Origin of the sequence: Bradyrhizobium sp. 2TAF36 (assembly GCF_052114925.1) — a bacterium.
GTDB classification, from domain to species: Bacteria; Pseudomonadota; Alphaproteobacteria; order Rhizobiales; family Xanthobacteraceae; genus Bradyrhizobium; species Bradyrhizobium barranii.
In genome coordinates this window covers 1-41,103 of record NZ_JBFRFR010000086.1, presented here as the reverse complement: position 1 = coordinate 41,103, position 41,103 = coordinate 1, and the positions used below count along the sequence as shown (strand labels likewise).

Here is a 41,103-nt window from a genome sequence, read left to right as displayed (position 1 = left end):
GCTTGAGAGGTTAAGCCATGCTCGATCGCGACGAGGATATTCTGAAGGCGGCGGAGGATTGGCAGAAGGCCGGCCGGGGCGTCGCGCTCGCCACCGTTGTCGAGACCTGGGGCTCGGCGCCGCGCCCGGCGGGCTCGAGCCTCGTCATCAACGATGAGGGCACGTTTCTGGGGTCGGTCTCCGGCGGCTGCGTCGAGGGCGCCGTGGTCACCGAGGCCATGGACGTGATCCAGAGCGGCAAGCCCAGGATGCTGGAGTTCGGCGTTGCCGATGAGACGGCCTGGAATGTCGGGCTGTCMTGCGGCGGCACCATCCGCGTCTTCGTCGAGAAGGTCGGCTAGCCGTGAAGCTCGCAATCCTGCACGAACTCAATGCCGAGCGCGCCGCGCGCCGACCGGTGATCCTGGTGACCGACACCGAGAGCGGCGATCAGCGCTTGGTGAAGGCTGCGGATTTTGCAAAAGACCCGCTTCGTGCCGAACTGGACAAGCAGCTTCGCATGGGCAAGAGCGCCAGTGTCGAAGCCGGCGGCAAAAAGCTGTTCCTCAACGTCTACGCGCCGACCGCAAAGCTCGTCATCGTCGGCGCGGTCCATATCAGCCAGGCCTTGGCGCCGCTGGCGCGCTCGCTCGGCTACGACGTCACCGTGGTCGATCCCCGCACGGCGTTTGCGAGCGCGGAGCGCTTCCCTGACATTCCCCTGGTCGCCGAATGGCCCGACACGGCGCTGCCGCCGCTCAATGTCGATGCCTACACGGCTTTCGTCGCGGTGACGCACGATCCGAAGATCGACGATCCCGCGCTGCTGCACGCCTTCGAGCGCAACTGCTTCTATATCGGCGCGCTCGGCTCGCGAAAGACGCATGCCAAGCGCGGCGACCGGCTGCGTGCGCAGGGCGCCAAGGACAGCGACATCGCGCGCATCCACGCGCCCATTGGGCTGGCGATCGGTGCTGTCTCGCCGTCCGAGATCGCGGTGTCGATCATGGCCGAGATCACGGCGGTGCTGCGCCTGCCTCCAAAAGAAAAAGAAGAAGCGGCATGAAATTCGGACCGGCGAGCCCCAAGGATGCGATCGGCGGGGTGACCGTCCACACCCTGCGCCAGGGTCCGCTGGTGCTGAAGAAAGGCACGACGATCGGCCCGGCCGAGGTCGAGGCGCTGGAGCGCGCCGGCATCAAGGACGTCGTGGTGGTGCGCATGGAGGAGGGCGACGTCTCCGAGGATGTCGCCGCCGCCAGCATCGCGCTGGCCGTCGGCGGCGAGGGCATTCATGTCGAGCGCGCCTTCACCGGCCGCGCCAATCTGTTCGCCGCGCGCCCGGGCGTGCTGGTGATCGACCGCGCCGCGGTCGACCGCATCAACAATATCGACGAGGCCATCACCTTTGCGACGCTCACCGCCTACAAGCCGGTGGTCGAGGGCGAGATGGTCGGCACCGTCAAGATCATCCCGTTCGGCGTCGAAGGCAATTTGCGCGATGCCGCGGTGAAGGCGGCGGGCAGGGACGTGCTGAAGATCGCGCCCTACGTCATCAAGCGCGTCGGCGTGGTCTCGACGCTGCTGCCGGGCCTCTCGTCGAAGGTGATCGACAAGACGCTGCGCGTCACCGCCGAGCGGCTCGCGCCGGCCGGCGCCAGCATCATTGCCGAGCGGCGCGTGCAGCATGAGGAACGGGCGCTGTCGGCCGCGATCAAGGAATTGCTCGGGCTTGGTGCGGAGCTCGTCATCGTGTTCGGGGCGTCCGCGATCGCCGACCGCCGCGACGTGATTCCGGCGGCCGTCACCGGGATCGGCGGTGAGATCGAGCATTTCGGCATGCCGGTCGATCCCGGCAATTTGCTGCTGATCGCGCGGGCCGGCGGGGTGCCGGTGCTGGGCGCGCCGGGCTGCGCACGCTCGCCGGTCGAGAACGGTTTTGACTGGGTGCTGATGCGGCTGCTCGCCGGCATCAAGGTGACGCGGTCCGAGTTGATGGGCATGGGCGTCGGCGGCCTCCTGATGGAGATCGTCACGCGGCCGCAGCCGCGCGCAGAACCCGCGATCGAGGGCAACAGCCAGATCGCGGCCATCGTGCTCGCGGCGGGCCGCTCGACCCGGATGGGCGGACCGAACAAGCTGCTCGCCGAGCTCGACGGCAAGAAGCTGGTGCGGATCGCGACCGAGCAGGCGCTGGCCTCCAAGGCCTCCGAGGTGATCGTCGTCACCGGGCATCAGACAGAGCTGGTCGAGCAGGCGCTGCAAGGCTTGAAGGTGAAGTTCGTCCGCAACCCGGATTTCGCCGGCGGCATCGCGAGCTCGGTCAAGGCCGGCATCGCGGCCGTGCCGGAAAGTTGCGACGGCGCCGTTGTCTGTTTGGGCGACATGCCGTTGATCGATGCCGGCCTGATCGACCGTCTCATCGACGGCTTTGCGCCGGACCGCGGCAACCTCATCGTCGTGCCCGTCAGTGACGGGCGCCGCGGCAATCCCGTGCTGTGGTCGCGCCGCTTCTTCAAGGAATTGATGACGCTCGACGGCGACGTCGGCGCGCGCCATCTGATCGCCAAGCACACCGAAGCGGTGGCCGAGGTCCCCGTGGATGGCGAGAGCGCCTTCTTGGACATCGACACGCCGCAGGCGCTGGAAGCGGCACGACGGGGATAGTGCCGTAGGGTGGGCAAAGCGACTTGTCCGCCGTAGCTCGTAGAGCGAAGGCGGAAGCGTGCCCACCAATTTTGAATGATGGTGTGGATGGATGGTGGGCACGGCGCTTTGCGCCTTTGCCCACCCTACGGCACTCTCATTCGTTCGATTTCACCCCTCGTTCACCATCTGGAAACGTCCACCGCCTAGAGTCCTCTCCACCTGCCTTGGGGGGAGGGGCTTTTCCATGGCTTCGAATGTCGTCGCGCGCCGTTGCGCGATGTTTTTCTTTGCGCTGTCGGTTTGTGTCGCCGGCGCTCGCTACATCACGGATGCGCATGCTGCCGGTGCGTTTGCGGTCGGCAAGTGCGGGGCCTATGGCCAGGCTTTTGATTACGGCGCCGAGCGCGAGGCCCGTGCCGCGGCACAGAAGCAGTGCAAGGGCGATTGCACGACGGTGACCATGAAGCGCGCCTGCGCCGCGATGTCGGTCGATATGGCCAACCCGTGCGGCGCCTATGGCTATGCCGTCAAGCCGAAGATCTCCGCCTCGCTCAATGCCGCCACGCGCGAATGCTACAAATACGGCGGCAAGGAATGCGTGATCCGCGCCTGGGCCTGCGACGCCAAGGGGTGAATTTCTCTTGCTGTCATTCCGGGGCGATGCGTAGCATCGAACCTGGAATCCATTCGTCCACCGACTCTGTGGCCCGATGGATTCCGGGCTCGCGCCTTCGGCGCGCCCCGGAATGACAGTTCGAGGTATGCATGCAGCTCGACACCAAGATCGCGGTCGTGATCCGCACCGATCTTCAGGCCTGGCAGAAGCTCAACGTCGCGTCGTTTCTCACCAGCGGAATTGCCGCGGCCTTTCCGGACTGTATCGGCGAGCCCTATGAGGACGGTTCGGGCACGAAGTACCACGCGCTGATCGGCCAGCCGATCCTGATCTACGGTGCCGATGGTGCCGCGCTGTCACGCGCGCTCGACCGTGCGCTCTCGCGCAATGTGACGGCGGCCCCTTACACCGAGGACATGTTCAAGACCACGCGCGATGCCGCCAACCGCGAAGCGGTGAGGGCGGTTGAGCGCACCGATCTCAATCTCGTCGGCATCGCGATGCGCGCCGAGCGCAAGGTGATCGACAAGATCGTCGACGGTCTGAAGTTCCATAGCTAGCGGTACTTCAAGCAGCCTCGTCTTCGCGGTGTCGTGATGGCTCCTGCGACGGATAAACTTGCGTTCTTTGACTCCAATCAAGGGTGCGCCGCCCGGCATCGCTAGTCTGCCCTCTGTATTGCAATGGAGCAGACACATGCCGACCATGAAAGCCGCCATCGTCAAACAATTCGGCAAGCCGCYGGTGATCGAGGACGTGCCGGTGCCGCAGCCCGGTCTCGGCGAGGTTTTGGTCAAGGTGAAAGCGTGCGGCGTCTGCCACACCGATCTGCACGCAGCTTCCGGCGACTGGCCGGTGAAGCCGGTTCCGCCCTTCATTCCCGGGCATGAGGTGGCGGGAACCGTCGCTGCACTCGGGCCAGGTGTGAAAAATCTGAAGGTCGGCGATGCCGTCGGCGTAGCCTGGCTGCACGACGCGTGCATGGCTTGCGAATATTGCGAGACCGGCTGGGAAACGCTGTGCGAGCACCAGCACAACACCGGCTACAGCGTGAACGGCGGCTTTGCCGAATATGTCATCGCCTCGGCCGCCTTCGCCGCAAAGCTCCCGGCAACGATCGATTTCGCCGCCGTCGCGCCGATCCTGTGTGCCGGCGTCATCACCTACAAGGGATTGAAGGAGACCGACGCTCGGCCCGGCGAGTGGGTCGCGATCTCCGGCGTCGGCGGGCTCGGCCATGTCGCGATCCAGTACGCCAAGGCGATGGGGTTCAAGGTCGCAGCCGTCGACATCGCCGAGGACAAGGCCAAGCTCGCACGCGAGACCGGCGCCGATCTCGCGGTCAACGCGCTGGAGGCCGATGCGGTGGACAAGGTTGTGGCAGCAACCGGGGGCGGGGCCCACGGTGTGCTGGTGACGGCGGTCTCGACCTCGGCGTTCGCGCAGGCGCTGAAGATGGTGCGTCGGAAGGGCACCGTCAGCTTGGTCGGCCTGCCGCCGGGCGAATTCCCGACGCCGATCTTCGATGTCGTGCTCAAGCGTATCACCGTGCGTGGCTCCATCGTCGGCACCCGCAGGGATCTCGACGAGGCCATCGCATTCGCCGCGGACGGCAAGGTCAAGGCCGAAGTAGCCAAGGTGCCGCTCGCGGAGATCAATAACGTCTTCGACCGGATGAAGGCCGGCAAGATCGACGGCCGCATGGTGCTCGACTTTGGCTAGAGCGTTTTCGAGCGAAGTGGATACCGGTTCGCGTAAGGAAAACGCGTCAAGACAAGAATCTAGAACCGTTCCGATTCCATCGGAACTTCCATTTGAACGGAAGTGGCTCTAGTGCCTCACGCTGGCGGCATGGTCTCGAATTTCGGCAGGTCCGGATCGAGGTGGTCCCAGCCATGTCCATGTGCTGCGTAGGTCACCACCTGCGGCTTGTAGCGGGCGGGCTCGTCGAGGCTTGCGGCGCGGATGGTGAAGATGTCGGGCATCGCCGCAAAGGTCATGTAGACCGGCAAGCCGCACTGCGTGCAGAAACCGCGCGTCTTCACGTTGCCGCTGTCGCCGACCATGTCCCAGTGCTTCGCCTCGCCGGTCAGCGTGACACCTTCGCGCGCGAAGGTCATGTACGAGCCGTGACCGCCGCCGCTTTCGCGCTGGCAATCCCGGCACTGGCAGTGATTGCTGAACAGCGGCTCACCCAGAATCGAATAGCGGATCGCGCCGCAGGCGCAGCCGCCGGTAAAAGGCTTGGTCATCGAAAGATCTCCCACTCACTTCTCGCCACTGATCTCGTCGAGCTGGCGGACAACCTTCTTCCAGCCGCCGCTCATGACCGTGTAGGCCGACTCGTTCCTGGGCATGACGAAGCCCGAATGCACCAGGCGGATCCGCGTGCCGGCTTCGACCGGGGTGAGGGACCACGTCACGACGGTATCGAGCGGCGCGCCGTATCCGGTGTTGCGTTCGTCGCCGCCCTTCCAGGCATAGACGAGGCGCCGGTTGGGTATCACTTCGAGAACCCGGCAATGGATAACGCCATCCCAGTTGCCGCCCGGCGTGGTCTGGAAGGTGAAGGCCTTGCCTTCGACGGCTTCGAAGCCGGTCGGCTGCATCAGCCAGCGCGCGATCAACTGGGCGCTGGTCAACGTCTTCCAGATCGTCTCGGGCGCGTGAGGGAAGACCTCCTCCAAAACAATGTCTTGGACGCTGTCTTTTGTCCCGGCTCTGAACTCGGCTGCACTCACGGCACGATCTCCTTCAAGAGGTCACGCAGATTCTGGAAGCGCTCGCGCCAGAACACGCCGTAATGGTCCATCCAGGTGACCAGCGGCTCGAGTCCTTGCGGCGCGGCGCGGTAATAGACGTTGCGGCCCTCGGCGCGCTCGGTGACGAGGCCGGCCTGCTTCAGCGACTTCAGATGCTGTGAGATCGCGCCCTGCGTCACGCCGCTGCCGCGGGTGAGCTCGGCGACGCTGATCTCCTTGCTCTCGAACACGCGCTCGAACACGGCACGGCGRGTCGGATCGGCGAGGGCGCGCATCACGGTCGTGACGGGATTTGGGGCGGCTTCGATCATGGGAATTCGATTAGCATTCGCTAATGCATTAGTCAATACTAATTTGTTGGCTGCATAGGGTTGGATCACTGCCTTGACTATGACTGACCGGTCAGTCATAAATAGAGGATGACAAAGAAGCCAACCAAAGCAGCCACGCCAACCGCAGCTCGCGCCGATGCGAAGGGCCGTGCGCCCGCCGACGCTCCGCCTGCTTCGAACCGTGCCACACGTGCCACACGTGCGGCCGAGCGTCGGTCGGCCATCGTGGAAGCGGCGATAGAGGAGTTCATCGCGCGCGGCTTTGCCGCAACGCGGCTCGACGACATCGCCAAGCGGGCGGGCGTGGCCAAGGGCACGATCTACCTGCACTTCAAGGACAAGGAATCGATGTTCGAGGAGCTGGTGCGCACTGTGATCGTGCCGGTGGTGGCGAAACTGAATGCGCTGCCGCCGCCGACGGGCTCGGTGCGCGATCTCGTCGAGGCCTTTGCCGGTAGCTTCCTCAGGGAGGTCATCGGCACGAGGCGCGGCGATCTCGTGCGATTGATCGTGGCGGAAGGGCCGCGCTTTCCGTCCGTCGCCGATTTCTACTATCGCGAGGTCGTCTCGCGCGGGATCGCCGGCATGCGCGCGCTGATCGAGCTCGGCATTGCCCGCGGCGAGATCCGCGAGAAGAACCTCGCGCGCTATCCGCAGATCCTGGTCGCACCCGCGATGATCGCGGTGATCTGGCAGAGCCTGTTTGCGCGGCACGCGCCGCTCGACGCCCAGGACATGCTGCGCGTCCATCTCGATCTGATTTTTGGCGAACGGAGGACGACATGAGGTCGTCACGAGCAATTTCTGTGTTTGCATTGGCCCTCGTCCTTGCAACCGGCCTTGCCGGCTGCAAGGACAAGCGCGATCCTGGATTTCAGGGTTGGGTCGAGGCCGACATGATCTTCGTCAGCCCGGACGAAGCGGGCCGGGTGACGAAGCTCAATATCCGCGAGGGCGACGAGGTGAAGGTCGGCGATGCCCTCTATTCCGTCGACGACGATCTCCAGCTTGCCGACCTCAACCAGAACAAGGCGACACTGGCCAATGCGCAGCAGACCTATGATCGCGCGGCCTCGCTGAACAAGACCGGCTCCGGCACGCAGGCCAATCTCGATTCCGCCGTGTCGTCCTTGCGTGTCGCCGAAGCGCGGGTCGCGACGTCGGAGACGCGAATGGCGCGGCGCAGGGGCTTTGCGCCCGTTGCCGGCACCATCCAGCAGATCTATTTCCGCGAGGGCGAGATGGTGGCGGCGCAGCGGCCGGTGCTCTCGATCATGCCGCCCGGCAACATGAAGCTGCGCTTCTTCGTGCCTGAGACCGAGTTGCCGAAGCTTGCGATCGGCGACACGGTGCGCATCTCTTGCGACAATTGCGCGGCGGATCTCACCGCAAAGATCTATTTCATCGCGACCTCGGCCGAATACACTCCGCCTGTCATCTACAGCCTCGATGAGCGCAACAAGCTGGTCTATTTGATCCAGGCGCGGCCCTCGCGGCCCGATGCCCTGCGGGTCGGACAGCCGATCGACGTCTATCTCCATCCAAAAACGCCGGTGGCGGACAAGCGATGAACGGCGGCAACGGCATCGCGATCGACGTCAAGGGCCTGACCAAGTCGTTTGGCGGCCGCGAGGTCGTGCACGATCTGTCGATGCAGGTGAAGCGCGGCTCGATCTACGGCTTCCTCGGGCCGAACGGCTCGGGCAAGACCACCACCATCCGCATCCTCTGCGGCCTGCTCACGCCCGACAGCGGCGAGGGCACCTGCCTCGGCTACGACATCAGGCGCGATGCCGAAAAGATCAAGCGCCAGGTCGGCTACATGACCCAGCGCTTCAGCCTGTACCAGGACCTCTCGGTGCGCGAGAACCTCGAATTCGTCGCGCGGCTCTATGGCCTTGCCGATGCACGCGGCGCTGCGCGCGACATGATCAAGCGGCTCGGGCTGTCGGGGCGCGAGGAGCAGCTCGCGGGCGAGCTCTCCGGCGGCTGGAAGCAGCGGCTCGCGCTCGGGGCCTGCACGCTGCCCAGTCCGAAGCTGCTGCTGCTGGACGAGCCGACTGCCGGGGTCGATCCCAAGGCGCGGCGCGACTTCTGGAACGAGATTCATGCGCTCGCGGCCGACGGCCTCACCGTCCTGGTCTCGACCCACTACATGGACGAGGCCGAGCGCTGCCACGAGATCGCCTATATCGCCTACGGCCATCTGCTGGCGCACGGCACGGTGGAGGAGGTGATCGCGAAGTCCGCCCTGACGACCTACACCGTGACGGGCGAGGAGCTCAACGGGCTCACGGCCGCGCTCACCGGCAAGCCCGGCGTGGACATGGTGGCGCCGTTCGGTACTTCGCTGCACGTTTCCGGGCGCGACGTCGCCGCGCTCGAGGCCAGCATCGCGCCGTGGCGCGAGAAGGGTGGCCTGCACTGGCACAAATCATCGCCCTCGCTCGAAGACGTGTTCATCGAATTGATGAGCCGTTCCAAGGACAATTTCCAATGAGCGCCGCCGATCATCCCGCACCCGCGCGCGAGATCAGCGAGCGCTTCGGCTTCTGGAAGCGCTCCTATGCGATGCTGGTCAAGGAGTTCATCCAGCTCAAGCGCGACCGTGTGTCGTTCGCGATGATCGTGATGCTGCCGGTGATGCAGCTTCTGCTGTTTGGCTATGCCATCAACACCACGCCGCACCATCTGCCGAGCGCGGTGCTGCTCCAGGAGGACTCGGATCTTGCCCGCTCGGTGTTGAAGGCGCTGGAGAACACCGCCTATTTCCGCTTCATCTACGAGGTGCACGACGTCGACGATTTCGACAACCTCCTGAAATCAGGCAAGGTGCTGTTCGGCGTCGAGATCCCGCGCGGCTTCGAGCGGGCGGTGCGGCGCGGCGACAGGCCGGCGCTGCTGGTTGCGGCCGACGCCACCGATCCCGTTGCGGCCAGCGCCGCGCTCGGCTCGCTCGGCATGGTCGTACAGACCGCGCTTGCGCACGATCTCTATATCGGCAATCCGCCCGAGATGCCGTTCGAGATCCGCGCGCATGCGCGCTACAATCCGGCCGCGTCGTCCAGCCTCAATATCGTGCCGGGCCTCGTCGGCACCATCCTCACCATGACGATGCTGATCTTCACCGCGCTCTCGGTCACCCGCGAGGTCGAGCGCGGCACCATGGAGAGCCTGCTGTCGATGCCGATCAAGCCGGTCGAGGTGATGTTCGGCAAGATCGTTCCTTATGTGCTGGTTGGCTTCCTTCAGGCCTTCCTCATCATCGGCATCGGTGTCGGCTTGTTCGGTGTGCCCTTGCTCGGCAATCTGTTCCTGCTCGCGCTGCTGTCGACCTTGTTCATCGCTACAAATCTGTCGATTGGCTACACCATCTCGACGGTGGTGCAGAACCAGCTCCAGGCCATGCAGATGGCCATGATGTTCTTCCTGCCGAGCATTCTGCTCTCCGGATTCATGTTCCCGTTCGCCGGCATGCCGGTCTGGGCGCAATATCTCGGTGAATGCCTGCCGCTGACCCACTATTTGCGGATCGTCCGCGCCATCATGCTGAAGGGCGCGACCATGCAGAATTTGCACTTCGACGCGCTGGCGCTGGCGATCCTGATGCTGGTCGCCATGACCATCGCGGTGACGCGCTTCCGCCGTACGCTGGATTGAGGCACAATGCCCCTGAATCGAGGGGAGAAATGGTCAGGTTTGYCAGCAGGAAGACCCGGCAACATGCCGTGATGTCGGAGGAGTTCGAGCGCGAGCTGACGCGAGAAGTGCTGCGGACCGAGCTGTTGCGGGTGAGGGCGCTGATCACGACGGGCTGCGTCATGATCCTGTTCCTCGGGCCCGCGCTCGGTTTCGTGCTGCCACTGGCCTATTTCATCTTCATCATTCTTTCGACGCTGCGGCTCGATTTCTGGCTGTCCACCTTCACGGGATTTGTGGCCGCAGCCGAACTCCTGGCCGTCGCGCTGTACTACAATTCGGCCAGCGAGGCTGGCGAACCGCTGATCTACTTTCACGCTGTGCGCAGCACCATCATCCTGATCTGCGGCGTGCTCGCCGGCTCCGTCGGCGCGCGGCTGCGGCGGCAATTTGCCGCGAGCATCGCGGCCGCCACCGCGCGTGATCGCGTCACCAACCTGTTCGGCCAGCACGTCTCCCCGCAGGTGGTGGAACGGCTGATGGCGGCGGGACCCAGCGCGGGCGGCGACCTTCGCCGCGCCGCGGTGATGTTCGTCGATTTCCGCGGCTTCACCGCCAGCGCGCGGTTGCGCACCCCGCAGGAGGTGGTTGATCGGCTCGACGGTGCGTTCGCCGTGCTGGTCGACATCCTCGATCGTCAGGGCGGCATCGTGAACAAGTTTTTGGGCGATGGCTTCCTCGCCCTGTTCGGCGCGCCGCTGGAGGCCTCCGACGCCGCGCACCGCGCGGTTGCCGCGGGGCGCGAGATGCTGGCCGCGATGGACCGCATCAACGCGCAAACGAGCTGGCCGCTGCGGATCGGCATCGGCATCCATTTCGGCGAGGTCGTTGCCGGCAATATCGGCTCGCCCCGGCGCAAGGAGTACACGGTCATCGGCGACACCGTGAACTTCGCCTCGCGGCTGGAGGCACTCAACAAGGAGTTCGGCTCGCAGCTCCTGATCTCCGAGTCCGTCCGCGAGGCGCTCGGCGACGACGGTGAGGACGCCGTCGCGCTCGGCGAGGTCGCGGTTCGCGGCTACGAGCACAAGGTGGCGGTGTTTCAACTGGGGTGAGGGGCTCGCGTTTCGTTGAAGGCGCGTGATGAAATATCTCACGGCGATTTCCGCTCATATTGTTAGGACGCCGAAACCTCTCGGCTTCCGTTTGCCACGCGGAGAGAACCCATGACTCGATTGACCCTTGTCTCGGCCGCCCTGATCGCCGCCGCCGTCTATCAAACCCAGGCCGCAGCCGCTCGCGACGTCGCCCCGCGGCGCGCCTCGCCTCAGGCGGCTGCGGATTGCGTGAGGGCTCCGGCACAGGGCGCGTTTGCCTCAGCGCCCTACAAGCAGCCGCCCTGCACGCCGAGGGCAGCGAATTAACGCGCAAGGCGAGGTCGGGTTGGCAGCGTCCGCCGGCCCGACCTCGCGTCGCCGGTCTCGCAATTGCGGTACTATGGTAGTTCTTGACTCCTATCTCATCTAGTCATCTATATGACTATATGAATGCAGCTCCGCACGACGACCGCCTGCCACGCTACCAGCGCCTGCGCGACGACCTCGCCGCGCGGATCAACCGCAATGAATGGCGGCCGGGCGAGCCGATCCCGTCGGAGGCCGAGCTCGCGGCGCATTACGGCGTCGCCATCGGCACCGTGCGCAAAGCGATCGATCAGCTCGTTGCCGATACCGTGCTGGAGCGCCAGCAGGGCCGCGGCACCTTCGTGCGCCGGGCGCGCTTCAACTCCTCGCTATTCCGCTTCTTCCGCTTCCAGTCCGAGAGCGGCGAGCGGCGCGTGCCGAAGAGCCGCATCATCCGGCGCAAGAGCGTTTTGGCGAATTCGGCGGTTGCGTCGGCGCTGCGCATCCCTGTCGGCGAGCCCGTGATCAGCCTGTCGCGTCTGCGCCTGATCGACGATGTGCCGCTGCTCGCCGAAGAAATCTGGCTCCAGCAATCGCGCTTCGCGCCGATCCTGGAGATCGACACCGCCGAATTCGGCGACCTGCTTTATCCGCTCTACGAGGAGCGCTGCGGGGAGGTGGTGGTGTCGGCCGAGGAAATTCTGACGGTCGAAACCGCCAACGAGATGCAGGCGCGCATGCTGCGCCTCGAAGCGCACGCACCATTGATCGTGATCGAGCGCCTCGCGCTCGACCTGGAGCGGCGGCCGATCGAATGGCGCAGGTCGCGCGGGCCGGCCGACCGGTTCCGGTACCACGCCGAGATCAGGTGAGAGCGCCTTTTCAACGACATCAAGCAGTAACGAGTACAAGGGTAGGAAAAATGTCAAACTGGTACAGCGAAAGCTCGCCGTTGGAGCGGCGCACGTTCTGGGCAAGCTTTGGCGGCTGGGCGCTGGATGCGCTCGACGTCCAGATGTTCGGCCTCGCCATCCCCGCGCTGATCGCGGCGTTCGGCATCAGCAAGGCGGACGCTGGCCTGCTTGGCTCGGTCACGCTGTTCTTCGGTGCGTTCGGCGGCTGGCTCGGCGGCGCACTCGGCGACCGTTTCGGTCGTGTCAAGACACTTCAGATTACTGTTGCGACCTTTGCGCTCGCGACCTTCGCCTGCGCGTTCGCGATGACTTTCACCCAGCTCCTGATCCTGAAGGCGATCCAGGGCCTCGGTTTCGGCGCCGAATGGGCTTGCGGCGCGGTGCTGATGGCCGAGATCATCCGCCCCGAGCATCGCGGCAAGGCGCTGGGTTCGGTGCAGAGCGCCTGGGCCGTGGGGTGGGGCGCAGCCGTGCTGCTCTCGGCCCTCGTATTCACTTATGCACCCGCCGACATCGCCTGGCGGCTGCTGTTTGCGCTGGGGCTGTTGCCCGCGCTCCTCATCATCTTCATCCGCCGCGGCTTGAAGGAGCCGCCGCGCGCGGTCGCAGCCGACAAGACGCCATTCTTCGCCACGCTCTCGGGCATCTTCCATCGTGACGTGCTGCGCTCGACGCTGATCGGAGGCCTGTTTGGCATCGGCGCCCACGGCGGTTACGCGGCCCTGACCACGTTCCTGCCGACATACTTGCGCGAAGTGCGGCATCTGTCGGTGCTGGGCTCCAGCGGCTATCTCGCAGTGATCATCGTTGCCTTCTTCTGCGGCTGCATCGCGAGCGGCATCATCAGCGACCGCATCGGCCGCAGGGCCAATGTCACCTTCTTCGCCAGCGCCTGCATCGTCACCGTGCTGATCTACATCTTCGCGCCGCTGACCAACGGCGAGATGCTGGTGCTCGGCTTTCCGCTCGGCTTCTTCTCGGCCGGCATTCCCGCCAGCATGGCGGCGCTGTTCAGCGAGCTCTATCCGGCCGGCGTGCGCGGCACCGGTGTCGGCTTCTGCTACAATTTCGGCCGCATCGTCTCCGCCGCGTTCCCTTTCCTCGTGGGTTATCTCAGCGACCATATCGGGCTCGGACCGGCGATCGGCATCGATGCGGCCTTCGCCTATTCGCTGGTGCTGATCGCGGTGGTGCTGCTGCCCGAAACCCGCGGCAAGGTTTTCGAACAAGCCGCGGCGACGCGCGCCTGACGCCGGATGGGGAGCAGTCACCATGATATCCCGCGAGCGTGGCCTGACGCGCCGCCAATTCGGCACAGGCTTTGTATCCCTCGTGTCGGCCACGGCCGTCGCGAGCCGAGCGAAGAGTGAGACGAGCTTGCCGACGATCGATACCCATGCCCATGTCTTCCACCGCGGCCTCAAGCTCGCGCCCGGCCGGCGCTATGCCCCCGATTACGATGCGCCGCTGGCGCTCTATCTGGAGCAGCTCGACCGCAATGGCATGAGCAATGGCGTGCTGGTGCAGCCGAGCTTTCTCGGCACCGACAATTCCTATCTGGTCGAGAGCCTGAAGACTTCCGGCGGACGCCTGCGTGGCATCGCGGTGGTCGATCCTTCCGTGACCGCGGACGAACTGCGCGCGCTTGATCGCGCCGGCGTCGTCGGCATTCGCCTCAATCTCGTCGGCCAGCCCTTGCCCGATCTCGCTGCCGGCGAATGGAAGGCGCTGCTCGGACACGTGAAATCGATGGGCTGGCAAGTCGAGCTCCAGCGCAACGCGTCCGACCTCGCACTGCTGGCGCCCCAGCTGCTCGATCATGGCGTCACCGTCGTGCTCGATCACTATGCGTTGCCGGATCCGAAACTCGGCGTCGCCGATCCCGGCTTCGAGTCGGTGCTGAAGCTCGGCGCGACGCGAAATGTCTGGGTCAAGATCTCGGCGCCGTATCGCAACGGCGCGAGCGGCGAGAGTTTTGCGAAGGAGGCCTATCCGCTGCTGCGCAAGGCTTACGGCCTCGACCGCCTGCTGTGGGGCAGCGACTGGCCGCACACGCAGTTCGAGGCGTCGCAGGCTTACGCGAAAAACCGGCAGTTTCTCGATGCGCTGATCGTCGACGACAGCGAGCGCGCGCGGGTRCTCGCATCGCCGCATCAGCTGTTCCGCTTCTGATTCTCCCTCCTGATCTCCTCGCGCGATTGCTCCGAATGCTCCGAATTTTGGGGCATGACGAGCGATGTCGCCGGCCTGTAGACTGCCGGCGATGCGGCCGGTTGAGGCCGCGATTTTCATGAGGAAGTGAAGATGCAGCGCCGCTACATCACCGTCGACGTGTTCACCGACCGCGCCTTCGGCGGCAACCAGCTCGCCGTGGTGCTCGATGCCGGCGGGCTCACGACGCAGCAGATGCAGGCGATCGCAACCGAGTTCAACTATTCCGAGACGACCTTCGTGCTGCCGCCGTGCGACAAGGCCAATGACGCCGAGGTGCGCATCTTCACGCCGGTGCTGGAGATTGCCTTTGCCGGCCATCCCAATGTCGGCACCGCCTTCGTGCTGGCCTCGATGGCAAAAGAGCTGAAGCCGCGCCTGCTGTTTGAGGAGAAGGCCGGGCTCGTGCCGGTCGAGATCGTGAGAGAGCAGGGCCGGGTGGTCAGGACCGAGCTCACCGCGCCCCAGCCTTTGGCGCGGCTGTCGCAATTGTCTGCCGCTGAAGCTGCAAGCTGCGTCTCGCTCGGTGCGGATGACATCAAGGTCGACAGCCACGCGCCGCAGATCGTCAGCGTTGGAAACGCGTTTCTGGTGATGGAGCTGCATTCGCGCGAGGCGCTCAAGCGCGCCCGGCCCGATGCGGCCGCCTACGGCAAGGTCTTGCCGCGGGACGGCGCCCGCTCGGTATGGTTCTACACGCGCGACGTGCCGCCAGCGGAGGCGCCTTGCGATCGGCAGGCGCGGATGTTCATGCGCGGCGCCAGCGGCCTCGTCGAGGATCCCGCCACCGGCAGCGCGACGGTCGCCGCGGCCGCGCTGTTTGCCGATCTCGATCCCATGCGTGATGGCGAGTTGAAGCTCACCGTCGGCCAGGGCTTTGACATGGGCCGGCCAAGCATCCTCTGGACGCGCGTGCGCAAGCAGGATGGTAAGATCACGTCCGCTCATGTCGGCGGCAGCTGTGTGCAGATGATGGAGGGGACGTTTCGGCTGGCGGGGGAGGGGTGAACTCTCTCCACGCGCCAAGACGAGCTCGCGCCAGATCCGTCATCCTGAGGTGCGAGCCCTTGCGAGCCTCGAAGGATGCACGGCGGAGATGCTACATCGGGGCACGCCGTCGTCCTTCGAGGGCCGCTGAAGAAGCGGCCACCTCAGGATGACGGCTACGGTTAAAGTCGTGCTCCCCGACCGAAGGCCGCTACACCTGCCGCCCCGCCAAATTCCTCACCGCCACGCCATCGCGCTCCTCGATGATCTCCGCGATTATCTGGCGGTGGCAATGGGTGTGATCGCGTTCGTAGCAGAGCAGGCAGACCGGTCCGGCCTTCATCACCAGCGCCGAGAGCTCGTCCATCTCTTCCCTGGCCTGCGGCGTCTTCAGGTGCTTTGAATAGATCCTCTCCAGCACATCGTATTGGCCGCTGCGCGCGGCGAGGCGGCCTTCCTTCGGCGTGCCGAGCGCGGCGAGATGGACATAGGCGATGCCGCGCTCGTCGAGACCCGCGGCAAGCTGCTTCTTCGAAAAGCCGGGCCGGCGCGATGAGGTCACCGCGCGCACGTCGACCACGAGCTTGACGCCGGCCTCTTCCAGTTCGTCGAGCACCGCCTTGGGCGGCGTCTGTTCATAACCGATGGTGAAGAGCTTTTTCGCCTTTGCCATGAACCATCCTCAGCTGACCCGCGCGATCAGTTCCATGGCGCCGGCCGGTGCGCGCACCTTGCCCTCGTGGATGACATAGGCGAACACGTCGCGCGGCTCCTTCTTCGGCTTGGCCTCGTCGACCTTCGGCAGATCGTCGGGTTCACTCCCCTCGGCCCAGTCCTGAAAGCGCTTGGCCCAGGCATCGAGCTGCTTCGGCGGATAGCAGGTCTTGATCTCGTCATTGCCCTTCTGGAGCCGTGCATAGACGAAGTCGCCGGCGACGTCGGCGATCGCCGGATATTTGCCGTGCTCGGCGAACACGACAGGCGTCTCGAACTCGCGGATCAGCGCGACGAAGTCCGGCGCGCAAAAACTGTCGTGGCGGACCTCGACGACATGGCGCAGCGCGCGCCCATCGAGCTTGCGCGGCAGCAGCTCCAGGAACTTGCCGAAATCGGCGCCGTCGAACTTTTTCGTCGGCGCGAACTGCCACAGCACCGGTCCGAGATGGTCGCCGAGTTCCAGCACGCCGGAATCATAGAACCGCTTGATGGAATCGCCGGCCTCGGCGAGCACGCGGCGGTTGGTGGCGAAGCGGGGTCCCTTCACCGAGAACACGAAACCATCGGGCACTTCGCTGGCCCATTTGCGAAAGCTCTCCGGCTTCTGCGAGCCGTAATAGGTGCCGTTGATCTCGATCGAGGTCAGCTTCGAGGCGGCATAGGACAGCTCCTTGGCCTGCGTGAGCTTCTCCGGGTAGAACACGCCGCGCCAGGGCTCGAAGGTCCAGCCGCCGACGCCGATGAAGATGTTGCCGGATTTTTTGGACGCGGTTTTTGCTTTGGCCACGGGAGGGTCTCGCATCGACGGGGAGGGACCTCATCCTAATCAAACCAGATGTGATTGGCCAGTTGCGCCGTCCCGTCTAAGGTCGCAACGGGACCCGCGCAAAAGGAGAACAAGAATGCGAATGCGGATGCTGATGGTGGGAGCGGCGATCGTCATGATGACATCTGCTGCCATGACGTTTGGTGCCATGGCCGACGATGATGACGATGCCAAGGGTGCGCAGAAGCTCGCCATGCAGGGCCGCGACGATTACTGGCATTGCCTGGCGCGGGAATATTCGCGCGACTCCAATCAGGGAATGTCGGAACAGGATTTCGGCCGCTCGGTCGCGGGCGCCTGTCCGTCGGAGCGGCAATATTACCGGGTGGCGTTGCTCGACTATCTCACCACGCAATATCCGAGCATCRATGCCGGCGCCCATCTCGCCACCGCGAACAGAGCGGTCGAGTCGGCGCAGAAGGACATCGTGACGGCCTTCGTCAAGCACAGGCCGCCGACGAAGTAGCGGAGTGGCGAATGGCCAATAGCGAATAGGGCACGAAAGCCAGCGCTCTTCATTCGCTACTCGCCATTCGCTCCTCCGCGGAGGGCCCTTCCAGCTCCGCGCGCATCCATGGTATTGCTGGACGCATCTGGAACAGGGATGGGCTTCCATGTCGTCTGAGTCGGTGGGTGGCATTCTGGGCGCRATCGTCGCGGCGGTCGTGCTTGCGGTCGCCGTCGTATTGGGGCCGATCGGCCAGTACGGCAAGCCGCCCAGGCCGGCAAAGGCCGAGCCGGCTCCGGCGGGGGCGCCCGCTGTCCCGGCCGCCCCCGTGCCGCGTGGGCCAGTGATCAAGGAAGTCCCGAATTAGCAAGGGTCTGAAAAAGGGCCGATATGCCCCCTTGCGAAGCGGTTTTGCCGTACCTATCTAGTTTGTAACGGCGACGTTGAGTGAAACTTCCGGCGCTGGAACGACCTTGGAATAGCTTGGGCTTGCGCCGGATGTACGCGCGGTCCGCCGTTCCGGGGTCGTTGGCATTTTTGGGCCCTTTTTGGGCCTTTCCCCACAGACCCCCGGCTCGGTAGATCTTGGCAGCGCAACGTCTTGGCAGCGCAGGACGCGGCGGATATACGCTGCCGTCATGAATGAAGCGATCAGACCGGGCTCCGGCACTCCCCCGCAGGCTCAAGAGGCGCCGGAACTGTCGGTCATCGTCCCGACGTTCAACGAGCGCGACAACGTCACGGTGCTGTACCGGCGGCTGGAGGCGACGCTCGCCAACGTCGCCTGGGAAGTCGTGTTCGTCGACGATAATTCGCCCGACGGCACCTGGGACGTCGTGCGCGCGCTGGCGCAGCGCGACAACCGCGTCCGCTGTGTCCGCCGCATCGGCCGCCGCGGCCTGTCGGGCGCCTGCATCGAGGGCATCCTGGCCTCCAGCGCGCCCTATGTGGCCGTGATCGATGCCGACCTCCAGCACGACGAGACGCAACTGCCGAAGATGCTGTTGCTGCTCGCAAGCGACCAGGCCGATCTCGTCGTCGGCAGCCGCTACATCGAGGGCTACAAGAGCGAAGGCTTCAACAAGCAGCGCGCCGGCGCCAGCGCGCTTGCGACCGAACTCGCCAGGAAGGTGCTGCGGGTCGAGATCGCCGATCCCATGAGCGGCTTCTTCATGGTTCGCCGCGACCGTTTCGAGGAGCTCGCGCCGAAGCTGTCGGTGCACGGCTTCAAGATCCTGCTCGACCTCGTCGCGAGCGCGAACGGTGGCTTGCGAGCCGTTGAAATTCCCTACACGTTCGGCGAGCGCCAGCACGGCGAGAGCAAGCTCGATTCCATGGTCGCGCTGGATTTTCTCGGCCTGGTGCTGGCCAAGTTCACCAACGATGCTGTCTCGCTGCGCTTCATCCTGTTCGCGATGGTCGGCGGCATCGGCCTCGTGGTGCATCTGACGACGCTGTTCATCGCCCTTCAGCTGTTCAAGGCACCGTTCGCGGAGGCGCAGGCCGCGGGTGCCGTCGTCGCCATGACCAGCAACTTCGTCCTCAACAACTTCCTCACCTATCGCGACCAACGGCTGAAGGGCTTTGCGCTGCTGCGCGGCCTGATCGCCTTCTACATCGTGTGCAGCGTCGGCCTGCTCGCCAATGTCGGCGTCGCCTTCTCGGTCTACGACCAGGAGCCGATCTGGTGGCTGGCCGGCATGGCCGGCGCGCTGATGGGCGTGGTGTGGAACTACGCGATGTCCGGACTGTTCGTCTGGCGCAAGAAATAGCTCGACATGGGCGGGGCTGACGCGCGGATTGTCCGCAATACCGCGCTGGTGATCGTTGCGCTGGTCGGCCTGCGGCTGGTTGCGGCCGCGTTCACGCCGATCACCTTCGATGAAGCCTATTACTGGATGTGGTCGAAGAACCTCGCCGGAGGATATTACGACCACCCGCCGATGGTCGCCTATGTGATCCGCGCCGGCACCATGATCGCCGGCGACACCGAGCTCGGCGTCCGCGTGTTCTCGATCCTGCTCGCACTGCCGATGAGCTATGCGATCTACCGCTCCGCCGCCATCCTGTTCGGCGGCGCGCGGGTGGCGGCGACCAGCGCCATCCTGCTCAACGTGACCATGATGGCCTCGGTCGGCACGCTGATCGTCACGCCCGATGCGCCGCTGCTGGTCGCCTCCAGCTTCGTGCTGTTCTTCCTCGCCAAGGTGCTGGAGACCGGCCGCGGCGCCTGGTGGCTAGCCGTCGGCGCGGCGGTCGGCGCGGCGCTGCTGTCGAAATACACCGCGATGTTCTTTGGCGCCGCGATCCTGATCTGGCTTGCGGCCGTGCCGAAACTGCGGCGCTGGTTCCTCTCGCCCTGGCCCTATCTCGGCGGTCTCGTTGCGTTCGCGCTGTTCTCACCGGTGATCCTGTGGAATGCGGATCATCAATGGGTCTCGTTCGTAAAGCAGCTCGGCCGCGCGAAGATCGAGGACTTCCGTCCCATCTTCATCGCCGAGCTGATCCCGACCCAGATCGCCTTCGCAACGCCGCTCGTCTTCATCCTCGGCGCGATGGGCCTGCACGCGCTGACCTGGCGCCGGGCCGGCGCGCTGGCCTCGCGTGTGCTGATCGAGACGCTGTTCTGGACCATCGTCGTCTATTTCGTCTGGCATTCGCTGCATGCCCGCGTCGAGGCCAACTGGTTCGCGCCGGTCTATCCGCCCTTCATCGTTGCCGCGGCCGCCGCCGCCAATCTCGTGCCGTGGCAACCACAGCGCCGCCTCGCGGATTTCTGCCTGCGCTGGGCCGCGCCCGTGGGCATCGTGATGTTTGCGGCGCTGATCGCGCAGGCCAACACCGGTTGGCTGTCGGGCTATCGTCGCGACGCGACGGTGCGCAGCGTCGGCGTCGGCTGGCGCGAGCTCGCCGCCGAGATCGAGGCGGTGCGCGCGCGCAGTGGCGCGACCTGCGTGCTCGCGCAGGACTACGGCACCACGGGCTGGCTCGCCTTTTACCTGCCGCGCGGCACCTGCGTGTTGCAGCAGAATCAGCGCATCCGCTGGGTCAACATGCCCGAGCCCGATCCAAAGCTGCTTGCCGGCAAGGTGATCTCTGTCGACGAGCTGCGCCCGGACGGCCATACCGCCCTCGACGAGCTCTTCGCGAAGGTGACGCAAATTGCGCAATTGCAGCGCAAGCGCGGGCCGCTCGTGATCGAGACCTACGGCATTGATCTGCTCGAAGGCGCCAAGGGCGACGTGCTCGACCGCTCGCCGCCGCCGGAAGCGCGGTAGGCGGCCCCAAAAATCAGTCGATCATCTCGGCCCTGGCGGCGGCCTGGCTCGGCCCGTTCTGGTCGCGCCAGAACCAGACGGTCACGACGCCGGAGCGGCCGCGGACCTGCGTGAGCAGGGGGCCTGACAGAACGCCGTCGGGAGTGCCGTGGAAGTCGGCTGCATCCAGCAAGGTATCCGTCAGCGCGAGCCGCGAACAGTTCTGAGCGGCAACCTCCATCAATCGGTTCGCGACGTTGACCGTGTCGCCCGTCGCCGTGATGTGCTGGTGGCTTTCGCCGAGGCGGGAGGCGACGATCGGGCCGAAATGCGCGCCGATCTTGAAGCCGAGCTGGCCGCGAAGGGCAGGCGGCAGCGAAGCGATCCAGCGATCGACGCTGCGATACAGGTCGATCGAGCATTGCAGCGCGCGCGCCGCGTCGTCGGGCATCGCGTGTGGCAGTCCGAACAGGATCATGGCGCCGTCGCCGAGAAAGCCGGTGATCAGGCCGCCGCAATCGACCGCGGCCTTGTCGATCAGCGCGTGAAATGCCCTCAGCAGATGCTGCAGCTCGTCCGGATCGATCCGTTCGCYGAGCGTCGTGAAACCGGAGAGATCGATGAAGACGACGGCCGCATCCTGCCGGACCGGCCTGGACAGGAAATTCGGATCGCGCGTCAGCCATTCCTGCACGGCGGGCGCCTGAAATTGCGCCAGCGAACTGCTCTTGGCGGCAAAATATTGCGTGCGGCGGCCGCCGGCCCACAGCTGCACGCCGGCAAAGACCGCGACTGGCGGCACCGCGGCGGCAAGTGTCGTCGCGGCGTTCAGCCAAACGCCGTGCGTGAAGGCGAACAGATTGAGCCCGGCCCAGGCGATCATCACCGCGGCTGCCGCGATGATGCCGGGCGCGCTGCGCCGCCAGGCGAGCAGGCCGACCAGCAGCATCGGCAAAAGGATCGCGGTGAGCGCGTCGGCGATGTGGACCTTGCGGTCGCGCACGATGCCGTCACCGGAGACGAGATGGGTGATCGCGGTCGAGATCACCTCGACGCCGGGCATCAGGGAATCGAACGGTGTCGGATAGAAGTCGCCGCCGCCGGCGACCGCGGCGCCGATCACGACGATGCGGTTCTCGATCGCCGCGCGATTGAGCGTACCGTCGAAGATGCTCTGCGCGCTGACGGTGCGGATGGTGCGGCGCGGGCCGTAATAGGTGATCGGCAGCGCGAAATCGCTATCGGTCGAGACCGCGCGATCGCCGAGCATGAGATGATCCGGCGCGATCGTCAGCGGCTTGTCGAGCGCGCGCGCCGCGACCCGCAAGGGAAACGACAGCTCGACCTTGTCGCGGGTCCGGAACAGCATCGGCACCGAAAGCGGCGAGCCCGACTGCCCCGTCGCGACGTTGACGACTCCGACCTCGGCGTGATCGGCGAAGGCGGGCAGCGGCAGCAGGAACCGTTCGGCCTGTGGCAGCGCGGCGAGGGGACCTTGGGTGCCCGGCTCCACGGTCTCGCTGGCGGTCGGGAAGATCGCCGCGGCGGCGAGCACCATGGGACCGGTGGCGAGCGTGTTGGCCAGCGTCGCATCGCCGATCGCAGCGCTGCGGTCGACCAGCAGCAGGTCGATCGCGACGACCTTCGGCTTGAACTGCACGATGGTATCGACAACCCGCGCGAGATCGGCGCGCGGCAGCGGATAGCTGCCGCCGCGTTTCACGACCGTGTCGTCGATTGCGACGATGGTGACGAGATCGGGCGGAGCCTGCACGCCGCGGACCTGGGTCCGCCAATCCGTCAGCGTCGCCTCGAGCCGATCGAGAAAGCGCAGATGACCGTTGGCGTGGCCGGCATAGATGCTCGCACCCCAAAGCGCGGTGAGGACGAGGGCCACCAGGATCTGAACGCGTCTAGTCATTACGTAATGCAATCTTCTTTGTCGCCCGGGCGTTGCTGCGCGGGCCTTAATTGTCCAGGCCTTATTGACCCAGTCTTGCCATCAGCGCGTCGACGCGCGGCTGGCCCCAGGTCTTGACGGTCAACGGGCCCGTTGCCTCGACATCGACGCCTTGGCCCGGTCCGAGCACGACGCCGCGTCCACGAGCCCTGCGGCTCACACCGACACGGCCGTCAGCAACGAAGACCGCGGTCTTGGCCTCAGCGACATCGACGGCCCATTTGGTCCCGCGCACTGCGGCGATCGCCTGCGGCGTCAGCACCTTGAAGGGATTGCCGCCGGGCTTCTTGGGCACCTCGATCAGCAGCGCCTTGCTGCTCAACTCCACGGAGTCAATATGTCCGTCGCGGTTGGCGTCCTTAAGTTCAAATCTGGCGCCGTTTTCCGCAACGATGGTGATGCCGTTGTCGCAGCGCCAGATTTGCGTGCCCGCAGCCGATGGCGATGCCGTGCAGCCGACATTGGCAACCGGCTGTGCGTTCGCAGACCCGATCAAGTGAAACAACCACGCCAGAGCGAAAATACCGGCGCCCGCGATCCCTCTCATGCCAGCCTCCGTTTGCGTGCTTGGCACAGTTCAAAGCGATGTTGATACGGTACCGTATCACACGCAGAGGCTGCTGAAAAGTGCCGCTCTCGGAGCTATTTCCTCGGTGCGGTCTTTTCCAGTCCGACGCGATCAACTTTCAGTCAGGGCGCCGTGCCGCGTGAGCACTCTGTGCGCGATGTGTGATGTGGGACGGGCTCTGCCGCCACCCTGCTGACACCCGCTGGAGAGGGCAGCGCTCACCAGCCTCGCGCAACGCTTCCCCGCTATTGTCCGGGTATTGAAGACCACGAAAACGACTTGGTTGGATGGCCTTAGAGGGGCGGCCTGTGACGTCCGTCCAACGTGCCGAACCGGCCGAGAATTATAGTTAACAGACGCTCCTAAGTCCGTAGTTCTGCGGACTTTTTTCTCGAAATGGGACAGCGTTAACACGGTGCCTCACATCTGCCCGAACTTAATCTGCATTTAACTAAAAGTCGCCTTAATGACGCTCCGACCTCCTGCGAGATGCTGTTCCCGGATCGTGACCAGCGGCACTTCGAAGGGGGACTGAGTGACACCGTCCTGGACGCAAGGCGAATGAGTACGAGTATCGCTGCGCAGAGTAACGCGGCACGGAAGTCCAAGAATTCTCTTCGGAAGCCTTCCCGGAAAATGACCACCACCAATTGGCTGGGCGCTGCGGCGATCGGCTGCGTCGTGATGGGCGCCGGCTGGACCATCTACAGCAACGTCCTCGGCGCCAGCGTCTATCCGACCGTCGGCAGCATTGGCTACGACGAGCCCGTGATCAAGCGCGCGCCCAGGGTGGCGCTGCGTGAGGCCGGCGTGGCCATCAGGGACACCTTTGCGCTGCTGCCCGACCGGCTGCAGGTCGCAGCCCCGATCTCGCGCGAGATGTTCAACGAGCGCTTTGCCGCGGCCGCGACCCAGGGCGTTGCGTCGAACGCGAGCGCCGCGCCCGCAACCCAGGTCGCCGTCGCCAAGGAAGCGTCGAAGGACGCCCCCAAGCAGAGCGTGATCGCGAAGGTCGCGGAAGCGCTGAAGCCGGCGGCGCCGGCCAAGATTGCTGACAAGTCTGCGGACAAGGCCAAGCGTGCGCCGGATGCGCAGATGCAGCTGGCTTCGGCCGATCCGGCCGAGATCGTGCCGGCGCCCGAGGCGAAGCCGAAATCGTTTGCCGATCGCGCCAAGGCCGCGGTGATGTCGATCACCGGGCCGCGCCAGTCGATGGTCGAGAAGCTCTGGGGTAAGCGGGAGCCGTCCGGCGGGCTGCTGGCCTATGCCTCGGCCGATGCCAGCGTGACCGCGTCCATCGCGCCGAGGGAGCAGAACCCCATGCTCGGCGGTTCGGCGCCCTATGAGCGCGACACGGCGGTCTACGACATCACCGCCAAGATGGTTTACCTGCCCGACGGCACCAAGCTCGAGGCGCATTCCGGCCTCGGCTCCAATCTCGACGATCCGCGCTCCTCGCGCGTCCGCATGCGCGGCGTGACGCCGCCGCACATCTACACGCTGAAGCCGCGCGAAGCGCTGTTCCATGGCGTGCCGGCTCTGCGCCTGACCCCGATCGGCGGCGAGAGCGCGATCTACGGCCGCGACGGCCTGCTCGCCCACACCTTCATGCTCGGGCCGAACGGCGATTCGAACGGCTGCGTGTCGTTCAAGGACTATTACGCGTTCCTCGACGCCTACCGTAACAAGGGCATCCGCAAGCTCGCGGTGCTGTCGCGGGTCGAGTGAGCTCAGTCAATTCGCGATGATCTCAAAGGGCCGCTTGYAGCGGCCCTTTTCTTTTCTTCTCTGCTTCAACCCGGCCAGCACTGTCCGCCGCCGTCGATCCTCAGCACCTGGCCCGAGACGAAGGCGCCCATGGGACCGGCGAAGAACTCGACGACGCGCGCGACCTCATCGACGGTCGCGATGCGGTCGAGCGTGCCGGTCTCGACCATCCTGTCGGGGTCCACCGCGCGCGTGCCGAGGAAACGGCCGGTGCGGGTATCGCCGGGCGCGATGCAGTTGACGGCGATGTCGTAAGCGCGGAGCTGGTCGGCCAGGCATCGCGTGTAGTGGGTTACGCCGGCCTTCGACACCGCATAGATCGAGCCCTGGGTGCGGCCCTTGAACGCGGCGACCGAACCGAGCGTGACGATGCGGCCGCGGCGCCGCTCCATCATTCCCTTCGCGACCGCCTGGCAGGTCAGGATGGTCGAGAGCAGATTGCGCTCCAGCACCGCGCGCACATCGGCCTCCTTGATGTTTACCGCATCGTTCGGATCGGGCTTGCCGCCGGCGGCTGCGATGTCGCCGCCGGCATTGTGCACGAGAATGCCGATCGGGCCGAGGGCTGCTTCCGTCTCGGCGATCACGCGCGCGATGTCCTCGCCCCTGGTGAGATCGCCGAGTACGCGCTGGCTGCGGACGCCGAATTGCTGGCCGATCTCTGCGGCGACCGCGGTGAGGGTGGTGCCCTCGCCATATTCCGCCGGCCCGTTCTCGCGCATGCCGTGGATGGCGACATCGGCGCCGAGCGCGGCGAGCTTCTCTGCAAAGGCGCGTCCGAGCCCGCGTCCCGCGCCGGTCACCAGCGCCACCTGTCCTGACAATACTTTCCCGTCATGTGCAGCCATGATCTTCTCCTGTTATGAAACGTCAGTCCGCCGCGAGATCGAGCCCGATCGCCATCGCCTGCACGAGGCACATCGGTGCGACCAGCGTGCGCAGCGCCGGCTCGGGCATGTCCTGGATCTCGAACACGACGCTCGCGCCTTCGACGATCGGGCTCAGGAGGCTGTCGGTGATGGAAATCGTGGGCACGCCTCGCGCAACGAGTTCGGGAAACAGCCGCGCCGTATCCGGATAGTAGTTCCGGAAGCTGATCGCGACCAGCGCGTCCTCCGTGGTTGCGGCATGCGACTGCTCGTGGATGCTGCCGCCCGTGCCGTCGAGCAGGACGACGCGGCGTCCGAGCTTGCGCAGCACGTAGGCGAGGTGGGTCGCAACCGGAAACGAGCCGCCGAGGCCGAGCAGATAGATGTCGCGCGCCTTGGCGAGGATCGCGGTGGCGGCGTCGAGCTCGCGCGCATGCACGGATTGACTGAGCGTCACCAGCGACGACTGCGCCTCCGAGACGAAGCGCGACAGCACCGCGGCCGGCTGGCGGCCGAGTACCGATTTCTCCTCGCTCTTCATGCGGGCGAGCCGCGCCTTGTAGCTAGGTGCTACGCCGGCAACGAGGCGTGAGCGGAATACCTGCTGCATCTCGGTGAAGCCGCCGAAGCCGAGCGCATGGGCGAAGCGAACGATCGCCGAGGGCGGCACGCCCGAGCGCTGCGCAACCTCCGCCACGGTGCCGAGGGCGACATCGGTCGGGTGATCGAGCACGAACTCCGCGATCTGCTGCAGCCGGCCGGACAGCGCCCGGTGCCGCTGCGCAATGGCGCCGCGCAGCTCGTCGTAGCTCATCGCGCCTTGTGCCTTGTTCATCGTCTCGGGTCTCCAGATCGGTCGCCTGTTTAACGGCATTTCACCGTTTGGACCAAATATTCCACTTTACATAACAAATGGAATGAATATTCTAATTGCACAAAAAAGCAAAAGACTTCGAAAACGGGAGGAAACGATGAGAGGGCGTCAGATCTCACGGCGATGCGTTCTGAAGGGCAGCTTGATGGCGAGCGTCATCGGCGGCACCGGCAGCTTCTTTGGGCCGTGGAAAGAGAATCATGCGTGGGCGCAAGGCGCGAAGCCGATCAAGCTCGGCCTGACCTGCGATGCCAGCGGCCAATACGGCAACAGCGGCCAGGATGATTTCCGCGGCATCAAGATGGCGATCGACGAGGTCAACGCCAAAGGCGGCGTGCTCGGCCGCCAGGTCTCGTTCATCACCGCGGATACCGAGACGACGCCGGCCACCGGCAGCCGCGTCGCCGAACGCTTCATCACCCGCGAGGACTGCACCATCCTGATCGGTGCGCTGCATTCCGGCGTCGCCAACGCCATCACCCAGGTCGCCAGCAAATACGGCGTGATCTACATGAACACCAATTCCTCCGCGCCGAGCGAGGCCGGGGAGAACTGCTCGCGTGTGAAATTCGTGTGGGACGGCAACGGCACCAATTTTTCCAAGGCGTCGGTCAAGAACGCGGTCGATTCCATCGGCAAGAACTGGATGCTGCTGACCAATGACTACGTCTGGGGTCACACGACGTCCGCCGCGACCAAGGCGCAGGTCGAGGCTGCCGGCGGCAAGATCATCGACAATCTCCTGGTGCCGCAGAACACGCGCGACTTCACCGCCTACCTCCTGAAGATCCAGCAGGCGAAACCCGACGTGGTCGCGACTGCGATCGGCGGCGACGACATCAAGGCACTGCGCGAGCAGGTGGCGCAGCTCAAGCTCGACGGCAAGCCCGCCTGGATCAACAACCAGCAGGACTGGCCCGACGTCTGGGGCGCGCCCGACAGCCTGTTCGGCGTGTTCGGCACCACCTGGTATCACAAGCTGCAGCTGCCCGGCGTCGCCGACTTCGTTAGGAAATGGCAGGCCGCCAACAAGGACGGTCCGATCCCGGTGCCGGGCAACGTCTCCTACAACGGCTATATGTCGACGCGCGAATTGCTCCGTGCGATCGAGCGGGCAGGGTCGACCAACAACGTCAAGATCATCAAGGAGATCGAGAACCTCAAGGTCTCGGCAACCGATCGCATGCAGCACTTCGACGCCTACATGGATCCCGTGACGCATCAGATGCAGCAGACGATCTATCTGGCGCGGCGCAACGCCAAGCCGGCCGACAACACCGATCTGTTCGAGATCATCAGCTGGACCGAGCCGAAATCGGCCGCCGATGACGCTGCTCCCGGCAAGTGCAAGCTCACGCCCTACGAGCAGGTGCCGACCGTCGACTCCTAGAGACGGTGCGTCGCGTCGTGGAACGAGCGGCGCGCATGTCGCGCGCCGCAGGCCCGGGCCATCGGTGTCCCGAGTAAGCAAATGCCAGTTGCGAGACCAAAACCTTGTTCGACCTTCTTCCGCATCTTCTGAACGGCCTGACGCTTGGCCTGTTGTTCGCGCTGATCGCGCTCGGCTTCATGCTCATTGTCGGGCTGATGGAGCAGATCAACCTCGCGCATGGCTCCCTGTTCGCGCTCGGCGCCTACGTTGCCATGCAGCTGACCGGACCGCGCCCGCCATTGCCGGCCGATCTCGCAAAAGCGTGGCTCGCGCTCCCGCTCGGCTGGCGCTATGCCGCCACGCTGGTGATAGCGCCCGTGATCGTGAGCCTCGTCGGCATGCTGATCGAGCTCTGCATGCGGCGGACCTACGGCAAGGATCCGCTATACGGACTGCTCCTGACCTTCGGCGCCGCGATGGTGATCGAGGAGCTGATCCGCCTTGTCTGGGGGACGCGGGACTATGTGCTGCAGGTTCCGTCCGCCATCAACGGCGGCTTCCTGTTCGGCGATCTGATCTGGTCGACCTATCGCTTCTACGCGGCGGGCATCGCGGCCGGAATCATCGGCCTGGTCTGGCTGTTGATCGAAAAGACTTCATTCGGCGCAACCGTCAAGGCCGGCGCCCATGACAGCGAGATCGTTCGCGCGCTTGGCATCAACCTGTCGCGATTGCGGCTGCTGGTCTTCGTATTCGGCACCATGCTGGCCGCGATCGCCGGCATCATCGTCGCGCCGATCTGGGGCATTCGTCCGCATATGGGTGTCGATGCCGTCATCCCCGCGTTCCTGGTGATCGTGCTCGGCGGCGTCGGCAGCTTTGGGGGCGCGGTCGTGGCGGGGCTGCTGGTCGGGCTCTGTGTCGGTCTTGCCGGCGCTTACGCGTCCGAATGGTCGCTGTTGTCGATGTACATCCTGCTCGTCGCCGTCGTGACGTTCCGTGCACGCGGCCTGTGGGGCAAGAAAAGCGTGCTCGAGGCCTAGGGAATGATTGTGGGATCAAATTCTTCATCCGACGCCGCGCGCCTCGTCACGCCGACGATGCTGGTGCTCTGGCTGGTGCTTGCAACGGTGCCGCTCTGGATCACGCGGATCGGGCTCTATCCCTATCTCGGGATCGAGATACTGATCTGGTCGCTCTATGCGCTTGCGTTCAACCTGGTGCTGGGCACGGCCGGACTTCCCTCGTTCGGACATGGCGCCTATTTCGGCATCGGCGCCTATGCGTTCGGGCTCTGCCAGTTCGACATTGTCGCCAATCTCTGGATCTGTCTCGCTGCCGCGGCCGTGGTCGCGGGGCTTGCCGGCGCGCTGGTGGCGCTGTTCATCTCGCATCGGCGCGGCATCTATTATGCCTTCATGACCATCGCCTTCGGCCAGATCTTCTGGACGCTGGCGATCAAGTCGCACCGGATCACCGGTGGTGAGGATGGGCTTCTCAAGATCAAGCGGCTGCCGGCCGATTTCGGGCTGGTGTCGTTCGATCTCACCGACAATGTCGCGTTCTACTATTTCGTGCTCGCGGTATTCGCGGTCGGTACCGCCGTATTGTGGCGGCTGGTGCACTCGCCCTATGGCCGCGTCGTCGCTGCGATCAGGCAGAGCGAGGTCCGCGCCGCCCATCTCGGCTATAACGTGTGGCTCTACAAGGCGTCGGTCTTCGCGCTGTCGGCGGCCGTGTCCGGCTTTGCCGGCGGGCTGTTCGCGATGGCGCAGCTCGCCGCGTTCCCCGATGTGATGAGCCTGCATCAATCGGGCTACGTCGTGATGATGACGCTGGTCGGTGGCGGGCTCGTCAGCTTCTGGGGGCCGGTGATCGGCGTGTTTCTCTTCCTCACCGCGCGCGACGTGATCGGCGCGCTGACCAATGCCTGGATGCTCTATTTCGGTCTGCTGTTCATTGCGATCGTGCTATTCCGCCCGGAAGGCATCGCCGGCGCGCTCTCGGCCGCCGCGCAGCAGCACTCACTCAACGCGCTGCGGCGGCGCGGCACGTCCGCGATGCGACTGCTGGTCGGGGGCGGGCGATGAGAATGATCGAGGCCGCGGGTGTGCACGTCCGCTTCGGCGATCGCGTCGTGCTGGAAAGCGTCGATCTCGCGGTGGCCGAGGGCGAGTTTCACGGCGTGATGGGCCCGAACGGCGCGGGCAAGACCACCTTCTTCAACGTCCTCACCGGCCGGGTGAAACCGAGCCGCGGCCGAGTCCTGCTCGGCGGCGAGGACGTCACGGGATTGAGCCCGCACCGCATCGCCGCCAAGGGCATCGCCCGCTCGTTTCAGGTCATGACCCTGTTCGACGAATTCTCCGCCCGCGACAACGTCATGATGGGCTTGCCCGCGTTTCGCGCCCGTGGCCTCGATATCGCGCGGGCGGCGGCCGGAGATCGCAGGTTTGCCGAGCAGGCATCCGAAGCGCTCGCCGCGGTCGGGCTTGCCGACAAGGGCGATGTCCGCGCCAAGGACCTGTCCTATGGCGACCGCCGAGCACTCGAGATCGCGGTCGCGCTGGCGCAGGCCCCGCGCGTGCTGTGCCTGGACGAGCCGACCTCCGGCCTCGGCTCCGACGGCGTGCAGCGGCTGGCCGCTCTGGTGGCGCGCCTGAAAGGCCGGCTGACCATCGTCGCCATCGAGCACGACATGGAATTCCTGTTCTCGCTCGCCGATCGCATCTCGGTCATCCATTGGGGCCAGGTGGTGGCGCACGGCACGCCGCACGAGCTGCAGCAGAACGAATGGGTGCGGCGCTCCAACCTCGGGAAGTTCGCATGATCCTCGAAGTGGATGGGGTCGATACCTTCTACGGCGAGACCCAGGCGCTGTTTGGCGCCTCGCTCGCCATCGAGCGCGCCAAGGTGTTTGCACTGCTCGGGCCCAACGGCGCCGGCAAGACCACCATGCTCCGTTCGATTCTCGGGCTGACCCGGCCGCGCCGCGGCGCCGTTCGTTTCGACGGGCATGACGTGACGCGTGATCCGACCCACGAGATCGCGCGCGCCGGCATCGGCTGGGTGCCCGACGACCGGCGGCTGTGCCCGACCTTGTCGGTGGCGCGTAACCTCACGATCGCGAAAAAGCGCACGCGCTTTCGCAACTGGAGCGTCAAGGAGGCCGCCGCGATCTTCTCGCCGCTCGAATATCTCATGGAGCGCGACTGCGAGAACCTGTCGGGCGGCGAGATGCAGATGGTCGCCATTGCGCGCGCGCTGGTCGGCTCGCCGGGACTGGTCCTGTTCGACGAGCCGAGCCAGGGTCTTGCGCCAAAGATCGTCGGCGACGTGCTCGCGACCATATTGCGCATGAAAGAGGAGGGGATCGCCTCGCTGGTCGTGGAACAGAATGCGGAGATCGCGCTGTCGGTCGCAGACCACGCCGCGGTGATCGACCGTGGCAGGATCGTCTGGACTGGCGAGGCCGCGACATTGCGCGATGATCGCCCCCTTCGGCAGCGCTTGCTGGGAGTACAATAAGTGGCCGCACCGCTGCTCGTTCTCGATGACGTTCGCAAGGTCTACACCAGGGGCCGCGTCATCCGCCGCCCGACGTTCACGCTTCAGGCGAACCTGTCGCTCGAAGAACCGGGTATCGTCGGCGTGGTCGGGCCGAACGGCGCCGGCAAGACGACGCTGTTCGAGATGATGACCGGCTCCAACGCGCCGACCTCGGGCCGCGTGCTGGTCGCGGGCACCGATATCCACCATGTCAAATACCGCGAGCGCGACCGGCTCGCGATCCACTATCACCAGTCCTATCAGGTCCGGCGGTTTCGCAAGCGCGTTCCGTCCGCCTTGCTGGCGCCGTCGCCGACCCGGACGCCGCTGGTTCACTTGTTCGACGAACCGCAGTTCAACCTGCAGGACGGCTATATCGGCTTCATGCTCGATTTCTTCCGCAAGCTGCGCGACGAGGGCAGGCTGGTCATCCTCTGCATGCATCCGACAGCCAGCTGGCACCTCGACATCCTCGCCGAGATCGCCGGGCAATTCCTGTTCGTCGCCGGCGGCGGGGTGACGCGGATGGCGGACTTCCGCACGCTCGCCGCCGAGCCGCGCTTCCGCCTCTATCTCGGACCGGAGATGACGCGCGCCGCGGACGCCATCTGTCACAGCTCGACCTAAAAGGAGATTCCGTTGGCCTATTCGAACACGCAGCTTTTCATTGCCGGCAAATGGCGCCCGGCCCATTCGGGCAAAGCGATCGAGGTGCGCAATCCCGCGACCGAGGAGGTGATCGGCACCGTCGCGCATGCTGGCCAATCCGATCTCGACGAGGCGCTCGCCGCCGCTTCCGCCGGCTTCAAGGTCTGGCGTAACGTTGCCCCCTTCGAGCGCTGCCGGATCATGCGCAAGGCCGCCGCGATCATGCGCGAGCGCAATGACGAGATCGCGCCGCTGCTGACGATGGAGCAAGGCAAGACGCTCGGTGAAGCGAAGATGGAGGCGATGGCCGCCGCTGACGTGATCGAGTGGTTCGCCGAAGAAGCCAAGCGCGCCTATGGCCGGTTGATCCCCGCGCGCGGCCCCGGCATCTACCAGATTGCGATGAAGGAGCCGGTCGGCCCGGTCGCCGCGTTCACGCCCTGGAATTTCCCGATCAACCAGGTCGTGCGCAAGCTTTCCGCAGCGCTCGCTGCCGGCTGCTCGATCATCGTCAAGGCGCCGGAGGAGACACCAGCTTCGCCCGCGCAGTTGATCCGCGCGTTTGCGGACGCGGGCGTGCCCGACGGCGTCATCAACCTCGTCTACGGCGTGCCGTCGGAGATCTCCGAATATCTGATCCCGCATCCGGTGATCCGAAAAATCTCCTTCACCGGCTCGACCCATGTCGGCAAGCAGCTCAATGCGCTCGCGGGCCTGCACATGAAGCGCGCCACCATGGAGCTCGGCGGCCATGCACCGGCGATCGTCTTTGGCGATGCCGACGTCGCGTCGGCCGCGAAGATCCTCGCGGCGGCGAAATATCGGAACGCCGGCCAGGTCTGCATCTCGCCGACGCGGATGCTGGTGCAGGACGACGTGTTCCGCGAATTCGTCGACAAATTCGTCGACAGCGCCAAGGCGTTCAAGGTCGGCAACGGCCTCGATCCCGAGTCCAAAATGGGCTCGCTCGCCAATCCGCGCCGCGTCACCGCCATCGAAGGCATGGTGCAGGATGCCGTCGGCAAGGGCGCCAGGCTCGAGACCGGCGGCAAGCGCGTCGGCAACAAGGGCCATTTCTTCGAGCCGACCGTGGTGAGCGATGTGCCGAAGGATGCGCGCGCGATGAACGAGGAGCCGTTCGGCCCGCTCGCCCTGATCTCCCGCTTCTCGTCATTCGACGACGTGGTCGAGGAGGCGAACCGGCTGCCCTTTGGCCTTGCCTCTTACGCCTTCACCAGCTCGGCCAAGACGGCGGCTGCGATCGGCGCGGCGGTCGAGGCCGGCATGATGTCGATCAACAGCTTTGGTCTGGCGCTGCCCGAGGTGCCGTTCGGCGGCATCAAGGATTCCGGCTATGGCTCGGAAGGCGGCACCGAGGCGATGGAAGGCTACTTCAACACCAAGTTCATCAGCCAGACGGGCGTGTGAGCGGGCGTGCACGCGAGGCCGCGCGATCATCGCGCGGCTTAGCGCTTGACGAAAACCAGGTTGCAGGCACGCGCCTCGTTGCGCTTTCCGCTGCCACGGGTGCGATCGAACTGCGCATCGACCGTAAAGGCGTAAGGCGAGCCGGGTGCGAGATTGTTGAGCGTGTAGGTGCTCGCCCCGGTCGTGCCGCGCGCGCTCAAGGTCGTCTTGCCGTCCGCGGGGATCTGACCGTCGATCTCCAGCCGATTGACACCGCCCGTGCCCTGCACCTCGGCGTGAAACACGCCATTGGTCACGGTGGCGACCAGGGGCCTGGTGAAGCCCTGCGCCTTGCCGGAAGCCGGGCAGTTCAACGTCACGTCCCAGCTGCCGTCGAAATCCTTGCTTCCCGTGGTTCTGGCGTTGCCGGAAGGCGCCAGCGCCACTTTCTGCTTCAGGCCTTCAATGCGTGCCTTGGCGAGGGTGGCGAAGATGCAGTTCGGGAATCTCGCGAGATGATCCTCAAAGGCACCCAGCGTTCCGATGCCCTCAGCAGCCTTCCAGTGCGCCTCGGCGGCCGCGCAGGGATCGGCCTTCGGTGCAGCTTGGGGGGCCGTCGGCGCGACCGTGACCGTGACAGGTCCGTTCAGGTAGAACTTGCCGATGATCGACAGCGACAGCTCCGGCAGCTGGGTCTTGCCGCTGGAGTCATAGACGTCGCTGCTGATGTCGCGAAAGACGTCGCCGATTTCCTGCGGCTCCTCGATGTGCTTGAGGAACGCGGTCGTGTAGGGGCTGTTGCGGCCGGTGCCATCGGCGGCGACCTGCCCTGATTGCGTCGAGAACGACACGATCGTGCCGCGCGGTGCCTCGACCTTCGACAACCCGCGTCCGATCGAGGCGGCGCGTGTCGAGCCGGCGGAGCGCTTCAGGGTTTCCGCCAGCGGATTGTCGCGGCAGGAATCGAGCACGAGGATGCGCAAATTCTTGGCCTGCTGCAGATCGTTCACGATGTCGTCGACCCGCACGAAGCGCTTCAGGTCCGCCTCATCCGTCAGCACGGCGTCGACGGGCATCAGATAGTTCACGCCGTTGTACTGCATCGCATGGCCGCTGTAATAGAACATCGCGACGTCGGCACGGCTCGCGGCGCGCGCGAAGCGGATGGTCAGGTCCTGCATGTCGGCTTGACGCAGGTCGATGCCTTGAAACACCTCAAAACCGCTGCGCTTGAGCGAGGCTGCGACGTCTTCGGCATCGTGCGACGGGTTGGGTAGCTGCGCCGTAGAGACATAAGCGCCGTTGCCGATCACCAGCGCGACCCGCGTGTCCGCCGATGCGGGGGCAAGGCTCAGCCCAAAGCTCAGCCAGAGGGCGAGGAGGGTCAGGAAAAAAAGACGCAAAATTCCAGAAGGAGCACGCATGAATGCCTTCCAGGGAAATATCGAAAAATATGCCCCAGATTAGCGCATGCCGCGTCGGTATCAATGCCCTCGCTGTGGACCCGTCAGATTTGGCGACCGTGACATCCTGTCACGCCGGGTTTGCCGCCACCGTCTTGCGCAGCTCCATCTCGGTCGCAATCGCCTCCCGCACGGCGGGCCGCGCCTGCATGCGCGCGAGATAGGCCGACAGGCTTGGCCATTGTGCGATGTCGACGCCCGCGGGACGGAGCAGCAGCAGGGCCCAGGCGAGATGGGCATCCGCGACGGTGAAGCTGTCACCGACGAGGAATTCGCGGTCCGCGAGATGCGCCGATGGCACCGCCAATGTCTGCGGGATCCTTGCACGCGGCTTGGCGAGCGAGCCGTCGTCCTTGTACCAGAAGGTCGGAAACAGGAATGCCTTGTGGATCTCGGTGCCGATGAAGCTCAGCCATTCCTGCAGGCGGTAGCGGTCGGGATCGCCGAACCGGGGCGCGAGACCCGCCTCCGGCTTCGCATCGGCGATGTATTGCAGGACCGCCGCGCTTTCGGTCAGCCGTTCGCCGTTCTCCAGCACCAGGACCGGCACCGCGGCCTTCGGCGACACGCCGCGGAAATCGCCGTCGTCGTCGGCGACCGTCTTGGTCCTGAGATGCACCAGATGATAGCGCGCATCGAGGCCGGCTTCCATCAGCGCGATGCGGCTCGCAAGCGAGCAGGCCATCGGCGAGAAATAGAGCTGCAGCATCGCGTTGCTCCGCTATTTCAGCACATCGCCGCGCGCGATGATCGCGAAGCGGTCGGATAGCTCGGCGAGCGCAACCGCGTGGATGGTCCGGGCGTCCAGCGTGCCGCCGCGGCCGTCGGGCAGGTCGCGCGTGGCGCAGGCATCGGCGTCAACAGTCGTGCGAAAGCCGAGGTCGAGCGCGGCACGGGCGGTGGAGCTGACGCACATATGCGTCATGAAGCCGGCCAGCACGATGTTCTTCCTGTCGGTTGCGGCAAGGCGCGCCTGCAAATCAGTGCCGGCAAATGCATTGGGCAACTCCTTCTCGATCACCAGCTCGCCGGCACGGGGGCTCAGCTCGGCGACGATGGCGCCGCGCTCAGCGCGGCGATCGAACAGGCTGCCGGCCTTGCCGCGATGGGCGATATGGATGATCGCGGCTCCGCTCTCGCGTGCCCGTGCCAGGAGCGCAGCCGCCCGCGTGATCGCAGGTCCCGCGTCGGGCAAAGCGAGCGGACCAGCGAGATATTCGTTCTGGATATCGATCAGCACCAGCGCAGCGTCGCCAAGACGCGGCGGGTTGAGATCGGCACCGGCGAGCTGCAGCAGGGTCTTTGCGGTCGTCATGGTCTGGAAATCTCCGGGGCAAAAGGCTGCACAAACATAGCCCCGGGAATGCCTGCCGATATGCAGGGATATTGCAGCGGGTGGCTGCGATATTGCAGGCTGATCCCGGCCGGTATAACCTGACGCAATGAACTGGGACGATCTGCGCATCATCGCCGCCGTCAGGGACGAGGGCACCTATGCGGGCGCCAGCGCGCGGCTGCGCATCGACGAGACGACGGTCGGGCGCAGGCTGTCGCGCATCGAGCGTGCGCTCGGTTTGCGTCTGTTCGAGGCCGCCGACGGCGTCCGCAGGCCAACGCGGAGTTGCGAGGCGGTGCTGGCGCATGTCGAGGCGATGGCCGCACATGCCGCCGAGATCGGTCGCGTCGGCGCGAGCCTGGCAGGTCCGGTGGGACGCCTGCGCATCGCCTCCACCAACACGTTCGCTGAGGAGGTGCTGTCGCCGCGCGCGAGCGACTTCCTGCGCGCCAATCCCGGCCTGACGCTGCAATTCCTCACCTCGAGCGAGAACGTCAAGTTCTCGCGCTGGGAAGCCGATCTCGCCATCCGGCTGCGCAAACCCGACAAGGGTGACTTCGCGATCTCCAGGCTCGGCGAGATCCGCATTTATTATTTCGAGCCTGTTGCGACCGAGGGCGAACCGGTGCTGTGCGCCTATCCGGACGAACTCGGTGCCATTCCCGAGATGCAATTCCTGCGCATGAAGCAAGCCCGCGCGCGCTGCGTCACCGACAACGTTCGCGTCATCCGTAACCTGATCCGCGCGCATCGGGCCGCCGGCGTGTTGCCGGAGTATGTTTGCGCGGACTTGCTCGGCGATCGCCGCCTGCGCGCCACGCTGCTGCCGAAGCGGCGCGACGCCTGGCTGCTGGTGCAAAACCACCTCAAGCGCGATCCCGCGACGCGTGTGACGATCGACTGGGTGAGGGCGTGTTTTCAGGAAACGTCGCGCGGTTGACGTCACCTCGCATTGTGATCATCGCGTCACAGTGCGGAGTGCGTGACGAAAAATCTTGGCTTTCCCCCTTGCAACCCGAACGTGCTTCGTCTATTAGCGCCCTCCTTCGCTAGGCCATGGGTTCGGGCTCTCTGAGATCCCGACTGGCGCGAGCCGCTCTGCGGTTTCGTGTTCCGCCGAATGAAGGGCAAACGCAGGACGTAGCTCATGGAGAGCGTCGGGCTGAACACCCGAAGGCATCGGTTCGATTCCGGTCTCTTGCACAAAGGATAGCTCAGTTTGGTAGAGCAGATGACTGTTACTCATCCTGTCGCGGGTTCGAATCCCGCTCCAGCGCTCCGTTTCAGCCTGAAAAGCTGATACCTCTGACGAGGACCGGACGCGCGCTTCAGTCGCAGTCCGGCCGTTTTGCCGAAAGGCTTTCCGTCCGAACCTAGACACTGTGAGACCGGCTTTGCGCCGCGGGTCGATACCGCTTGCGCTGATGCCGGGTGGCTCCGCATGACCGCTCGAAACGCGTCGAGCGATCGCGCGCGTGCGCCCGTCGTCATGCAAGCTCAAGCCCCGGCCCGCCGCTTTCCCGGGAAGCGTCGTTCGCGTCCTCACGTCCTTTGCAAACGAAACCCGCTATCCGGCCGCGTTCGGCCGGAGGCAATATGATGGAGGCGTGCCATGACCTGGCATTTGCTGATGCTGAACGTGACGGTGAAGGACGGCGAGCGTGCGTTGCTCACGCGCAACGGACAGCTCGTGCGCGTGCTCGCGCCCGGCAAGCACCGGCTGTTCGATCCCCTGCACGAGCTGAAGGCCGAGGTGCTCGACGTCGTCCGCAGGGAATTCTCTGCGGATCGCTACGCGGTGCTGAAGGCCGCGCGGCCTGATCTGGCCGCGGAGCTGTTCGAGGCGATCGAGACCAAGGCGGACGAGATCGCCATCGTCAGCCTCGACGGCCGGCCCGTGCATCTGATGACGCCCTGGCAGGCGCGCGTCTACTGGAAGGTCGCGACCCGCATCGATGTCGAGCGCATCGATGTGTCCGCCGATCCCCGGGTTGGCGCGCGGCACCTGACCATGATCGAGCGCAATCGCTCGACCGTCGTGATGGAAGCGGTGGTCGAGAACCACGAGGCGGGCCTGCTCTATGTCGAGGGCCGGCTCGTGGAGCGGCTCGCGCCCGGCCGGCACGCCTTCTGGACCGTCGGCCGCAAGATCGAGGTGAAGCGCCTCGACCTGCGGCCCCAGGCGGTCGAGATCACCGCGCAGGAGATGCTGACCAAGGATCGCATCGCGCTGCGGGTGACGCTGACGGCGTTCCGCAGGATCGTCGATCCCGAGCGCACGGTTGCGACCGTGCCCGACGTGGATGCGTGGCTGTATCGGCTGGTGCAGTTCGCGATCCGCGAGGCGGTGGCGGGCCGGACGCTGGACGAGGTGCTGTCTGCGAAGGCGGCGCTGGATGCGGAGCTGCGCGACTATGTGCGGGCACGCGTCGCGGAGTCCGGCGTGGAGGTGACCGAGCTCGGCGTCAAGGATGTGATCCTGCCCGGCGAGATCCGGGAGCTGGTGAACAAGGTGGTGGAGGCGGAGCGGGTCGCGAAGGCGAACCTGATCCGCCGGCAGGAGGAGACCRCGGCAACGCGTTCGCTCCTGAACACCGCCCGCCTGATGGAGGAGAACCCCCTGCTGCTGCGGCTCAAGGAGCTGGAGTCGCTGGAGAGGCTGGTCGAGAAGGTCGGCCGCATCGACCTCCATGCCGGCAACGGCGAGGGCCTCGATGCCCTCCTGACCCGGCTCGTGCGCCTGAAGGCGCCCGAGAGCGCATGAAGCAGAAGGGCCGCCCACGGGCGGCCCTTCATATGTCCATTGTCGACGCTTGCGATGAACGCGTGCGCGCGCCCGTGCGACCAAACCATGAGTGGGTATTGCACGCGCGCGAAGGTTGCGTAATCTCACGGTGACGACCACAATCTCGATCATGGCAAGCGAATGACCACTCTTCAGCAAACGATCCGCCCTACGGCCCGGCCGCGGGAATGGAAAGCGATCGTCGTCTTGATCCTGTTGATCCCGGTGCTGTGGTCGCCGCCGTTCCTGTTTCGCTTCTTCCTGTATCAGCCGTTCAACATTCCTTCCGGCTCGATGACCCCGACGCTGGTCGTCGGCGACTACGTCTTCGCCGCAAAATATGCCTATGGCTACGGCCGCTATTCCTTTCCGTTCGCGCCGTCATGGATCTCGGGCCGTGTCTTTGCGGCCGAGCCCGAGCACGGTGACGTCGTCGTGTTTCGCGCGCCAAAGGACACCTCGGTCGACTATGTCAAGCGCGTGGTCGGGCTGCCCGGTGACCGCATCCAGATGCGGCAGGGACAGCTTGTCCTCAATGACAGACCGGTGACGCGCGTCGCGCTCGCAAACGGGCTCGCCGGCACCGCCTGCGGTCTGGATGGCAGCGTCAAGGTCAAGCGCTGGCGCGAGACGCTGCCCAATGGCAATTCCTACATCACCTACGACTGCGTTGAGAACGGCTACTACGACAACACCAATGTCTACACCGTGCCGCCCGGCCATTTCTTCGTGCTGGGCGACAACCGCGACAACTCGAGCGACAGCCGCGTGATGGCAACGATGGGTTTCATCCCGATGGACAACCTCGTCGGGCGGGTGACCCGGATCTTCTGGTCGCTCGATGAAGACGGCGAGCCGCACATGGAGCGGCTGGGGAAGGTCTGGTGAGGGGCCCCGTCATTCCGGGCTCGCGCTCCGCGCGCCCCGGAATGACGGGGGGAGAGAGTTTGCCTAAAACAAAAACCCCGGCATCGCTGCCGGGGTTTCGTAGTTCTTGAGGTGGTTGGACCTCAGAAGTCCATGCCGCCCATGCCGCCGCCCGGGGGCATCGCCGGACCGGCGCCGCCCTTCTTGGGCAGCTCGGCGACCATGGCTTCCGTGGTGATCAGGAGCGCGGCAACCGAGGCTGCGTTCTGGATCGCGGTACGGACCACCTTGGTCGGGTCGATGATGCCCTTGGTGACCAGGTTGACGTACTCGCCGGTCTGGGAGTCGAAGCCGTAAGCGTAGGTCTTGTTCTCCAGGATCTTGCCGACGATCACCGAACCGTCTTCACCGGCGTTGATCGCGATCTGGCGAGCAGGAGCCGACAGCGCCTTGCGCACGATCTCGACGCCGGTCTTCTGGTCGTCGTTCTTGGTGCGCAGACCCTTGAGCTGCTCGGAGGCACGGAGCAGGGCGACGCCGCCGCCCGGGACGATRCCTTCCTCGACCGCCGCGCGGGTCGCATGCATCGCGTCATCAACGCGATCCTTGCGCTCCTTCACCTCGACCTCGGTCGCGCCGCCGACGCGGATCACCGCGACGCCGCCTGCGAGCTTGGCGAGACGCTCCTGGAGCTTCTCACGGTCGTAGTCCGAGGTGGTCTCCTCGATCTGCGCCTTGATCTGGGCCACGCGCGCCTCGATGTCGGCCTTCTTGCCGGCGCCGTTGACGATCGTGGTGTTCTCCTTGTCGATCATCACCTTCTTGGCGCGACCGAGCATGTTGAGCGTGACGTTCTCGAGCTTGATGCCGAGATCTTCCGAGATCGCCTGGCCGCCGG

The 41,103-nt window shown here is 65.3% G+C and carries 44 protein-coding genes and 2 tRNA genes; 33 read left to right on the top strand and 13 right to left on the bottom strand.

From position 1 onward, the window contains the following. The first annotated feature begins 17 nt into the window (after positions 1-17). From AB4Z51_RS36885 to adhP, 6 genes are all read left to right on the top strand, one after another. Positions 18-341: an XdhC family protein gene (locus AB4Z51_RS36885; protein ID WP_007602422.1), complete on the top strand. Its 324-nt coding sequence runs from the start codon at positions 18-20 to the stop codon at positions 339-341. Between the two features lie 2 nt (positions 342-343). Further along, the gene (locus AB4Z51_RS36880; protein ID WP_441499058.1) at positions 344-1,045 is read left to right on the top strand and encodes an XdhC family protein; all 702 of its coding nucleotides are present in this window, start codon (positions 344-346) and stop codon (positions 1,043-1,045) included. Further along, on the top strand, positions 1,042-2,646 hold the full coding sequence (locus tag AB4Z51_RS36875) for an NTP transferase domain-containing protein (protein ID WP_231142270.1): 1,605 nt from the start codon (positions 1,042-1,044) through the stop codon (positions 2,644-2,646). The genes AB4Z51_RS36880 and AB4Z51_RS36875 overlap by 4 nt, the downstream gene beginning before the upstream one ends. 226 nt (positions 2,647-2,872) lie before the next feature. Then, positions 2,873-3,262: a DUF4189 domain-containing protein gene (locus AB4Z51_RS36870; protein ID WP_028158473.1), complete on the top strand. Its 390-nt coding sequence runs from the start codon at positions 2,873-2,875 to the stop codon at positions 3,260-3,262. Between the two features lie 131 nt (positions 3,263-3,393). Continuing rightward, positions 3,394-3,804 (top strand): DUF2000 family protein, encoded by a 411-nt coding sequence (locus AB4Z51_RS36865; RefSeq protein ID WP_441499057.1) that lies wholly within the window; start codon positions 3,394-3,396, stop codon positions 3,802-3,804. 136 nt (positions 3,805-3,940) lie between these two features. After that, on the top strand, positions 3,941-4,966 hold the full coding sequence (gene adhP, locus AB4Z51_RS36860; protein WP_441499056.1) for an alcohol dehydrogenase AdhP: 1,026 nt from the start codon (positions 3,941-3,943) through the stop codon (positions 4,964-4,966). Positions 4,967-5,082: 116 nt separating this feature from the next. On the opposite strand, the gene AB4Z51_RS36855 is transcribed toward adhP, so the two are convergent. From AB4Z51_RS36855 to AB4Z51_RS36845, 3 genes are read right to left on the bottom strand one after another with little or no spacing between them, the layout of a single operon-like run. Then, the gene (locus AB4Z51_RS36855) at positions 5,083-5,496 is read right to left on the bottom strand and encodes a GFA family protein (protein WP_441499055.1); all 414 of its coding nucleotides are present in this window, start codon (positions 5,494-5,496) and stop codon (positions 5,083-5,085) included. A gap of 15 nt (positions 5,497-5,511) precedes the next feature. Next, the gene (locus tag AB4Z51_RS36850; RefSeq protein ID WP_441499054.1) at positions 5,512-5,985 is read right to left on the bottom strand and encodes an SRPBCC family protein; all 474 of its coding nucleotides are present in this window, start codon (positions 5,983-5,985) and stop codon (positions 5,512-5,514) included. After that, the gene (locus tag AB4Z51_RS36845; protein WP_441499053.1) at positions 5,982-6,317 is read right to left on the bottom strand and encodes an ArsR/SmtB family transcription factor; all 336 of its coding nucleotides are present in this window, start codon (positions 6,315-6,317) and stop codon (positions 5,982-5,984) included. Before AB4Z51_RS36845 ends, AB4Z51_RS36850 begins: the two co-directional genes overlap by 4 nt. Before the next feature lie 108 nt (positions 6,318-6,425). Between AB4Z51_RS36845 and AB4Z51_RS36840 the strand changes: the two genes are divergently transcribed. From AB4Z51_RS36840 to AB4Z51_RS36795, 10 genes are all read left to right on the top strand, one after another. Beyond that, positions 6,426-7,124, top strand: a complete 699-nt coding sequence (locus tag AB4Z51_RS36840; RefSeq protein WP_441499052.1) for a TetR/AcrR family transcriptional regulator — start codon at positions 6,426-6,428, stop codon at positions 7,122-7,124. Continuing rightward, positions 7,121-7,909: an HlyD family secretion protein gene (locus AB4Z51_RS36835; RefSeq protein ID WP_441499051.1), complete on the top strand. Its 789-nt coding sequence runs from the start codon at positions 7,121-7,123 to the stop codon at positions 7,907-7,909. The genes AB4Z51_RS36840 and AB4Z51_RS36835 overlap by 4 nt, the downstream gene beginning before the upstream one ends. Beyond that, entirely contained in the window at positions 7,906-8,838 is a 933-nt protein-coding gene (locus AB4Z51_RS36830; protein WP_441499050.1) for an ABC transporter ATP-binding protein, read from the top strand. The genes AB4Z51_RS36835 and AB4Z51_RS36830 overlap by 4 nt, the downstream gene beginning before the upstream one ends. Further along, positions 8,835-9,998 (top strand): ABC transporter permease, encoded by a 1,164-nt coding sequence (locus AB4Z51_RS36825; RefSeq protein WP_354120571.1) that lies wholly within the window; start codon positions 8,835-8,837, stop codon positions 9,996-9,998. The genes AB4Z51_RS36830 and AB4Z51_RS36825 overlap by 4 nt, the downstream gene beginning before the upstream one ends. Before the next feature lie 29 nt (positions 9,999-10,027). Further along, entirely contained in the window at positions 10,028-11,092 is a 1,065-nt protein-coding gene (locus AB4Z51_RS36820) for an adenylate/guanylate cyclase domain-containing protein (protein ID WP_441499049.1), read from the top strand. Positions 11,093-11,203: 111 nt separating this feature from the next. After that, on the top strand, positions 11,204-11,401 hold the full coding sequence (locus AB4Z51_RS36815; protein ID WP_085404340.1) for a hypothetical protein: 198 nt from the start codon (positions 11,204-11,206) through the stop codon (positions 11,399-11,401). A 119-nt stretch (positions 11,402-11,520) separates the two neighbouring features. Beyond that, the gene (locus AB4Z51_RS36810) at positions 11,521-12,252 is read left to right on the top strand and encodes a GntR family transcriptional regulator (protein WP_441499060.1); all 732 of its coding nucleotides are present in this window, start codon (positions 11,521-11,523) and stop codon (positions 12,250-12,252) included. Between the two features lie 50 nt (positions 12,253-12,302). Further along, positions 12,303-13,544 (top strand): MFS transporter, encoded by a 1,242-nt coding sequence (locus AB4Z51_RS36805; RefSeq protein WP_441499048.1) that lies wholly within the window; start codon positions 12,303-12,305, stop codon positions 13,542-13,544. Between the two features lie 22 nt (positions 13,545-13,566). Continuing rightward, entirely contained in the window at positions 13,567-14,466 is a 900-nt protein-coding gene (locus AB4Z51_RS36800) for an amidohydrolase family protein (protein WP_441499047.1), read from the top strand. A 132-nt stretch (positions 14,467-14,598) separates the two neighbouring features. After that, on the top strand, positions 14,599-15,513 hold the full coding sequence (locus AB4Z51_RS36795; protein ID WP_135215460.1) for a PhzF family phenazine biosynthesis protein: 915 nt from the start codon (positions 14,599-14,601) through the stop codon (positions 15,511-15,513). Between the two features lie 190 nt (positions 15,514-15,703). Here AB4Z51_RS36795 and AB4Z51_RS36790 read toward each other — a convergent pair whose 3' ends face one another. Together AB4Z51_RS36790 and AB4Z51_RS36785 are read right to left on the bottom strand one after the other, a co-directional pair. Next, the gene (locus AB4Z51_RS36790) at positions 15,704-16,165 is read right to left on the bottom strand and encodes a DUF488 domain-containing protein (RefSeq protein WP_441499046.1); all 462 of its coding nucleotides are present in this window, start codon (positions 16,163-16,165) and stop codon (positions 15,704-15,706) included. A 9-nt stretch (positions 16,166-16,174) separates the two neighbouring features. Then, positions 16,175-17,011 (bottom strand): DUF72 domain-containing protein, encoded by an 837-nt coding sequence (locus AB4Z51_RS36785; protein WP_094184413.1) that lies wholly within the window; start codon positions 17,009-17,011, stop codon positions 16,175-16,177. Between the two features lie 106 nt (positions 17,012-17,117). On the opposite strand from AB4Z51_RS36785, the gene AB4Z51_RS36780 reads away from it, so the two are divergent. The 4 genes from AB4Z51_RS36780 (at position 17,118) to AB4Z51_RS36765 (ending at position 20,761) form a co-directional block, all read left to right on the top strand. After that, positions 17,118-17,501, top strand: coding sequence for a hypothetical protein (locus AB4Z51_RS36780; protein ID WP_441499059.1), 384 nt, complete (start codon positions 17,118-17,120; stop codon positions 17,499-17,501). A gap of 148 nt (positions 17,502-17,649) precedes the next feature. Then, the gene (locus AB4Z51_RS36775; RefSeq protein ID WP_441499045.1) at positions 17,650-17,850 is read left to right on the top strand and encodes a hypothetical protein; all 201 of its coding nucleotides are present in this window, start codon (positions 17,650-17,652) and stop codon (positions 17,848-17,850) included. A gap of 271 nt (positions 17,851-18,121) precedes the next feature. Continuing rightward, positions 18,122-19,255, top strand: coding sequence for a glycosyltransferase family 2 protein (locus AB4Z51_RS36770; RefSeq protein WP_441499044.1), 1,134 nt, complete (start codon positions 18,122-18,124; stop codon positions 19,253-19,255). Positions 19,256-19,261: 6 nt separating this feature from the next. Continuing rightward, a complete protein-coding gene (locus tag AB4Z51_RS36765) occupies positions 19,262-20,761 on the top strand; it encodes a glycosyltransferase family 39 protein (RefSeq protein ID WP_441499043.1) in 1,500 nt (499 codons plus the stop codon). Between the two features lie 13 nt (positions 20,762-20,774). Here the strand turns inward: AB4Z51_RS36765 and AB4Z51_RS36760 are convergent, their stop codons facing one another. Together AB4Z51_RS36760 and AB4Z51_RS36755 are read right to left on the bottom strand one after the other, a co-directional pair. After that, positions 20,775-22,661 carry a CHASE2 domain-containing protein gene (locus AB4Z51_RS36760; RefSeq protein WP_441499042.1) on the bottom strand — a complete coding sequence of 629 codons (1,887 nt, stop codon included), beginning with the start codon at positions 22,659-22,661 and terminating at the stop codon, positions 20,775-20,777. A 61-nt stretch (positions 22,662-22,722) separates the two neighbouring features. Beyond that, positions 22,723-23,247 carry a FecR domain-containing protein gene (locus tag AB4Z51_RS36755; protein ID WP_441499041.1) on the bottom strand — a complete coding sequence of 175 codons (525 nt, stop codon included), beginning with the start codon at positions 23,245-23,247 and terminating at the stop codon, positions 22,723-22,725. A 657-nt stretch (positions 23,248-23,904) separates the two neighbouring features. Here AB4Z51_RS36755 and AB4Z51_RS36750 point away from each other — a divergent pair. Beyond that, on the top strand, positions 23,905-24,996 hold the full coding sequence (locus AB4Z51_RS36750) for a tlde1 domain-containing protein (RefSeq protein ID WP_441499040.1): 1,092 nt from the start codon (positions 23,905-23,907) through the stop codon (positions 24,994-24,996). A gap of 65 nt (positions 24,997-25,061) precedes the next feature. Here AB4Z51_RS36750 and AB4Z51_RS36745 read toward each other — a convergent pair whose 3' ends face one another. Then, entirely contained in the window at positions 25,062-25,883 is an 822-nt protein-coding gene (locus AB4Z51_RS36745) for an SDR family NAD(P)-dependent oxidoreductase (RefSeq protein ID WP_354175048.1), read from the bottom strand. Between the two features lie 22 nt (positions 25,884-25,905). Next, on the bottom strand, positions 25,906-26,739 hold the full coding sequence (locus AB4Z51_RS36740; protein WP_071912511.1) for a MurR/RpiR family transcriptional regulator: 834 nt from the start codon (positions 26,737-26,739) through the stop codon (positions 25,906-25,908). Positions 26,740-26,875: 136 nt separating this feature from the next. Here AB4Z51_RS36740 and AB4Z51_RS36735 point away from each other — a divergent pair, with 136 nt between their 5' ends. From AB4Z51_RS36735 to AB4Z51_RS36705, 7 genes are all read left to right on the top strand, one after another. Continuing rightward, positions 26,876-28,168, top strand: a complete 1,293-nt coding sequence (locus tag AB4Z51_RS36735) for an ABC transporter substrate-binding protein (protein WP_441499039.1) — start codon at positions 26,876-26,878, stop codon at positions 28,166-28,168. 104 nt (positions 28,169-28,272) lie between these two features. Beyond that, a complete protein-coding gene (locus AB4Z51_RS36730) occupies positions 28,273-29,193 on the top strand; it encodes a branched-chain amino acid ABC transporter permease (RefSeq protein ID WP_441499038.1) in 921 nt (306 codons plus the stop codon). Between the two features lie 3 nt (positions 29,194-29,196). Then, positions 29,197-30,240 (top strand): branched-chain amino acid ABC transporter permease, encoded by a 1,044-nt coding sequence (locus AB4Z51_RS36725; RefSeq protein ID WP_441499037.1) that lies wholly within the window; start codon positions 29,197-29,199, stop codon positions 30,238-30,240. Between the two features lie 2 nt (positions 30,241-30,242). Further along, the gene (locus AB4Z51_RS36720) at positions 30,243-30,980 is read left to right on the top strand and encodes an ABC transporter ATP-binding protein (protein ID WP_441499036.1); all 738 of its coding nucleotides are present in this window, start codon (positions 30,243-30,245) and stop codon (positions 30,978-30,980) included. Continuing rightward, the gene (locus AB4Z51_RS36715) at positions 30,977-31,678 is read left to right on the top strand and encodes an ABC transporter ATP-binding protein (RefSeq protein WP_441499035.1); all 702 of its coding nucleotides are present in this window, start codon (positions 30,977-30,979) and stop codon (positions 31,676-31,678) included. The genes AB4Z51_RS36720 and AB4Z51_RS36715 overlap by 4 nt, the downstream gene beginning before the upstream one ends. Next, positions 31,679-32,326, top strand: a complete 648-nt coding sequence (locus AB4Z51_RS36710) for an ATP-binding cassette domain-containing protein (RefSeq protein WP_441499034.1) — start codon at positions 31,679-31,681, stop codon at positions 32,324-32,326. 12 nt (positions 32,327-32,338) lie between these two features. Beyond that, the gene (locus AB4Z51_RS36705) at positions 32,339-33,775 is read left to right on the top strand and encodes an NAD-dependent succinate-semialdehyde dehydrogenase (protein WP_135215472.1); all 1,437 of its coding nucleotides are present in this window, start codon (positions 32,339-32,341) and stop codon (positions 33,773-33,775) included. 38 nt (positions 33,776-33,813) lie between these two features. Here the strand turns inward: AB4Z51_RS36705 and AB4Z51_RS36700 are convergent, their stop codons facing one another. The 3 genes from AB4Z51_RS36700 to AB4Z51_RS36690 all read right to left on the bottom strand — a co-directional run bounded on the left by AB4Z51_RS36700 (position 33,814) and on the right by AB4Z51_RS36690 (position 36,532). After that, complete coding sequence (locus tag AB4Z51_RS36700) at positions 33,814-35,178, bottom strand: caspase family protein (RefSeq protein ID WP_441499033.1); 1,365 nt, start codon at positions 35,176-35,178, stop codon at positions 33,814-33,816. A 109-nt stretch (positions 35,179-35,287) separates the two neighbouring features. After that, positions 35,288-35,926, bottom strand: a complete 639-nt coding sequence (locus AB4Z51_RS36695; RefSeq protein WP_135215474.1) for a glutathione binding-like protein — start codon at positions 35,924-35,926, stop codon at positions 35,288-35,290. Positions 35,927-35,938: 12 nt separating this feature from the next. Then, positions 35,939-36,532 (bottom strand): cysteine hydrolase family protein, encoded by a 594-nt coding sequence (locus AB4Z51_RS36690; protein ID WP_135215475.1) that lies wholly within the window; start codon positions 36,530-36,532, stop codon positions 35,939-35,941. Between the two features lie 127 nt (positions 36,533-36,659). On the opposite strand from AB4Z51_RS36690, the gene AB4Z51_RS36685 reads away from it, so the two are divergent. The 5 genes from AB4Z51_RS36685 to lepB all read left to right on the top strand — a co-directional run bounded on the left by AB4Z51_RS36685 (position 36,660) and on the right by lepB (position 40,226). After that, positions 36,660-37,493, top strand: a complete 834-nt coding sequence (locus AB4Z51_RS36685) for a LysR family transcriptional regulator (RefSeq protein ID WP_071912531.1) — start codon at positions 36,660-36,662, stop codon at positions 37,491-37,493. A gap of 193 nt (positions 37,494-37,686) precedes the next feature. Next, positions 37,687-37,756: transfer RNA gene (locus AB4Z51_RS36680), tRNA-Phe, on the top strand. A gap of 4 nt (positions 37,757-37,760) precedes the next feature. Next, positions 37,761-37,826: transfer RNA gene (locus AB4Z51_RS36675), tRNA-Asn, on the top strand. A 339-nt stretch (positions 37,827-38,165) separates the two neighbouring features. Continuing rightward, positions 38,166-39,317, top strand: coding sequence for a slipin family protein (locus tag AB4Z51_RS36670; RefSeq protein ID WP_441499032.1), 1,152 nt, complete (start codon positions 38,166-38,168; stop codon positions 39,315-39,317). A gap of 162 nt (positions 39,318-39,479) precedes the next feature. Further along, positions 39,480-40,226, top strand: coding sequence for a signal peptidase I (gene lepB / locus AB4Z51_RS36665; protein WP_071912536.1), 747 nt, complete (start codon positions 39,480-39,482; stop codon positions 40,224-40,226). A 122-nt stretch (positions 40,227-40,348) separates the two neighbouring features. On the opposite strand, the gene AB4Z51_RS36660 is transcribed toward lepB, so the two are convergent. Further along, positions 40,349-41,103: TCP-1/cpn60 chaperonin family protein (locus tag AB4Z51_RS36660; protein WP_441499031.1), on the bottom strand; the 755-nt coding region annotated here is incomplete at its 5' end.

Bases quoted from the DNA above. Each gene is read 5' to 3' on its own strand.
- AB4Z51_RS36740 (WP_071912511.1), bottom strand. From the start codon at position 26,739: ATGAACAAGGCACAAGGCGCGATGAGCTACGACGAGCTGCGCGGCGCC.
- AB4Z51_RS36770 (WP_441499044.1), top strand. From the start codon at position 18,122: ATGAATGAAGCGATCAGACCGGGCTCCGGCACTCCCCCGCAGGCTCAA.
- AB4Z51_RS36840 (WP_441499052.1), top strand. From the start codon at position 6,426: ATGACAAAGAAGCCAACCAAAGCAGCCACGCCAACCGCAGCTCGCGCC.
- AB4Z51_RS36865 (WP_441499057.1), top strand. From the start codon at position 3,394: ATGCAGCTCGACACCAAGATCGCGGTCGTGATCCGCACCGATCTTCAG.
- AB4Z51_RS36755 (WP_441499041.1), bottom strand. From the start codon at position 23,247: ATGAGAGGGATCGCGGGCGCCGGTATTTTCGCTCTGGCGTGGTTGTTT.
- AB4Z51_RS36720 (WP_441499036.1), top strand. From the start codon at position 30,243: ATGATCGAGGCCGCGGGTGTGCACGTCCGCTTCGGCGATCGCGTCGTG.
- AB4Z51_RS36830 (WP_441499050.1), top strand. From the start codon at position 7,906: ATGAACGGCGGCAACGGCATCGCGATCGACGTCAAGGGCCTGACCAAG.
- AB4Z51_RS36870 (WP_028158473.1), top strand. From the start codon at position 2,873: ATGGCTTCGAATGTCGTCGCGCGCCGTTGCGCGATGTTTTTCTTTGCG.
- AB4Z51_RS36745 (WP_354175048.1), bottom strand. From the start codon at position 25,883: ATGGCTGCACATGACGGGAAAGTATTGTCAGGACAGGTGGCGCTGGTG.
- AB4Z51_RS36685 (WP_071912531.1), top strand. From the start codon at position 36,660: ATGAACTGGGACGATCTGCGCATCATCGCCGCCGTCAGGGACGAGGGC.
- AB4Z51_RS36805 (WP_441499048.1), top strand. From the start codon at position 12,303: ATGTCAAACTGGTACAGCGAAAGCTCGCCGTTGGAGCGGCGCACGTTC.
- AB4Z51_RS36690 (WP_135215475.1), bottom strand. From the start codon at position 36,532: ATGACGACCGCAAAGACCCTGCTGCAGCTCGCCGGTGCCGATCTCAAC.
- AB4Z51_RS36855 (WP_441499055.1), bottom strand. From the start codon at position 5,496: ATGACCAAGCCTTTTACCGGCGGCTGCGCCTGCGGCGCGATCCGCTAT.
- lepB (WP_071912536.1), top strand. From the start codon at position 39,480: ATGACCACTCTTCAGCAAACGATCCGCCCTACGGCCCGGCCGCGGGAA.
- AB4Z51_RS36700 (WP_441499033.1), bottom strand. From the start codon at position 35,178: ATGCGTGCTCCTTCTGGAATTTTGCGTCTTTTTTTCCTGACCCTCCTC.
- AB4Z51_RS36725 (WP_441499037.1), top strand. From the start codon at position 29,197: ATGATTGTGGGATCAAATTCTTCATCCGACGCCGCGCGCCTCGTCACG.
- AB4Z51_RS36735 (WP_441499039.1), top strand. From the start codon at position 26,876: ATGAGAGGGCGTCAGATCTCACGGCGATGCGTTCTGAAGGGCAGCTTG.
- AB4Z51_RS36765 (WP_441499043.1), top strand. From the start codon at position 19,262: ATGGGCGGGGCTGACGCGCGGATTGTCCGCAATACCGCGCTGGTGATC.
- AB4Z51_RS36810 (WP_441499060.1), top strand. From the start codon at position 11,521: ATGAATGCAGCTCCGCACGACGACCGCCTGCCACGCTACCAGCGCCTG.
- AB4Z51_RS36715 (WP_441499035.1), top strand. From the start codon at position 30,977: ATGATCCTCGAAGTGGATGGGGTCGATACCTTCTACGGCGAGACCCAG.
- AB4Z51_RS36790 (WP_441499046.1), bottom strand. From the start codon at position 16,165: ATGGCAAAGGCGAAAAAGCTCTTCACCATCGGTTATGAACAGACGCCG.
- AB4Z51_RS36750 (WP_441499040.1), top strand. From the start codon at position 23,905: ATGACCACCACCAATTGGCTGGGCGCTGCGGCGATCGGCTGCGTCGTG.
- AB4Z51_RS36835 (WP_441499051.1), top strand. From the start codon at position 7,121: ATGAGGTCGTCACGAGCAATTTCTGTGTTTGCATTGGCCCTCGTCCTT.
- AB4Z51_RS36795 (WP_135215460.1), top strand. From the start codon at position 14,599: ATGCAGCGCCGCTACATCACCGTCGACGTGTTCACCGACCGCGCCTTC.
- AB4Z51_RS36875 (WP_231142270.1), top strand. From the start codon at position 1,042: ATGAAATTCGGACCGGCGAGCCCCAAGGATGCGATCGGCGGGGTGACC.
- AB4Z51_RS36815 (WP_085404340.1), top strand. From the start codon at position 11,204: ATGACTCGATTGACCCTTGTCTCGGCCGCCCTGATCGCCGCCGCCGTC.
- AB4Z51_RS36825 (WP_354120571.1), top strand. From the start codon at position 8,835: ATGAGCGCCGCCGATCATCCCGCACCCGCGCGCGAGATCAGCGAGCGC.
- AB4Z51_RS36695 (WP_135215474.1), bottom strand. From the start codon at position 35,926: ATGCTGCAGCTCTATTTCTCGCCGATGGCCTGCTCGCTTGCGAGCCGC.
- AB4Z51_RS36785 (WP_094184413.1), bottom strand. From the start codon at position 17,011: ATGCGAGACCCTCCCGTGGCCAAAGCAAAAACCGCGTCCAAAAAATCC.